We start from the raw sequence: 47,052 nt of genomic DNA, 5'->3' as shown, positions 1-47,052 counted from the left end.
AAAAATGTATCGAGAAGCCGCTGCAATTAAATAGCTGTCAGGTCGAGCGCACCTGCCTGTCGGCAGACAGGGTCGAGAGCGCTCTACGAAGTTTGCAAGTTCACAGCGACAACATCATACCTCACACCCAATCCCTCACACCTCAAAAAACACCCCTAAAGTCCCCTCAAGGGGACAATACCTTTTATACAATATCTTATGTCACTTCGAGGGTTTCTTAGAGGAACACAGTGAAGCCAAAAATGTATCGAGAAGCCGCTGCAATTAAATAGCTGTCAGGTCGAGCGCACCTGCCTGTCGGCAGACAGGGTCGAGACCTATTCAGATATGCCATCGTATAAAAAGTTCTCGATACATTTGATCTTTGGATCTGCCATCCAAAAATCAAACACTCGAACTGACATCTGTAGCTCTACGAAGTTTGCAGTCTACTTTTTATCCGGTCGTGTAGGGCGCACTTCAATTTTACTGGGTAAGGTCCTTGGATGCATTTGCAAAAGATCCACTACCAATTTCCCAATATCTTCTGGCTGTATCTTCCAAGCATCGGCCTCAGAAGGAGTATGCGCATTAAAATGACTGGATACCGATCCTGGCATAATCGTAGATACTTTGATATCGTATTTTCGTAAATCCAACATCGCCGCTTGGGTAAACCCGACCACACCAAACTTTGTGGCATTATAACCTGAACCCGAGGCAAAGAAATTGGTTCCCGCCAAACTGGCCAAGGTAATATAATATCCTTTAGAAATTTTTAAGGCCTCCACCGAGGCTTTTAGGCTAAAGAACGCCCCTGTTAAATTGGTATTCACCATCTGATGCCAGTCGGCTTCCGAAAGGGTGTCCACCGGTGCAAAGTGTCCCACACCGGCATTGGCCAGCACCAGGTCCAACTGTCCCCATTGCTCCAAAATTGCGGCTATTGCCTTCCGTTCATCCTCCAATTGGGATACATCCGACGCAATGGCCAATACACGATCATCTCCTCCCAACTTTGCCGCTGCTTCGGCTACGCTAGTCGTATTTCGTCCACTGATGGCTACTTTCATGCCTTTAGCCAATAAGCTTTTGGCCACGCCATATCCAATACCCTTTGATCCGCCTGTAATATAGGCTACTTTACCCTGTAAATCCATTGCTGTTGTTTTTTGAGTAAAGGTACACTGGTACTAGGAAGTTTGCAACATAAACCTCGTACCCAATCCCTCATACCTCAAAAAACACCCCTAAAGTCCCCTCAAGGGGACAATACCTTAAAACGAAAGTCATAGTCAGTTCGAGTGATTTCTTTTTCTAAAAGAGAAAAAGAAATTGTATCGAGAACCCAGGCCTCGCTCAACTTCGCATCATAAATTCCTTATTTCTCTATAAAACTATCGAGGAGTCCTTATAAAAAGCCTCTTTCTGCTAAAAAGTTCTCGATACATTTGATCTTTGGATCTGCCATCCAAAAATCAAACACTCGAACTGACATTTGTACTTGTTCTGCAAAGTTTGCAAGTTCGTAACTCAAACCTACCTCTCTGCGAAGTTTGCAACTTCGTAACCCAAAACTCATGCCCAATCCTTCTCACCTCAAAAAACACCCCTAAAGTCCCCTCAAGGGGACAATACCTTAAAACGAAAGTCATAGTCAGTTCGAGTGATTTCTTTTTCTAAAAGAGAAAAAGAAATTGTATCGAGAACCCAGGCCTCGCTCAACTTTGCATCATAAATTCCTTAATTCTCTATAAAACTATCAAGGAGTCCTTATAACAAGCCTCTTTCTTCTAAAAAGTTCTCGATACATTTGATCTTTGGATCTGCCATCCAAAAATCAAACACTCGAACTGACATCTGTACTTGTTCTGCCAAGTTTGCAACTTCATAACCCAAAACTCATGCCCAATCCCCCACACCTCAAAAAACACCCCTAAAGTCCCCTCAAGGGGACAATACCTTAAAACGAAAGTCATAGTCAGTTCGAGTGATTTCTTTTTCTAAAAGAGAAAAAGAAATTGTATCGAGAACCCAGGCCTCGCTCAACTTCGAATCATAAATTCCTTATTTCTCTATAAAACTATCGAGGAGTCCTTATAAAAAGCCTCTTTCTGCTAAAAAGTTCTCGATACATTTGATCTTTGGATCTGCCATCCAAAAATCAAACACTCGAACTGACATCTGTACTTGCTCTGCGAAGTTTGCAACTTCGTAACCCCAAAACTCATGCCCAATCCCTCATCCTCAAAAAACACCCCTAAAGTCCCCTCAAAGGGACACTATCTTAAAGCATATCTAAGGTCAAACAAATCTATGTCAGGTCGAGCCTGCCTGACGGCAAGCAGGCGCCGTCGAGACTCACTCTAAGAAGTTTGCAACTTCAAAGCACAAACCTCATCCCTCAAAAAGCATTGGCCTAATTTCTATAGTTAAGTTATTTACAAACAGGCAATTAAGAGTATTTTTTATATGTAATGAGCAATAAGATTACAATAGCTTAAGGATAAAATAATCTTTTATATAAAATATACTGCGTTTGTATCGAATTTTTACTTAATTTTGTGAACAACCAAACCATAAAGCTCATGATGCGATATCGATTTTCCATCTTCTGAGTCCCCTTCCGGGCCATATCAGAAGGACTCCCGTTACAGTACGACATTTCCCCAGAACCCATCCAACCTACTCCTTAAGGGAAGTTCCCTCCTTCCTCCCTATGGTCAGTTTTTGCTTTTTGGCAACCAAAACCTAAAACATCAGTAACACTATGCAACATCCGTTCCGACCCTTTTCCTTTGCCCTTTTTCTTGTTTTGAGCATTTATACCGCTACCGCTCAGGAATTCAATCCCGACTATGTGGACTACCATGCCGAATATACCCCGGTGACTCCCAATGCTGCCAATCTGGGCACCTATGGGGCTACTCCGGTAGACCATGCCACCGGTGTACCACAGATCAACATTCCTCTCTTTACCATACAGGAGGATGGGGTCTCCATCCCCATCTCCATCTCCTACCATGCCTCCGGCATCAAGGTGGACGAGCTCGCCAGTGTGGTGGGCCTTAAATGGACCCTCAATGCCGGAGGGGGCATCTTTAGGCAGGTCAACGATAAGATCGATGAGGGGCCCAGAGGCTGGCTCAACCCGAACACGCAAGGTATTGTAGATCCACAATGGACTGCTACACGAGACCTTAGTGACCCCCTGGTACAACAGCTGATCGAGCAATCCAATAATGATGAGGATTACTATCCCGATGATTTTAATTATAGCATGCCAGGAGGTTCGGGCTCCTTTATTTTTGACAGGCAAGGGAACGTCCGCCAGGAATTTCGAAGCACCATGCGCGTCAATCGCTTTGGGACCGGCACGGCCATGGGCTTTTCCATAGACGACAGTCAGGGAAATACCTTTTACTTTGATGATGAACTCGAGTTCAATACCAAGACCGTTGTTTCAGGTTCTTCCATTAGTGCTGGTGATGTTTCAATCAATCGCGACACCAATACCGCTGGTTGGATGTTGGAAAGGGTCACCACAAAAAACGATCGGGAAATCAACTTTACCTATGAGCCTTACGCTCTTAATTACACCTTGACCAAGCAGTCCCATAGTCTAAGCTTGGCTCCTGGCTGCGAACCTTCCACTGCCGACAATGGGAACGTTTGCGGTTGCGAAGGCAATGGATCAGCCTCCTTTCTGGACACCAACTTCACGGAAACAAGTATCATCTATACCCCGATCAATAAATTGGTCAGTACCATTGAGGCGCCCAATACCCGAGTCACGTTCAACTACGTGGAAGACCCCACATTATCCACTTGGAAAAAGAAGTTGACCTCTATTGCTATTTATGACAAGATCGGCAACAAGACCCGTTCTTTTGTCTTTACCTATGGAAAATTCCCCGGAGACCCTCGCTTGCGCCTCGATCAGGTACAGGAATTTGGTTATGATGGCAGTTCCAAACCCCCGTACCGCTTCTTCTATGAAAATGGGGCCCTGCCCCAAAAAGGAGATATGGGGAAAGATTATTATGGTCACTACAATGGGAAGAACAATACTTCCTTGATTCCCTTCAGTCTCAACGCGTTCAATCTTTTAAGTGATGGGAACCGAATGCTCCTTGCCGATCGCACGGAAAGTTTGGAACATCTTAAGATAGGCGTACTCAATAAAATTCAATACCCTACGGGCGGATTCAGTACCTTTAACTACGAAAGCAATTCCAGACCGGCCACTGGTGGGGCCAACCCTACTTTTAGACCACGCCATGTGGAGGTTTCCAGAACATTGTTCGACAGTAGCCGCACAGAGGGCGATTATACCATATTCAGCAAGGCCTTTTCTATAGACGCCACCGGATTGGGGTCTCAAGGTGCAAGTGTGTTTTATACTACGCTTTCGGATGTGTGCGCTTTTAACAACAATAGCCCTTCCATTGATTGTTCCAGCTTTAATATCTATGCAGGAACCGCTCCCTTGAACGGTACCCAAATCTTTGGTTCCGATCCGGTCATAGGGGCAGAAGGGAGTGAGTTCCTTGCGTCTGGGGATTACCTTCTAGAACTTCGTGTGGAAACCGCCAAGCTGAATACCGCAAATTCCAATGACCGCATTCAAATAGATCTCGCTTGGATGGAAGAAATCCCTGTTGCCGAACGTACCGCTTATATGGGCGGATTACGGGTAGCATCCGTACGGGACTACGACCATGATGGAGTTACCCAGATACGGCGTATGGACTATGGTTATGATAATCTGCAGGGCTATAGCCTTACCGTGGCCAATCACGCCAAGAACTATGGCCAACGTACGGTTTTTTCATCGGACAATATTTCCCTGAATCCCGTGCTGATCAAATCCGGATACTTCTATGGTACCGTCACCATTGATCAAGTGGGAGAGGATGATAGCGTCATCCGTACCATTGAAAAGTATGAAGAGACCCTAAGGAACAAATCCTATGCCTCTCAAATGGTACGCCAGGAAATGTATAACGGGAATTTTATGGTGCGCAGTATGGATATGGTCTATGACAATACCCAGGACAGTACATTGGAATATTATACCCTGGGCGATAAGACCCTTTGTTATACTATTCTTAGGGAAGGTTCACCTCATATTGAGGGAAGTACGCAACAATCGGTCTTTCTGGGGTATAGTGAGCCCTTGGCCAACACCTATTTTTTCCGTCGCAATGTCCCTTCGGTCAATACAGAGATCCTCTACTTCGAAAGCGATAGCGGGACCTTCTCCGCCAATGTAAAACAGAACCGTTATACCTATAACGATTACCTGCAGATGAGTTCCCAGGAATTGGACGGCCGTTTCCTGGTCACCAGTCAGGCCAATGCGGACAACGGCATCTTCCAAGCCTATCCCGAAGGGGAACACCTCAAAGTGGAATATACCTATCCCACAGATCATACAGGTTTATCTGCCCTGAACGATCAGTACCTTACCGGCATCCCAGTTACCAAAAAAGTGTTCGATAAAAATCGGCAGATCCTTGGGCAGGCCATGGAATTCGATGTTAAGGGAAATGTCACCGAGGTCTATCGCTATGCCAAAGGGCAAGGAAGCAATACGGCCACCGCGTCCCATATCCCGGCCGATTACGAACTCCACAGCAGCTTTTTGGTGGATCGTGGAAAGCCCGTTCAGGTGCAACGGGACCAAGGGGCCTTTGCCTCCATGCTCTGGGACCAGAGCAAAAACTATGTGCTGGCCCAATTGCAAAATGTCTCCAAGGCCCAGCTCGATGCCTTTATCCTGAGCAAGAACATTTTGGGCATTACTACTGACGGTGCCAACCTCAATACCCTAAGTGAAAGCAGCCTCAACAGTTTTTATGCCGACTTAAAAGCCAATTTCCCCAAGGCCCAGATCACTTCCTATAGTTACAATACCATGGTAGGGGTCCAAGAGACAACCGACCCTAGTGGCTATTCCATGGTCTACGAATACGACGGCCTTAGCCGCCTGGAACGCCTACGGGATGACCAAAACCGGGTAGAGGCCGAATACTACTACCATTACAAAGGGGAACTGGTGACCCATAGCGATCTTTTTGTCAGTGATATCAGCGGCGCCGATATTGTGCTCAGTGGGGAAGGAAATACCTTTAGCGTTCAAGCGGATAATGGATCGGGGAACTACAGTTACGCATGGACCTTTACCGCGCCCAACGGCAGTACGGTCACCAAAACGGGGGCCTCGGTTTCCCATAGTTTCAGCACGGCTTTTATTGGCGAAGTGGATGTCCGTTGCGTGGTGACGGATAACCAAAGGGATGTCCAAGGGACAGCGGCACGGACCGTAAGCGTCTACCGCCGCATCCCTCAAGGGAGTGTACAATCCTCAAAGAATTGGATAGAGATCGGCACAGCCACGGAAAACTTTAGCATTGCTCCCCAATATGGTTCTGGCTCCTTTGACTACACTTGGGAGTTCATCACCTTTAATAACGCCATGCCCGATCCTGTAATCCGAGGGATGACCTCCATAGAAAAAAGTTTTGGGAACCACTTTCTTGGGGGCCCTATTACGGTGCGCTGTACCCTAAGGGACCGTATCACCGCCCAGGAAGTCATCTATTCCAAAAATGTGACCCCCTATCAAAAGTTGACCTTGGGTACGATAAGCCCTCATGGGGAACATATTGAAGTTTCCCCGGGTCTTGTTTTCGGCATTACCGCTTCGGGGGGTTCCGGTAATTTTGATTTTAATTGGACCTTTGTCCACGCCGGTGCCACCACAAATGTAACAGGGGCCTCCGTAAGCCCTAACATCAATGGCACGGGAACCGTCAATATTACCATCAGCGTACAGGACAATGTTACGGGCCGATCACAGACCAACATACGGGACATCCAATTGGTACAGCCCTTTTTTGCGGGTACGGTAAATCTATTGTCCACCCTGCAATCGGGTAATGTCCTTTCGGTAGATTTCGCCCAATTTCCTTCTGGCGGTTCGGGGAATTTTAGCTACCAATGGAACATGACCCGGCCCGATGGTTTTATCTTGGCCCAGATCGATGTTCCTGCCGGGGCTTCCGAAACTAGGGTCAATATTCCCCTGACCTCGGCCATGGAAGGGCAGATACAGCTGTTCTGTATTGTCACCGATATTGGCAATGGGGCGAGTAAAAGTTCTACCGTGGCCCAGAGTACAATAGTGCCTCCCGGCGGAAGTGGTGGAGGGGACAGTCCATTTTCACAGACCCAGGGAACGGCTTCCGATGGATCTACGACCATAAATCTGCAGCCCAGCATTCAGGGAAATACTTCCAATACCGCATGTTCCTGGTATGTAGACCGGGGCGATGGCAATGGTTTTGTGGAAACCTCTACCGACCCCAATCTGACCCTCCTGCTCCCCTGCGGGGAGAGTGCTACGGTAAAATGTGTGATGACCGATAGTTCAACAGGACTCACCACCGAACATATTGAAATCATTACCCAAACCTGCAACTAAAACAAGACACTATGAAAACCAGATATATCACCTTCCTCCTCATCAACCTCTTGTATTCTTTCCTTGCTTATGCAGGAACGGGGAACCCAAACACCAGCATCAAAGTTCCGGCCATGGGCCATGGCACGTATGAACTGATCAATTCTGCCACGGACACCAAAGTGGCCGATATTCAAGACGGCAGTATCTTCAACCTTCACGAACTGGGTACCCAGCTCAATATTCGGGCCATTCCCGATCCCAATGGTCCGGCAGTGGGTAGTGTTCGTTTTACTTCCCCGGGCTTCAGCAAAACGGAAAGTGCGGCTCCTTACGCCTATCAAGGAGATCTTAATGGGGACTACTACAATTGGCAGCCCAACTTGGGCGCATTGGAAATCACCGTACGCTACTATAGTGGGTCGGGGGCTTCCGGAACGCTCATTGCCACGGATGTCTTTACCATCACCTTCATTGATGAGGCCGATACTACCCCTCCCGCGGCACCGCTATTGTCCAACGGAACGGTGACAGATACTTCAGTGGATTTAAATTGGAACGCCCCTGCCGATGCGGTGGACTACCACCTTTATCAAAACGGTAGTTTATTGGCCGCCCTACCTGCCATTACTACAGCATATACGGTTACTGGCTTAACCCCAACAAGCTCTTATACCTTTACCGTAACTGCCTTGGATGCCCAAGGCAATGAGAGTACGCCCAGTAATGCACTAGCGGTACAGACCACGGCAACCCCGGATACCACGCCCCCTGCAACGCCTTCCCTTTCCTTGGTCAATACCGGACAGAACGAGGTTTCCCTTTCCTGGAATCCGGTAAGTGATAATGTGGGCGTACACCACTATATCCTATTTACCAATGGGGCCAATGGAGCCAGCCTAGGAAACGTGACCTCCCACACTTTGGGAAATCTCAACTCTGGAACGACCTATTCTTTTGTGCTCATAGCAGAGGATCTTGCCGGGAATCAAAGTACCGTGAGTAACCAAATCGATGTGACCACCGCTCCCGCAAACACCAATAGTTCCACCTACGATCTGATCGATTCCAAGAACAATTCCGTCATTGGGCAGATCATGAGTGGAAACACCTATAATCTGGATATCATTGGGGATTCCCTCAACATCAAGGCGCATCCCGTGGCCGGGGCGCAAAGCGTACGTTTTTCCTCCGTTCAGGACAACAACCATAGTAGAACCGAGAGTGCCGAGCCCTATGCCTACTTTGGGGATTTCGCCGACCAATATTACCATTGGCACCCCCCGGCATTGAACACGCCCATTACCATCACCATAGCGCATTTTAGCGGTACCGGAGCCACAGGTTCCCTATTAGCGGAAGATGAAATTACGATGGTCTTTATCGATGAAGCAGATACCACACCCCCTTCGGTGCCCGTACTTAGCCCGGGAAACTTTACAGAAACCTCCGTCATTCTCTTATGGGAACCCACCGATGATAATCGCGGGACTACGGCCTATAAGCTCTTTCAAGATGGCGCCCTTATCGCCACCTCCTTGACGCCCGGCTATCTGGTGAACGGACTTCAGAGCGATACCGAATATAGTTTTACGCTAAAGGCCTTGGATGCCGCCGGGAACGAAAGTGCGGCCAGCGTGCCCCTTGTAGCGCGCACCTTGGCCGTTCCGGATACTACGGCTCCTTTACCCCCAACCTTGCTAACCATACCATCGGTGACGGAAAACAGTGTTTCCCTGAATTGGAGCGGCGCTTCGGACAATGTGGGGGTGACGTCTTACCGTTTGTTCATCAATGGAGGAAATGCCCTTTCTTTAGGCAATGTGACGTCTTATACCGCCTCGGGGCTCTCCAGTGGTACGGAATATCGTTTTAGGGTGGCGGCCGTGGATGCCGCAGGGAATCAAAGTGCGTTGAGTGCAGAAGTCGTGGCCAATACCAATGCCGTCCATACCACCTTTGCCACCTACCACTTGATCAACACTACAGACGATACCGTGGTACGACAATTGGAAGATGGAATCACCATAGATACCGGAAATCCTACCATAGGCAGTGCCCTGAATATCGATGCCATTCCTCCTACAGGGCAGGCCGTGGGAAGCGTGCGCTTCAGTGTAAGCGATGGTACCGTGGTCACGGAGAATTTTGCCCCCTATGCCCTTGCCGGGAATACCGGGGTCGACTTCCATCCTTGGAGCCTTCCCTTGGGGACGCTCACCTTTACGGTGGAGTACTTCCCGGGAAGCAATGCTACGGGTACTCGTATCGATCAGGATATTTTTACGGTCACTTTTATTTCGAACGATAATATAAAACCCTCCGCCATACGTCCTTTGATCAGTGGAGAGACGGCCAACAGCTTGGATATTTCTTGGCCCGTGGCTACAGATAATGTGGGGGTAGTACACTACAGGCTCTTCCGCAATGGGAATCTGATCGCGGAGCCCAGCGCACAAGAGACCAGCTATACCGACACCGGCCTAGCACCCAATACCCAATACAATTACGTGATCCGGGCCTTTGATGCGGCCGGCAATCAAAGTGACCCCCTCACCAACAGTGGTTTTACCACCGGGGGAAGTGATACCCAGCCCCCTACGGTGCCTACAGGACTCAGCGGAGTTCCGGGGCCTGGTTCCTATACGCTGAACTGGACCCCATCTACGGACAATGTACAGGTACAGAGCTATACCATCCATGTACAGGGCGGACAAGACTATGCTGTAGGGAACGATGACACCTTTACCATTACTGGCCTGCCCGACCTTACGGCCCATACCTTCAAGATCAGTGCCCATGATGCCGCGGGCAATCAGAGCGCACAGAGTACCGCCCATACGGGAAGTACCGGGGATGGTACCCCGCCCCAGGCAGGAACCTTGGGCGTAGTACTGATCGGGGATACCTTTGTAGAGCTTTCCCTCAATGGCTTTACGGACAATTCCGGGAGCATTGCGGAATATCGGGTTTTTGTGGATGGTATAGCGCAAAATATAGAAGTGCCGGGGAACCAGAACAGCTTTACGGTCAATGGCCTTAGCTTGGGGGAAACCTATGCCATCCATGTGCTGGCGGTGGATCCCTCCGAAAATACCGCACAGAGCAATGCAAGGCATGTGACCACTTCGGACAATCCCGATACCGTCCCCCCATCCCCTCCCGTAGTGGCAGAGATCACCCGGGACTTTGAGAGCATCACCGTGGGCTGGAGCGGTGCCAATGACGAAAGGGGCATTGCACAGTACGAGCTATACCTGAACACACAATTGCATACCACCTTATCCGGAGATCAAACACAATATACCTTTACCGGCTTAGATGGAGGTACGGGCTATAATATTCATATCGCGGCTCTGGATGCCGCGGGGAACAGTAGTGATACTAGTCCGTTGGACAATACTGCTGCCAGTATAGGGCTGGTTACCACAACACCTCCGGGTTATCAAAATGTGGACCTTACGGACGAGAATTATGTCTATACCCGTACCTTCCAGGTGGGGAAAACGGACCATAGCACCATTGTCCGTAGAAAGGACGTCATCGAGAACATTAGCTATCTGGATGGTGTGGGCCGCGGACGGCAGGAGATCGCCATAAAACAGGGCGCCAATGACAAGGACATCATCACCCCTATGGAGTACGACAGCTTCGGGCGGCAGCTCAAGGAATACCTCCCGTATACCGGAGAAACGGCACGTGGGGCCCTTCAGGGGGCCACTGTGGCCGAGGATGGCGGGGAGGCCTATTATACCTCCCGTTATGCCGCAGACCTCGACCTACAGGCCCCCAATGCCCATAGCGAGGTCCTGATCGAAAATTCGCCTCTCAATAGGCCCTTAAAACAAGCCGCACCCGGGGAATCCTGGAAAATGGGCTCCGGCCATGAGATCGAGTTTGCCTATCGGGCCAGTGCAGCCTCGGAGGTCTTCCAATTTGAAGTGGACCTCTCCTTGGGCACGGACAATCCCCAATTGTCCACACAGCCCCCCTCCACTTATCCCGCAGGGGAATTGGTACGGACCATTACCTATGACGAGAACCATGTCTCCCCCGAAGAGCAGGGAGTGGCCACCGGCAAGGACCATAGTACGGAGGAGTTTACGGACAAGCGCGGACGGGTGGTATTGAAAAGGACCTATAACGAACAGGAGCCCCACGATACCTATTATGTCTATGACGATTTCAACAACCTCACTTTTGTACTACCCCCCAAAGTGGACACTTCCGATGGGGTATCCGCTGTGGAGCTCTCCGAACTCTGTTACCAGTACCGTTACGACCATCGCAACCGTCTGGTGGAGAAGAAGATCCCCGGGAAAGAGTGGGAATATATCGTGTACAATATTCTAGACCAGCCCATCCTTACCCAGGACCCCAACCTTGAGGCCCAAGGTCGATGGCTCTTTACCAAATACGATGCCTTCGGACGGGTGGCCTATACCGGTTTCTATGACAATGCGGGCAGTAGGGAGGCGGTGCAGACCGTGGCCGATGCGATCAGTACCACTTTTGAAGAAAAAGCTGATGCCAGTTTTGAGACCCTTGGGGGCACCAAGGTGAACTATACCAATACCGCCTTCCCCAGTACCGGGATCACAGAACTGCTCACCATCAGCTATTACGACAACTATAGTTTTGAGGGGAGTCCAGGTTTGCCCGCTTCAAACGGCCTGGCCACGCCCCTGCTCAGCGCGCCCTCCACAAATGGACTGCCCACCGCTTCCCTAGTGAAGGTATTGGGTACCGACCAGTGGGCGGTCACCGTAACCGGCTATGACGAGAAGCGAAGACCAGTCTATGTCAGGAACCATAACCCCTATCTGGACGCCCTGGATATCGTGGACTCCAAACTGGACTTTCTGGGAAGGGCCGAACAAGTGAAGAGCGTCCACATCAAGGACGGGAACGATCCCATTGAGACCTTGGACACCTTTACCTATGACAATAGCGGCAGGGTGCTCTCCCAGGTACAGGACCTGGGCGGGAAGCGGGAGTCCATCGTACAGAATGAGTACGACCCCATGGGCCTCCTAGTCCACAAGGAAGTGGGCGGAAGCCCGACCAACTCCCTTCAAAGTGTAGATTTGACCTATAACCTCAGGGGATGGCTCACCGGGATCAATGCGCCCGATCTCTATACCACCAGTACGGGGGCCAACAGGCTCTTTGCCTTTGCGATACATTACGACAAGAGCGCCAATGGCAGTACGCCCCTTTTCAACGGGAATATCGGGAGCACCGAATGGAGGACAAAGAACAGCTCCAAAAAGAGAAGGTATTACCGCTACAGCTATGATGCCCTCAACAGGATCAAGACGGCCATTACCGCCTCCTGGCGCTATAACCTGGGAAGCAGTTCTGTGCCCGTATCCTATGACAAGAACGGCAATATCCTGAGGCTCTACAGAAGGGGGCATACCTCGGACGACCCCATAGATAGCCAGAACCTGGGCTATGGGATCATGGACAACCTCACCTATGCTTATGATACCGGGAACAAGCTGCTCCGTGTCACTGATGCCGCCAATACGGATTATGGCTTTGTAGACGGTACCAACAGCGGGGACGATTATGAATACGACCTTAATGGGAACCTCACCCTGGACCGCAACAAGGGCATCACCGCCATCACCTACAACCACTTGAACCTGCCCACCCAGGTTTCTGTGGACGGGAACGGAAATGTGGGAAATATCTCCTATATTTACATGGCCGACGGGACCAAGATCGAAAAGATCGTCAACGATCAGGACCCGGCGGGAAGTTCTTTGACCGCCACCGAATACTGTGGCAATTATGTATATGAACGAATGGGCAGCTCCGCCGCCAACCTAAAGTTCTTTAACCATCCCGAGGGCTATATAGAGCCTGACGGACAAGGGGGTTATGATTATATCTACCAGTACAAGGATCATCTGGGGAACATCCGGTTGTCCTATAGTGACACGAACGGAAACCTAGGCATCTCCACCGACGAGATACGAGAGGAGAACAACTACTATCCTTTTGGGTTAAAGCATAGAGGGTACAATAATATGCCAACTTCAACAAATATCGCCCTTAAGTACAGATACAACGGAAAAGAGGAACAGGATGAACTGGACTTGGATTGGATTGATTATGGTTGGAGAAATTATGAAGCTTCCATTGGACGATGGTTCAATATTGATCCTCATTCTGAAAATTACTTTACGTATAGTCCGTTCAACTATGTTATGAATATGCCCCTAATGGCAACTGATCCCGATGGCAGAGACGTATTTATACTATTCAATAGAGAAAAAGGAACATTAGAAATACGTGATAATGATCACTATAATAAAGACCTCGAAACCGTATTTGTTAGCGCTAAAGATTATAAATTAGGCGGTATACGTGATAAAAATGGGAAACTATTAAAAAATCAAATTCTTGTAATTAAAGGAGTTTTCTCTGGTGGAGAAGCTGATTCTGAAGGAAATACAGAAAGGGATCCTGATAAACCTCAACAGAATCCTATTCCAGAAGGAGATTATGACTTAACAGAATATGAAGGTAGTCCGGAATGGTTCAAGGTTGATCCCATAGACTCATCCCGCTATGATGACCAACATCAAGGAGAGGAAAATTCCGATGGAGAAACTCGATATGGTTACAGGTTACACAAAGGTAGATTAAGTCATGGTTGTATTACAGCTTGTTATAATACTGATAATGCTGAAGAAAGAAACAACGAATGGGATCTACTAAAGAGAATTTTAAACAATACTTCTACAACAGATGTTCCAAAAAGAGAGGGATACCAAAAATATATACCTTGGGGAACGCGTAAAAGATATGGTTCAATATCCGTAATTGGAAAGGATAATGTAAAAATTAAAGAAAAAAATGAATAAAATGGAATTTTGGATTAGTATAATAGTATTTATAACGCTATCTAGTTGTAATATTGATAATTGTTCGGATAAGTTGCCGTTAGATCTTGACTATCATTTATTTCAATCCATTAAGGTAGAAGATCAAAGCTATTGCGATCTTGTTAATGCTGCTTTTCTACAGAATCAAAAAGCAATACGAAATCTTTCTATTTTAGAAATATCAGATTTTGCAAGTTATCAGCATGGAGTAGTTTTAATTACGCTTCTGGATGAAATTTCTGAAGAAAAGTACTTTCCCATTTATAAATCTCTTAATGTTGAACAAAAAAAGTATCTTATAAGTAATTTGGAGGCAGGTATGGAGCTCCTAAGCAATAAAATAAAATATGAAGATATTCAGTCAAAATATCCATTAATACTTGAAGAGTACAATAGAGTTGCCGATTGGAGGTAGTTTAGTAAACTGGTGCTTATGTTAAATGAGTGAAAATTGATGCTGATTATCAGTATTATAAATAAAGAACGAGTCTCAATTAAGAGACTCGTTCTTGTTCTTTGAAATGTAGGCGTTGAAACAGTTTTTTCTTTGTTCCTTTCTTTTTGAAAAAAGAAAGGAATCTTATTTTTTTGACGGCAAAGCCTTGAACCGTCATAGAAGCAGGTGCTGTGCGAAGTCTGCGACTTCGTACCCGTAATGAGTGAGTACATGTACGAATTTCACAACTTCCCGTCAATAAAACGGAAACTTTCTTCGAATCAATCTTATATTGGTCTTTCTATTTTCATCCGTAGATTATTTTCATTATATTTATAAATACATACCGACGGATATAAAATCAGGGACCAGAGCAAGCCTCATTTTCTGACCTTCACCATAGTGGATTGAATCGATGTCTTTACTAGGGAACGTTATAAGACCATTATTATCGAGAATCTGCACTACTGCATAAAAAACAAAGGGATGATCGTCTACGGGTACGTAATCATGAGCAATCATATACATATCATCATACAAAGTGCACAAGCCCGTCTTTCCGATCTTATACGGGATTTTAAAAAATATTCGGCCAGGGACATCATACGATCCATACAGACCGAAACGGAAAGCAGAAGGGAATGGATGTTGGAGCGGTTTGCCAAAGCAACTTCGCGACACGGAAGAAACAGCAACTATCAATTTTGGAAATACGGAAATCATCCCGAAGAAATCTATACCGAAAAATTCCTATGGAGTAAATTGGATTACATTCATCTAAATCCGGTACGATCGGGAATTGTTGAAAAAGCATCCCAATACCGGTATTCCAGTGCCTGTAACTATGTTAGAGGTCATGGCTTACTGGAAGTCACCTTAGTGGATAACCCGGTCATTGAGGTAACACAGGAGAATCGTTTTTGGAAAAGTATTTCTTGGTGATTTGCTATTTTTCTACGAAGTTGCAAACTTCGTAGAGCAAGGCTCCTATATTCATTAAAAACATAAAATTAAAGAAAAAGAAAACGAGTATATGATTGCAAAATTCATGAACACTTCACTAACAGTTCTGATTTGTTTTTGTAGCATGACATTATATGCCCAAAAATGTGATACTAAATATAAAATAACCAAAATTGATTCTACTGAAGGTAATTATCTGATTTATGCGCAAAAAGCTAAAACAAAATTATTGATTATCTCATCTAAAGAAACAGTTATGTCGAACTACGAAAACAAATCAAATGGCAACATTAAAATAGGTAAGCGATATAAAATGAAATTACACGAATTCAAGTTAGAATTTGCAAGTTTGCCACCTGAAATCACCCCAACATTGACAATCGATAATAAACAAGTATGGAAAAAAGGAGATGATTTTAATGTTTTCTTCTCAAGGAATCTAATTGGTTTATACTATGTTAGATTTCCTAAAGATTTATAGCAAAGAAAGGGAATAGATAAAAGGATATGAAAATAGTAACGGATATTAAAGAAGCTAACAATTTACTTCAATCCTATGTAGGGGCCCGACTTCAAATCGCTTTTTATACTGAAAGTCTCAAAAGAATAGCTGTAAGAATATGGTTTCCTGATAATATAGATCAAGTAATTTACTTTATCGGCATGAGCTGTGAAAGTATAAATGGTTGTTTTAGCCTCTCAAACGTCGATTTGTCCATTACTTTGAAGATGAATGAAAAAACAAAAGAAGATATAATTACGCTACGAGATGAAATATCAGGTTTTGAACTTTCCACTTCGGGAGGGTTTTCATTAGCTCAAGGACTTCTATCTGAATTTGGAAATTCGTTTGAGAGTTTTTTTCAAGATTAAAAAGGAAGAGTTCCTTATTGACTATCTATTAAAAAGAAACAAACGATAGTGATTTGATATTTACTACGAAGTTGCAAACTTCGTAAAGCAAGGCTTCAACAATAAAAACAGTGAAGTTGCAAACTTTGCACAGAAAGCAAAAAGACCAATGAATAATGGATACTGAGCCACCATGTTCTACTTGTAGTGAACTTATGACATTATATGGAATGGAATAATATGAATATAGAAAAAACCAATATTAGAGAAAAACAAGCTATAGGGGCAATTTGCCTTAAACTCTTCTCTTCAAGATATCAAATCACCTATCCTGGAGTTAATGAATTAATTCAGCATCAGTTAAATTTACTTATAAGTGACAATTTGTCTGAATGGAATACAAAAGGTATAAATATCGAAATCCCTGGAAGAGGTGATGATTTACCGGAAAAACTTTTACAGGATATCCCAAAAGCAATACATAAGGACTTTAATCTCTTAATAATGGCAGTTACAGAAATAGGCATAGCTAATATGTTTACAGCTTTTACAGAAGAACCTCATATCCAAATGTTGGATAGCTTATCAATCATAAAAAAACACAATATAAAAATAAACGTTCCTGAAATATTACTCAACGGTAATTCAAGTAAAGATTGGGGCTTACCATGGACCAAGGAGAAATTTGAAAAACTAAAAGAAGAAATAGAAATTTTATAAGTATATGGGGTAGGGTAATGGGCTAGCGCTTGCATCTGTGCGAAGTCTGCGACTTCGTACCCGTAATGAGTGAGCTCAGTGAACCAGAACAAAAATATTAGCGTAATATGAATGAATTGGATAAACATACATTGATTATCAAAAAATTCGGGGAACTATATGGGAATTTAAGAAGTTTAAAAACCAATAATGTAGTCTTGCATACTAGGGTTTTTACGAATCCGAAAGATTACTCACCATTTCGACAAATCATACTGGAAGATTCCGAATTACCTATTATAGAATGTCGATTGCCCAATGAAAACTATCTGTTAGCAACAACAAAATCAATGTATAGTTGGTATCAAGGAAATGAGTATGAGATGCTTTTTTCCGATTTCAAAGACAGTGACAGAGCGTACTTCTCCAACAACATCCAACTAGCAGAAGGAAAAACAAGAGTTTTTAGATATGAACTAAAAAATGGGAAAGAATTTATTTATGAAGTAGATTCCTTTTATCCTGCGGATATTGTTCACAACAGACTAGTATTAAGTATTAATTATGGAAGATACGATGATTAGAATAGTATAGAACTAACATTGGAGGAGATGACTATATGTAAAACTAGGAATTACGAACCCAGTGCCCTCTGCAAAGTTTGCGAATTCGTACCGATATGGATAAGCCTTCACCATAAAAATCAATAACTTGTACATCTATACCGATATCGAACAAGACCTTTTTGAACACATGAAAAAGATTCTAAAAAAATACTTGTTTAAAGTTAGTTTTACCAAAGAGTACTCTCAAAATTATGAGAAATATTTTGAAAAAAACAGTAAAGTCCCTATTTGGAACGAAATCAATCCGAATGAGCCTGTTACTGCTGTTTTTTTGTCTTATTCTTTTCAAGACAATAAACTACTAGGAGTTTTCGACATATGGTTAAATGAAGATGTTGATTTTTTTGATTATCCGAGTAAATTTTTTTTACTAAATCACCCTGACAATATAGTTGCCCATCTCATATTATTGGATTCAGTTGAGAGGTGAAATAGACAATGATAACCACAAAAAACTACGAAGTTTACAATTTCGTAGTGTCAAAAATTTCAATAATAGTGTTTTTTAAATTACTATCTAAAATCATATCATTTTGCTTAACAATTGTCATAATTACGGATATTATGATCATTCTTAGTTATTTTTTAAAAGATTATGGTATACCGGCAGATATGCAGTCCCTAAATAAGGCTGCGATAATTTTTTTATGGGTTACGATAGGATTGCTTATTATTGACTATCTATTAAAAAGAAACAAACGATAGTGATTTGATATTTACTACGAAGTTGCAAACTTCGTAGAGCACAAGTTCAAAGTGGGGCAATTAATATAAAAATGAATTTTATTGAAGAAGCTCCCCCCCCCGCTACCGCTAGTTTGCAACTAGTGGTGTACCGTCGAGCAAAGTGAACATGATCAAAAAGAAAAAAGCCAAGACATGAACGGCCTTTGAATGAAAAAGGCAGTTCTTTTCTCAAATATGAAGGCTTGTTTAAAGAAATCCTTAACTCGATTAATATCAACTAAAAAAACAATTTATTTTTCAATTAGTTTTTTTCCTTTGACTATCCAAAGAATTGGTCCAATACAGGCAATCATTACCGTCAATATCCATGTGCTCTTGGATGCATTAAATTTTTTTGTCAAAATAAGGTAAATTGCCTTAATAGTGATGGTCATTGACCAAAAAGAAGCTACCACAAATAGTAATATAAAAATTGGTTTCATAAAAGATAATAAGTTTTTTAGTGTTAAAATCTAAGTATGAATTAGGTCACTTTAGGATTAAACAATGGTGTTAGCCTAATGTACCCCTCGTTGTGCGAAGTCTGCGACTTCGTTCCGGTAATGAGTGAGCGTCTTTATCCCAAAAGTTCTCGATACATTTGATCTTTGGATCTGCCATCCAAAAATCAAACACTCGAACTGACATTGTGCAAAGACTGCGACTTCGTAACACAAACCTCACACCCAATCCCTCATACCTCAAAAAACACCCCTAAAGTCCCCTCAAAGGGACGACCTCCATCGACATCACTAAAGCCCCTTTAAATCTATGTCAGGACGAGTTTCTGTCAGGTCGAGCGCAGTCGAGACCTATCCAAGTGCCATCATATAAAGACTTCTGGACCCTGTCTGCCGACAGGCAGGTGCGCTCGAAGGGACAAAAAAAGAACCGCATCACCCTCCCAAGACACTGCCCAGTTTAAACATCGGCAAGTACATGGCCACAAGAATGACACCCACCAAAATACCAACGAACAAAATGATCATAGGTTCCATAAGGGTGGATAAGAGTTTTGATTTCTGCTGCACTTCTAGGCTATATTGCTCGTTGAGTCGGTTAAAAATAAATTCGGTACGGTTGGTCTCTTCCGCTACTTTTACCAAGGAGATCATTCGATGGTCGAACATTTTATTTCCTCTCAGGCTATCGCTCAGCCCGCTTCCTCTGGTAATTTTAGCACTCACCTGCTCCAAAGCATCTTCCAAAGGGTAAAAATTGATCATTTTACGCACCAAATCAATACTATTCAGTACGGGAACCTTGGATGATGTCAATAAAGTAACGGCTTGGGTAAACTGTGCCAGATGCACAGCTTTGATAAAATTCCCTACATAAGGAACACGCAGCAAAAGATAATCACGCCTTCGCTTAAACCCTTCTCGCCGAAAAAGAAATTTACGGAGAATGATCGTCAATAGGAGAATCCCCAAGACCAGCATCCCATAATCTCGTATAAAATCGGAAGCAGCCACAATAAACTTGGTAATCCCAGGTAAGTCTACATTGTTTTGCTTAAAAATATCCTGAAACATGGGCACCACCATTCGCAGCATAAAAATGACTACCAACACCGCCGTAGCCAGAATAATGCAAGGGTAGGTAAGGGCATTGATCAGACTCCGTCTTTGTTCGTTCTTTCGGGCAAAAAAGCGTCCCAATTCATCCGTAATCGCTTGGAGGGTCCCGCTTTCTTCCCCAATTTTAAGGGAATAGTATTCGTACTCGGTGAATTCCTTTTTTTCGGAGACCACTTCCGAAAAGCTCTTTCCTACGACGAGGCCGTCTACCATTTCATTAAAAAAGGACTGTTGCTTTTCCTTTTTTTGACTCTCTTGAATCAACGAAAGAGCTTCCTTTAATGTTATTCCCGCTTTTAACAATACCCCTAATTCCGTATAAAAATCTTCTTTCTTCTTATTGGAAAAGCGCGATCCAAAAAAAGTAATTTCTTTTTGGAGCAGCCCATGCAGTCCCGAGGTCTCGGAAGCTGTTTTCTGTGGTGCCACAACGCTTTTCTCTAGTTTAAATCCCATTAATTCAGATATTTTTCGGCCGCATTTTCTCGATATACAAACAGGCTTTTCTGGACTCCTTTCGATCCAAGGCTCAGCCGTATGGCATCGATATTCCCCGAAGGGAATTCTTTCCCATCAAAATAAAACTGTTGAGCCCTGATTTCCAGATCAAACGTATCTTTTTCTCTAATAATACGCTGATGTTCCAAACGGTACTGTACTCCCCCCATGGCATTGCGGCAATCTAAGGTTTGCCGTTGGGCATCAAAAGAAATTTGGGAATACGTATTAAAATCGACCCACAGGGCCTGACGTAACAGATTGGTGGCGGTTCGTTGCTCATAATTATGGGCAATACCCCCCATTTGTCGCTGTACCAGATTTAATATACTAAACGCCAAGCCTACCACGATTAAGGTGATGACCAAAACCACCATCATTTCGCTTATGGTAAATGCTTTTATTTTCTGTTTCCTACTCATTACTGATCAGATAGGCCACTTGGCTCCTATCACTATTTTTTTCTTGGGCGTCCAAAACAATATAATCAACCCCTTGAATGCGTTCGTTCCGCATATCGATTTCCCAGTTCTTCCAATCTTCAATATAAGGCGGGCGAATCAACTCCTTTTTATATTCATACTCCAATTCCTGAAGCCGTTCCGTAATTCCTTCCGTATTTCTCTGCGTACTGGAAACAAATATGGTCTCCAATAGCAAACTGGCCATCATAAAGATGATAACGATCAATACCGTAGCCACCATGGTCTCCATCAAGGTAGATCCTTTTAATTTCTTTAATAGAGCCATTTGGAAACGGTTTTATTGGGGGTATTACTTTCATATAAGAGCCCGGCATATTGCGATGGCAACAAAGATCGATCTATAGTGCCTTGATAGAGATGATTCTGGTAAATACTTCCATTTTCCAAAGCCATAAAGGCGGCGGTATTTACACGTCCTATGACGCTGCCTTTCAACTCTAAATTCTGCTCACAATACAACTCGCCCACCAAGCTTGCTTTTTCCTCCATTTTTAATTGGGGATAAAAGCGCTGTTCTTCAAAGTTTCCTAAAACCACCAGAGCCCCACGAACATGGGCATTGGGCTTCATATGCAACAACGGACGCTGCAAGCCCTGAACTGTAGGACGCTCTGCGGTAACCACTAGAGCAGAAGGATATTCCAATTCGCATTGCGTTCCTATACTAATATGTTGTCTGGCAATAGCCTGAAATTTTCCCCTGACCCTATCCTTGATCTCAATTTCCGGAGCCGAAAGCAATACATCTTCCAAGACGGCGGAAGGATCTACAATGATTTTCCGGGAGGCACTGACCACAATATTCCCACTAAGGCGAACACGGGACAAATTGATCGTACTTCCAAAAATAAAAAGTGTGGATTCCTTAAACGATTGTTGGAGGATTGCACCACTGGATAGTACATTGGCATCTGTAGTTGTGCTTCCAGGGGTGGGCCTCCCCACATCCTGTAAGTACCTTTGTAGCTCCTTGTTCAGCGGGGGCAATTTTTTTCCACTTTGTCGCTGTCGACCATATACCAAATTGGAGTGATAATAGGAATTACCGGAAATATTTCCGGTTCGTATGCCTTGTTTCGGCAAAAAGGCATCTCCGGTTATCTTGGCGCCCCCTACAATGATCATGGGGCGTTCATTGTCCTCTAGATAAAGTGCGGGGAAATCTTCGGTAATCCCATTCCCTACCAAGGCCACTTTATCAAAATGATGCGCCTCTGTACGGGCGTTTATGGCTATTTTTTCATAGACACCCCAATATTCCCGGACCCCTTTTAGTACAATAGCTTCGTTTCCATGGGATGGCAAGGGAATCGTATCGCCAAGGGGCAGGGGGCTTTTTAAGGCTACGGACAGTCCCATATCTGCACCCTTTACCAGCTGTACCAAACGTTGGGTCTGCTTTCCAAAAAGGGAATGGGAATGACTTAGGAGCACAAAGGTGAGCAATAGTACGGCAATGACGGCCCCAATAAAGAGTACAAATTGTAAGGCACCGGCACGTACTTTTCTAAATTGCATATTATTGCTGTAACGGAATGGTATGTGTTTTGTTCTTAAAGCGGACTTTAACGGATTTCTCCGTCCCTCTGATCAAGGTCATCTCTCCCACTTTTTCCCTAGGGGAAAGCATATATTGTTGCCCCGCCATGCTTATAAAATATATCTTTCCCTGAGTTTCGGTATCGGTAATATAGCCGGTATATTTAATTTCGGGCATGGGTTCCTGGGGTTGAACCGCCTTTTGTTTTTTCTTCTTTCTTACTTTCTTTACGGGAAGGGTGCCCAGAAAGGGATCTCTATAGTCTGCTACTATGGCAAAACGCTCTCGCTCTTTTATTTTTTGAGGTCGAAATGTAGTAACACTGCCAACTTCATTCTCCACGGATTCGGGCGACAAAGAACTGTATACCCGAAATCCGATCATCCCCCAAATAACAAGGACAACCCCTAATAACACATATGTTTTGGTCTGTTTTTTCATGATCTCTTAATTGACCGTAAATTGAAAGACATTGGAATCTGCACTTTCATTCCCAGCGGCATCAAAGGCTTGTACGACCCAATAATAGCTATCGGCCTGTAGGGTTGTCGTAAAGCTTTTATTGGCTCCCAAACCTTTCAATTGCAAATTTTGAAGCGCCTCGTCTGTATAAATATAGATGCTATCCCGCTCTGCCGTTCCGGGAACATCCACTCGGGTCCAGCTAAAATTGACCGTAGTTTCCGTGAGCACCACATTATTGGTCGGTGCCACCAAACTTGGTGCATTGGGTGGGGTAACATCTACATTATCATCCCCGGCCACCGAAAAAGCATTTAGGGTATAGGGCGTACCAAAACCACTATTGAACGCATTGACCCGCCATTCATAATTTCCATTTAATAAGGTCTGTCGGATCTGTGTTCGTACATTGCCCAGGGTATCTACGGCAATGGTGCTATCCAAAAGAATTTGAGTGGCATTTTCAAAAGAGGGCGTAGCAATTTGTACGGTATATCCCGTAGCTTCACTGACGGCTTGCCAATTAAAATCGACCATATTTCGGGAAACTACACTTCCATTGGTAGGTGCCAGGACATTTACCGATTGTCCGGAAATATCTTCAACTTCCAAAATATCATCACAGGAAACCATCCACAACAAAGCACTTAAAACGAGAAAGGTATATTTAAAAAATTTCATAGGCGCTATAGCATTATTCTTCGCGCTGTCCCCTATGGATGGGAGCATGCGGTTATTCTTAAAATTTTAAATAGGATTTTCGGGAATCCATCTTGGCAGGTTTTTTAAAAGTGCCTTTAGGGCAGCCTTCCCCATTGACGATCGCTTTTATCTTACGTTGATTGAACTGGTCTTCTCCCCAGCAAAAAGAGGCGTACTCATAATCGAACACCTGTAAATTTTGGAAATGGACTTCCTGTATGTTGTTCGCTGTACGGAGCTCTAAAAAAAGTTTGCCGAGATTGGTCTGCCCCAAGCGCACCTCATCGGCACTCAGCAATTGAACTTCCATACTCTTTGAGGTAGTAAGGGAAAGCGCCGTCACAATTTTATAGTCCGGATCGTTCTCCAAATAGGCTCGGGCACCTATATTGTTTTCTGTATTCAAAAGTTGGGTCAAGGCAATTCTATCTTGCAATTCCAAACGCAGGTATTTTGGTTTTACGGGAATAGAATCAGCATATGCAAGGGTATTGGTACTTCCTGCCTGCTTGCTATGATAGGCATAGGCCTTATAGCTCATCTTATTAAAAGGCATCTCCCTGACCTCGACCTGCAAAGGGTGTTCCAATTGTACCTGACCAATTTGCGCGGCTTTGGTATACAGCACGTTCTTTTTTAGCTGGACCATACTTCCCAAATGTGGCAAATCAATGGCAGCAAACTGCTGTTTTGCCTTGTAGGGTGCACAGCCTTGCATATTGGCCACAATTATCAGTAAAAAAGAGATATAAAATAGGTATTTCATAAAGTAAGTTTGTTATACTAAAATACAGAAAATGCCCCGTAAAAAACGGGGTTTATAGAAAATATTTTCCTTTAACCACTTTTTTTAACGAAAAAAATATCTTCTTCCTTTTTTCTTAGACCATAACCGCTTTTAAAACGCAGAAAAGGTCTCTACCTATTAATGTGAAGTATCCCAAAATTGTTACCCTACCGGGTATAATTATTGGGTCTTGTTTCATTTTTGGTATTCCATCAATATCTCTTCCGAAATTAGTACTTTAGCGTAGTTCATCATTCAGATTCATTAAAACATCCAAAAAAGCATTATGAAAACGTATAAAGTATTGGTCGTAGGTTGTGGCAATATGGGAACTTCCCATGCCAAGGCCTACCATCAACTATCTTCATTTGAAATCGTAGGTCTGGTAAGTCGTAATCCGGCTAGCAGAAACAAACTCTCCGAAACACTAGGGGGGCTGCCTACTTTTTCAGATTTCGAGACAGCCTTACAACAGACACAAGCCGATGTGGTTTCTATAAACACTTATCCAGGCACCCATGCGGACTATGTGCGTAAAAGTCTAGCGGCCAATGCGCACGTTTTTGTAGAAAAACCAATAGCCATGACGGTAGAAGAGGCTCGGGAATTGGCCGATATGGCCAAGGCCAAGAACCGCAAACTTGTTGTGGGTTATATTTTGCGGGTACACCCGGCATGGAGTCAATTTGTGACTTTGGCGCAATCCTTGGGAAAACCCTTGGTCATGCGAATGAACCTTAACCAACAGAGCTCGGGCGACCAGTGGACCACCCATAAACATCTTATGGATTCCATGTCTCCCATTGTGGATTGCGGAGTACACTATGTGGACATTATGTGTTTGATGACGGGTTCCAAACCTGTAAAAGTCAGCGCCATTGGCGCCAATCTGACCTCAGAAATTGCACCCGATATGTACAATTACGGGCAATTGCAAGTGACTTTTGAAGATGGTTCCGTAGGTTGGTATGAAGCTGGCTGGGGACCCATGATGAGTGAGACGGCCTTTTTTGTGAAGGATGTGATCGGCCCTAAAGGCAGTGTGAGCATTGTGGAAAAGACGGGGGAATCGGACGATATTGAAGGGCATACCAAAACGGGTAGTCTACAGATTCATCATGGCGCTTTGGATGCCGAGGGCAATTTTAAGAAAAAAGACGAATTTATCCATACCACACACGAACCGGATCATGACCAACTCTGTCAACTGGAGCAGGAATTTTTACTGCGTGCCATAGAAGAAGATATAGATCTCACTTCACATATTGAAGACGCCATCAACAGCTTGCATATTGTACTTGCTGCCGATGAATCGTTTAAAACTGGAAAAACCATTGATTTATAAGTATGAGTACATCTGCATCACAACGATTACAGGAATTGGGAGTACAGCTTCCTCCAGCCCCACCGCCTGCCGGTGTTTATAGACCCATTTTGGTAGTGGATAATTTTTTATACGTTTCCGGACAAGGCCCCATTACCCTGGATGGAGGTAAAATGATAGGTCGTGCCGGGGATGATCTGGATAGAGACCAGGCCAAAGCGGCAGCGCGACAGGTAGGCCTGACCATGCTTTCTACCATTACTACGCATTTTGGGGAATTGGATCGCATTAAACGGGTCGTCAAAGTCTTGGGGATGGTCAATTCCACCCCCGATTTTGGAGAACAACCTTACGTTATCAACGGTTTTAGTGAATTAATGGCCGATATTTTCGGTACTGAAAACGGCATTGGGGTGCGTAGTGCCGTGGGAATGCTATTGCCCGATAATATTGCGGTAGAAATCGAAGCCATGTTTGAACTCTACTAAACTATGGATAAGGCAACTTGGTATCAGTTAGATCGGCCCGAAGAAATCATCTCGCCTTCGCTGCTGATTTATCCGGATAGAATTGAAAAAAACATACAGACCATGATTCGTATGGTGGGCGATGTACAGCTGTTGCGACCCCATATAAAAACGCATAAGATGCGAGAAATCATCCAAATGCAGCTAGATCATGGGATTTACAAATTTAAATGTGCCACTATTGCAGAAGCGGAGCTTTTGGCAAAAACGGGGGCCAAAGATATTCTTTTGGCCTATCAACCTGCTGGAATCCATATCTCTCGTTTCCTTGCTTTGCAAGAGGCCTATCCGGCTTCCCAATTTTCTACTTTGGTAGACAATGCATTTAGTTTGAAAGAGATGCAGGCCATGGCTGCCGAAAAGAAAACCAGTATTTCACTCTGGATCGATATCAATAACGGCATGGATAGAACGGGAATCACTCCGGGACCTGAGGCCAAGATGCTCTATCTAGCGATTGTAGCTTCGGAATACAGCTCAGCCAAAGGTTTTCATGTGTATGATGGGCATCTGCGCAATCCCAAGTTTAAAGAGCGGAAAGCGGCATGTGACCACGCATTTAAAACGGTCTTGGATTTTAAATCGGATCTGGAAGCTTCTGGATTATCCGTGCCCGCTATTGTTGCCGGAGGTTCCCCTACTTTTGGCATTCATTGCGAACGCGAAGGCGTAGAGAAAAGTCCGGGTACTACCTTATTATGGGATCAAGGGTATGGACAACTTTTTCCCGAACTGGATTTTCTTCATGCTGCCGTTTTATTGACCCGCATTATCAGCAAGCCTACAACCACCTACCTTTGTTTTGACTTAGGGCATAAGTCGATCGCTCCTGAAATGAATTTTCCCAGGGTAAAATTCCTAGATCTTCCTGAAAGCGAACAATTGAAGCAAAGTGAGGAACACCTCATTGTATCCTCATCAACTGCAGCGCATCATCAGGTGGGTGATATTCACTATGCGCTCCCTATGCATATCTGTCCTACCGTAGCAAAATATGATCAGGTACTCACGGTGAACGAAAGAAAGGTAACAGGGGCTTGGCCTGTTGCCGCACGTAATTATAAAATTGATATTTAAATTGAACCCATTATTATGTTTATCCTTGATGCGCATCTAGACTTGGCCATGAATGCCATGGAATGGAACCGAGATTTGACCTGGACGGTTCCCGAAATCCGAAAAAGTGAAGCCGGGATGACGGACAAACCCGACCGTGGCAAGAACACCGTTTCCTTGGATGCTTTGCGCAAAGGGAATATTGGTCTATGTGTTGCAACGCAAATCGCCCGTTATGTGAAAAGGGAGAATCCGCTACCTGGATGGAATTCCCCACAACAAGCCTGGGCACAGACCCAAGCACAATTGGCCTGGTACAAAAGCATGGAAGATTTGGGAACCATGGTGCAGATCACCAACCTTAAAGAATTGCAGGAGCACCTGGCATTATGGGAAAAGGACTCTGCCAAAACACCTATTGGTTATATTTTGAGTTTGGAAGGTGCCGATTCTATCGTTAGTATGGAGCATTTGGAACGTGCCCATGCCTATGGGCTTCGCGCTTTGGGGCCTGCACATTACGGCCCGGGCACCTATGCTTTTGGCACCGATTCTGAAGGAGGTATAGGGATAAAGGGAAAAGAGCTTCTAAAAAAAATGGAAGCCTTGAACATCATTCTGGATGCCACACATTTATGCGATATTAGTTTTTGGGAAGCGCTAAACGTATACCATGGACCAGTTTGGGCAAGCCATAACAATTGCAGGGCTTTGGTAGATCACAACCGTCAATTTTCAGATGAGCAGCTCCAGGAATTGATAGATAGAAAAGGGGTTATTGGTATTCCTTTGGATGCCTGGATGATGGTCCCAGGATGGATCAGAGGGAAATCTACACCTCAAAAAGATGGGGTAAGCCTGCAACAGATGATCGACAATATGGACCATATTTGTCAATTGGCCGGAAATGCCGACCACGTTGGCATTGGAACCGACTTGGATGGGGGATTTGGCACAGAACAAGGACCCATGGATGTGGACACCATTGCGGATCTCCAAAAAATTCCGGCCCTATTACAAGAACGCGGTTATTCCAAAACCGATATCGACAAGATCATGCATGGCAATTTTCTTCGGTTTTTGGAAAATGCTTGGGGGTGACACTTCTTGTACAGATTATGGCTGTAGTCAGTTCGAGTAGTTTCTTTTTCAGAAGGAAAAAGAAAATGTATCGAGAACTTTTTTAATTAGCTTCTCGATACATTTTTTAATTGCGCTTCGTTTATCAAAAAACACTCGAAGTGACAGAAATTCATCTTGCTGTGGGAAGTTTGCAACTTCGTACCCCCTACACCAACTTCATTGCCTTAGGATCCCATTGTACGGGTTTGTTTTGGTAGTAACTTTCATTGGCCAATAAGGCGGCTCCCCCAGCACGCAAGCCGAAAGTAGGATCTTGAATAACGGTCTTTTTACCCCTTACTCCTTGAAAGAAATTGTAAAAATGATCGTAATGTCCTCCTTTATAATCTCCCGGGGCTTCAAAAGTGGTTTCTCCAAGCGATAAGCTAGAGGCTCTATCTTCCACGTTTTTGGCTGCATATTCCGCTTTGATCTTCTTCTGATTTTCTTCGGTAAAGGCAATCAGGGAATAGCCACTGGGCGCATTTCCAATTTTGGAACGCACCAATTTTACAGAATTGGAACCCACATGCAGTTCTCCCTCCGTACCGATCAAACGGAATCCACCACCACCGCCATAACCCGCGATAAAATTCACTCGAAAAGACGCATTAAAAGCAGCATGAGTTTTGGTTTCTGGATAATCATAAAAACTTAAGCTTACATCCGGCACATCCCTACCATCCTTCCAATAGCGGAGTCCGCCTGTGGTCAGCGCTCTTGTAGGACCATTAGAACTCAGAATATAATTTAAGGTAGAAAAGGCATGGACAAAAAGATCACCTGCTACCCCGGTACCATAGTCTTTATAATTACGCCATCTAAAAAAACGAACTGGATCATAAGGGACTTTGGGCGCCTTTCCCAAAAAAGTATCAAAGTCCACCGTTTTGGGATCTGCATCTGGGGGGATGGCATACTGCCAAGCGCCTTCCGAAGAATAGCGGTCATTGTACATATCCAGCATTACCAATTCTCCGATAGCCCCTTCTTCATACAGCTGTTTGGCTTTTTCATTTCCTAAGGAAGACATCCCCTGACTCCCGATTTGGCAGACCATTCCGGTTTTCTTTTGGGCGGCAATAATTTCATGGCCTTCTTCAAAACGTTGGATCATAGGTTTTTCACAATAGACCGCTTTCCCGGCTTTCATAGCATCAATGGTAATTCTTTTATGCCAATGGTCTGGCGTGGCCACAATGACCGCATCAATATCTTTTCGCTCCAGAACTTTACGATAATCTCGGGTCACAAAAATATCCTTGCCCCATAATTCTTTAGCACGATCCAGTCGTCCTGTATACAGGTCGCAGGCTGCAACCAATTTCACTCCGGGCACTTTTAGGGCGGAGGTCGTATCATAGATCCCTTGAATTCCCGTACCGATCAAGGCAAGATTGATATGGTCATTTGGTGTAAAGGACAAGGGTTCATAGGTTCGTTCCAAAAACAGGCGTTGCTGATAGGAAGGTGAAGCCGAAAACACATAGGGCGCAGCTCCCATTAGCGTAGACCCTAAGGCCAGTTTCTTTACAAATGAACGTCTATTGCTGTTCTTATTTTTTTTCATGATGAAGTTGATTTTAAGATACTAGGATGACATCTTAGAAAAGTACTCTTTTTTTATCTTTTTATCAAGTATAGCTCCCTTCCTTTATCCGATGTTCATCTGATCAAATTTGCTACCTTGCCAAAAGAAACATAGAGAACAAATGCAAGATTCGGAAAGACATGCCTTGGAACATCATATTTCCCGACTGCCCCTAGGGTTTTCCAAAGTGCAGTACCAAGGGAAGACCTATGGAGTGTCCAAACGTCTTTTTAACCAAGGAAAAAGCGTAAAAGTCTATGCCGAAGAATTGGGAGGTACTGATTTTATTAGTTTTAATTATTATACCACACTTTCCCAAAATGCTTTAAAACCCTGTGAAATGCCAGAAGCTAAAGTCAAGGAGTTTTTAGCGGGATATCATGTTATATAAATATCCTTTTTACACCCCTAAAAGTAGCCTCAAGGGAACAATGACCGGATGAAATTCTGAAGCTTTCATCAAAAACTTACTCCTATGCACTACGAAGTTGCAAACTTCGCAGAGCGAGGGTCATATGATATTGTTCCAATTAAAGTGTCCTAAAAATTTCGTCAGATTCTATAATATCCATGCTGTCCTCTCGAGCGGAGTCGAGAGAAAATTAAGGTCTTCATTTTGAATACGATAGAAACACTACCTCTTATACACCCGTACCCAATCTACTTGCATAGTGGCTGTATCCACATAAGTGGATGGATCCGTATTGGGAAAGAAGACACCACCGACTGCATTGTTGAGCACCACCATCTGTTTTCTTCCAAACAAGTTGGTAATAAAATTTCTAGCATTGGCATTGTAAAGGTGCAATCTTCGATCGTCAAAGCGAATTTCCAAGGTATTTACGGTCCATATTAACTCATAGATATGAAAATCGGCCGTGATATCTTCTTCAATCTCATGCTCTACCACAGTATCTTCCAAACGGGTGATGGGAATACCGGGTTCTGTCCCATAAAAAATATTGGAGGAAAACTCATTGGGTAAATTTCCCCTAGCCTCAATAATATCGATTTCCCCCATCACGGGCCAAGGATCTCCATAGGACCAAAAGGCCGGCCACATCCCAAAACCTTCGGGCATACGGATTCGGCTTATAAAGCGATATTCGGTTTCTCCGTCCAGAGAGGAAGGTCCAAAAGTGGTTTTGGATTCAATGCGTCCGGAGACAAAGTCAAAATCCTTAGGTGTGGCGTCAAAAGGCGTAGTTGCCCCGAACACCTCTTCCCGTTGGGTAGTGATGGTCAAGATGCCATCGGCCAAGGACAATTGCTCGCCACGGTACAGTTGTATTTCATTATTAAAGGCACCGCCTTCCCATACATTCCATTGGGACAAATCCCCATCGAACTCATCTTCAAACACCAAGTTCCAGGGTCTATTGGGGTCTGGTGGGGCTGGAGGATCCATTGCCACTACATCGGGTGGGTTGGTATCCGAATCGGAACCACTGGAACAAGCAAAAACGAGAGAAAGTAGGAAAAAAGAAAGTACTATTGTTTTTTTCATAGCAGGTAATTATAGCATTATGGGGTTTAAGATAGGTAAAAATAAATTATACCGGAAGCTGAAGTGATCAATCTACGATCAACAAACTTCTTACTTCTTCCAAAACAATCCTTCTATTCTTATAGGCCACTAGGCTACGAAGTTGCATAGTACGAGCAGAAAGATGCTCGCGCTAGCAGGGGGTACAAGCTTGAGGCTTGCGCGAGCGTCACGCTCGTGCCTTTGGTCCACAAACTTCACGACTGTATGCTTTTCAAAAAAATCATGATGCCAAAAAACCAATATCATCTATCTCCAATACCGAATGTTCCTCGGCAAAGTTTTTGGCACTGCTGTATTTATAATCAATCGGATTGGTTACAAAGCCAGATATCACAGGATTATTATGTATATAGTCAATCTTTTGTTGGATCACCTTGGGACTCCATAATTCAATCGGTTTGTTATGCTGTTGCCAAAACTGATACTTCATAACGTTACTTTTATTTTTGCCAGCACGCTCAAACATCCATAAAAGCCATTCTTTTCTGCTTTCTTGGGGATTCTCTGCAATAGTTTTCAGTAGTTTTCTCGATGTGTATCCTTTAAAATCTCGGATAAGCCCTGAAGGATCTTTATTGGTTGAACGAAATATAAAATGAAGGTGACTCGGCATAAAGCAATAGGCAAAAATTTCCATTCCTTTGTTTTGTCTACAGTGTATCACACTCTCTTCTAGAATATTGAAATAGACTTGCCTAATAAATATATCCAACCAGTACACCGTGGCAAAACTTATAAAATAAACACCTTCGGGATCGTGAAATTTATATTTTCTACTCATTTTATAAATATAGAAAATAATTTACATTTATTTTCTGATATATGGTTTTCCCATATTGAAGATATTATCCGCTTACTCATACCGGCACGAGCAGAAAGATGCTCGCGCTAACTGGGGATTATAGGGCCAGAAAAGCATATTCCCAATAACAGAAAAACCACAGCTCTCGCCGTGGCTTTTCCTTTTTTATTGTCAATGCTCACTCATGGACGGTGCCAGTTCGGAAACTGGCACTAGCTAACGCTTACTCTTGCGCCACCGGGTAATATTATCCGCTTACTCATACCGGCACGAGCATAAAGATGCTCGCGCTAGCTGGGGTTATAGGGCCAAAAAAGCATATTCCCAATAACAGAAAAACCACAGCTCTCGCCGTGGCTTTTCCTTTTTTATTGTCAATGCTCAATCATGGACGGTGCCCGTTCGGAAACTGGCACTAGCTAACGCTTACTCTTGCGCCAGCGGGTGAGATATTATCCGCTTACTCTTACCGGCACGAGCAGAAAGATGCTCGCGCTAGCAGGGGCTCGCGCTAACTGGAGCTCACGCTATTCACGTTTATCTACACTCAAGCAATAATAAATATTCAATATTTCAGCTTTTCGCAATATTTCCTCATCAACGCAGTGGGAAAAAAAACTATGCCTTATACTTTGATTTTTATTATAAATGTAAATATATACTTTGTTAAAGTAATCGCTTTCCGCTGAGCAAAATTTATCGTTTACGACTTGTACTAGAGGTGGGGTCTCTAATAGTCTTTTTGCATTTAATTTTTGAAATTTCCCGATTCTTTTTCCTTTTGACTTAAGTGGACTTAATTTATAATGCACCCTTTTGGCTCTATATTTTCTTCTTTCTCTCCATATAACTAACATTCTTCCACTGTCATCAAAGAGGTATATGGAACTATTTATATTCTTTTGAGCTAATCTTATTGAATCTTTGTATATATAATTAAACCCTAATATACTATCATTATTGATATTACTCTGACTATAATTTTTACAAAAAGTAAAAAAAGTAATAGCTAAAATAAATACATTTTTCATAGAGAATATAATTTACTGTAAATGAACTGGTACATTAAATAATACTGAATAAGGTATGCGCCCTTTTATTCTCCCATGAGATCCGCCATCCCTGTATATTCTTCGACTACCATTATTTTGAACTCTTAAAAAAAGATTGTCCACCTGTACTGGTAATACCTTATGTAAAATAGCATTACTACCCCCTATAGGTCGTAGTAATCCATGACCAAGTAACTCATGCGCCATAGTTCTACTGGGGTTTCTTTGACGATTTGTAGCAGGTTTGCCAGTAGAATTGTCTAAAATATCTGGTGGTGCAGGTACCGATTTTCCAATAATTACAAATGTAAAGGTCCCAGTGGCTGTTTCCCCGTTTCCTCCACCTACCGAAGCAAGTAAAGAGGCGTTAACATTTTTTCCTTCAATTGTTACCTTTTCATTTAGTTTTCTAACCTGAACCTCATGCACTTTAGATTTCGAGTTTATTGCCTCCTTGTAACCTTTTGCCAGTACTTTTGCAGGATTGCTTAAATTTTGCGTCGCCTCATTGAACTTACCCTCGTCTATTTCCCTAAAATTCCTTCCTTTTGTTCTGAATAATCTTCTTAATTTTCTAAATTCCTTTCCTTTAAATGTTCTTCGTATTAACTTTCGAGCTCTCCTTGCATCCTTCCTAGTGGTCCCTTGAACTGAATCGCCAGCAATTTCTTTAAAAAATATAGGATTATTAGCACCAAAATGATAAGGTGTCATAGATTGATACTTTTCCGCAAACCTATCAATCTTAATGAACCTAGCAATCGCGGGATCATAATCCCTCCACTTATAATCAATGGTATTTTTTCCAAGCTCCTCTGCCTCTTCTTCCCCTTGGAACCCATATTCATGATTTCTTCCTGTCTGATTATTGTTATATCCTCTATGCTTTAAGCCGAAAGGATAATAGTTGTTCTCCTCGCGTATCTCATTGATAGTAATGTTTTCATCATTATTGTCATCGCTATAGGATAAGCGGATATTACCTAAATAATCTTTGTATTGATAAATATAGCCATAACTTCCAATACCATCTTCCTCTACATAACCTTCCGTATGGGAGAAGAATTCCAATGTCGCATTGGCATTTGCTCCCATTTTTTTATAAATATAATTGCCACAATACTCCGTACTGACTACTGAAGTGCCTTCGGTTACTCTTTTCTCTAATTTCACCCCGGTCGCATCATAGACATATGCAATATTTCCAGTATTTTCATTGCCCTCTACTGAAACTGACGTAGGTAAATTTAGGTAATTATAGCTGATCCCGGTAATGCCTTTGTTGCGATCCAAAGTCATATTGCCATTGGCGTCATAAGCATAATCATCTCCCACAGTATTTCCATCAACAAAACCATAGTCTTTATTGCTTGCATCGGTAACGCTTAACAGTTTATTTCCAGTATCATAGGTGTAGGTTAGGTTATCCATGATACTATGATGACCCGATTGCCCTTCTACAGGGTTCTCCACCACATGCCCTCTTCTAAATAAACTCAAAATATTACCATTCTTGTCATAGGTAATGGGATTACTCAATCCTCCTTGGCTAGGTTTATATTCTCCTACATTAAAACGTCCCGAACGATCAATGGCGTTTTTTAACCGGTTCATCCCGTCATAGGTATAACGGTAGTAACGTCTCCCATTAAAAGTATTCTTACTTCTCCATTCCACACTGGCAATATTCCCGTTAAATAACGGGTCACTACCATTGGCCGATCTGTTGTAATGAATGCCCATGGCAAAGAGTTGATCGATGGCCGAATTGGATGCCGTAAGATCTGCCGTATTGATCCCTCTTAGCCATCCTCTAACATTATATGCATAGTTCATATCCTGCAAACGATTTCCATTCAAGGTATTTCCCACACTTTTATTGATGAGGAGGCCCAAATTGTCATAGGTGTTTTCCGCAATGACTTCAATCTCCTCATTCCCGATCTGATGCAATTGCTCCTTTAGTCTTGTAGCATGATCATAAGTAAAATATTCCTTTACTACGATTGGGGCATTTGTATCCTTGGTATGTGTGTTCCTACTTTCCAAGATTTTTCCAGCAAAATCCAACTTGCTCTCTACAATATCCGTAGCCACCAGATAATCGTTTTTGGTTGTTGCAATAATGTTCCTCCCTTTACTATCATAACCCACAAGATTGGTAATCCATTGGTTTGTCTCCAAAACTCTAATTTTACTCCCTGTAGCCAAACCTTGGGTCAATGGTGTAATTTGCTGTGTGAGCACGGTTCCACTTGGAGTATGTAATCCATTTTTGCTAAACGTATAGGTATCATAGTAGTTCACGGCAAGAATTTCATTGACCACCAGAGGCAAGGCGGTATTGGTATACTCAATATCCATTCCCGCTACTGTATTGGTCTGCCCATTAGGCAATTTTTGTTCGGAAATGGCAAATTCTGTACTTTCTATAATAAAATCCTGGGTATCCTGACGGTTAAAGGAAGAATTGGTAAAGGCGGTATACACCGGTCTTCCCAAAGCATCGTATTTGGTAGATAAGTACCTTCCTTGAGCTCTAAGATTGGGGTCTTGAGTCATTACTACCCGATCGGCCTTATCGTACACAATATACTCCCATCCCTTGCCCGGCAGCTTCTTTTCCACCAAACGATTCCTATAATCGTAACGGTATTGATAACTCAACTCACTTAATTCCGTAGCGCTAACACCGTCTGAGGTATCTACTTTTGGGGAAAATACAAAACTCAGTTGTCCAAAATTGTCGTACACATAATAGGTGTCATGAGGGACATTTTCAGCATAGGTACGTTTTAAAACGACCTGACCTTCTTTATTGGTAAATTCTTCGGTGGAATGGTCTTTATCAAAGGCTTGTCCTACCTGCCAATTTTCATCCCTGGTAATTGTCTTATACAATTGTGAAGGTGCATAATGCCCCTGTGTCACTAATTGCGGTAATTCGGTATCCCCATTTTGGAAAGTGACCTTAAAGTAACGTACTTCATTGGTCCCATTGGTTCCATATTCCATGCGCACTTCATGGTTATTCCCCAATTTCCAATCTTCTCCCGGAGCGGCTTGTTTAAAGGGTCTATTTAAAGGTGAAGCTTCCAAATCGGTCAACGAAAATGGGTTGATGTCTGGCGTAGCAATACCTTCAAAATCCTCCGCATAGGCCGTTTTATAATATTGCTTGGTCGCCAAATCCTGATCTCCAGTACGCAAACTCCCTATAACACCATTCGTTTTATAGGGCAGGTATTGTTGTGTAGATCTTCCAAATTGATCATAGCTTATATGAGTTAACACATCTTCTACCGAAGGAGCGCTCTTAATAGCTACCTGTTGCAAAGGTCTGCCCAAACCATCGAGATACATCGCGCTTTCCACCACATCTTCATTGTATTCCAAGGTATTGGCATTAATAGTGCTCATTTCTTTTTGGGGAATTCTAGTGAATATATAATTTTCATCGCCCAAGGTGACCTCTTGATAAAGTGTAGGTTGTTGGTTTCCGATCTGTCCTGTAGTTTCGGCAGTCAATCTCAAATTATCGATAGCAATATCTCCTTGCCAAGAAGCTGCCGAAGTTCCTGAGAATCGCAATTGTACAATATTCCCAACATAACTCGATAAATCCACTGTATGCTGTATCCAATCGGCACCTTGACTTCCACTTTGCGTCCAAATGTTGGCCCAACTCGCTCCATTATCCGTACTAGCTTCTATGTTTATGGTACCTACGGCATTCCCTAGCATTTGATAGTAATAACTAAGACTTGCGGTATCCTTATTTCTCAAATCAAAACAAGGGGAAGTCAAAATAGCATTCTTTGTAGGGTAATTGGGGCTGGACACTTCCATATAGATATAATGTGAACCTTCCTGTGCTCCTGTTGGTCCTGTTCCTGTGGAAGGTGTGGTAGCCGTTCTTAAAGTCCAATCAAAATCATCTGAAGTATCCTGTTGCCATACCCCAAAGGTATTTTCAAATCCTTCAGTATATGGAAAAGAACTGATTAGATTTGGACAATCTGTACTTTGTATAAAGTTCAGAGTCAGATTGTCTGTAGCCGTAAGGGTTCCTGTTCCTCCTGCTCCACTATAATAACGGATTTCAATAGCTACCGGACCAAGCTCTGGAGACCATACCGTGTAAGACGTCTCGCTGCTATTCCCAGCGATAGCGTAAGGAGCAGAGGTTTCGGGTTGCGTAATACCATTATATTCAAAAACCACACTCCCTGTAGTTAAATTATCCCTTAGCTCCGCCACTAAACTAATGGTAGTTCCAGTCAACGAAAAATCGATTGTTTCCCCGCCACTGATCACTTGTATTTCACTTCCGCCATTGGCATTCAATAAACGATAAATACCATAATTGGTATTCTGTGGAGCCAAAGTTTGAACATTTACCGTATTACTTGCGGAAGATAGGTTATTATCCCCATCTTGTGCAAGGACGTAAAAGGAATAGTTGGTATCAGCAGCTAGGCCATTGATCAGGGTATTGGTCCCTGTAACGGTTTGTACTAAGGTATTATTTTGAAATACTTGATAGCCCGTCACCCCATTATCATCTGTTGAAGCATTCCAATTCAATTGTACGCTTGAAGTACTGATATTGGATGCAACAAGATTTGAAGGTGCTGTAGGAGGGGTATCGGCAACAAAGGTAAGTTCTATTGTATCTGTCCCTTGTCGACTTCCTCCGCCAGAAGCGGCACTATAATAACGTACCTCAATAGAAACCGTGCCTAGGCCAGGAGTCCAAGGGTTATACGTTACACCGTTGGTATCTCCTGCAATGGCGTAGGGAGCAAAACTTTCTGTTTGGGTATTCCCATTCCAAATAAAACGTACACTTCCCGGCTGAGGCGATGCCTGCGCCACAAGACTAATTGCAGCTGCTGGAAGGGTTATGGTCTCTCCGCCACTAACGGTCTGTAGAACGGATCCATCAGCCGCATTCAAGAGTTGGTAAGTACCATAATTACCGGAATTTGAGTTTAAAGTAATCACATTTATGGTATTGCTAGAAGGCGATGTATTTGCATCTGCATCTATGGCCCTAACATAAAATGGATAGGGCGTATTTGGAGTCAACCCTGTCACTGTAGTACTTGTCGTGGTCACCGTCTGGATCCGCTGTCCATTTTGATACACCTCATAACCTGTTACACCATTATCATCTGTGGAGGCGGTCCAGGACAATACTACCGTTGTTGAAGTAGTATTCGATGCACTAAGATTACTTGGTGCCGATGGTGGGGCGCTTCCACAATTATTGGTAGGGGAACTAATGGTTGGACATTGATCATCACTATTGCCCACAAATCCTGCAGGAGCTGTACAGCTAGGTGCACTTGGGTCGTTTGGATCTCCTAAACCATCCCCATCGGTATCGGCATACCAAATTTGCCCATTATCTATGGTATAGTCAATACGCACTGCCGTTCCCCAACATCCATTGGTAGTCCTAGGTCTTAAATAGTGCGTAGTTCCTGTGGTCAATTGAATGCTGGTTGCCGCATTTACGCTAGCGGAAGAAGTCCCTATTGGTGAAGTTTGCCAAAACCATCCTATTCCGGAAGGTGGGGTTCCTCTTGTCAAAGTTACACTCCCGCAACTATTTTGAATGGAAGGCAATGGTGGGGTTGATGGCAAAGGTGTAACCGTAACTTTAATCGAATTGGAAACAACCGTCTGATTGCCACAGGAAGTTACCGCTCTACGATACCAGCGTGAGGTGGTCAATCCACCAGGGGGGTTGTATGTACTCACCGTTGCTCCGCTAATATTGGTCCACCCCGTACTGCCATTGTTTGAAAATTGCCATTGATAAGTATACGAACCATTTCCTTCAGAAGGAAGCGCAGTACTGCTCAATCCGGCAGGATTACCTCCCTCACAAACGGTTTGCACACCAGCAATGCTGCCAGGAAGCAATTGATCTATAGTAGTTACTGCTATACTTGCTGAGGCTGCACTCCACTGGCCAGAAGAATTTCTGGCCCTGATATAATAGGTTCCAGTGCTACTTACTTTAAAAGCAGTTCCACTACCCAAATCGGTACGGGTGCCATTGGCATTGGTCCCTTGCCAATACCAGATTACCCCACTCGGTGGATTTCCATTACGCCCCAGTGTTGTTTCCCCACAATTGCTAGAGGTAATAAATGGCGTAGCCGGCGTAGCTGGTCTTCCATCTTGTACCGTAACTGCCAAGGTAAAAGAAAAGCTTTGAAACGAAGAATTTACAGAGTTTGCCCTAACTTCTGCCGCGCCTGCATTATCAAATCTCACTATAGCGGTATTTAAGGTACTCGAAATAAGCGTTGCATTGGTCAAGGACCAATTGGTATCGATTATGGAAGGGGAAGACAAAGTATACGTTTCCGTATCCCCAACCTGCACCGTGGTAGGACCAGAAACTATATAACTCTGTCCATAAGAAGTTGCACAATAAAATATGCCCAGCAAAAGGGTCAAAACCAGCTTTTGCATTGCATTGATTGTATGTATATTTTTCATGATTTTGATCGTTTGTGGATTAGTTTTGGCCTTTGTATTTGTATTCGTTTTCGGAAAGAATAAAGCCTTCAGCATCTTTAACACGTGCTAGGCGACGAGAACCATCGTATTCATAGGTAGTGAGATATCCTCTTGGATCTTTCATACTAGAAATTCCAACGCCTTGTTTATAACTATAGGTGGTAACCAGAGCCTCTGGAAAAGCAGTGCGCACTTTATCCAAAATAGTTTGCATACGCTCATCGGCAATCAAACTGCTTAAAATTTCTTGATATTCTGCATTGGTCAATGCTGCACGTACTTGATCAAAAGTTGCATTTACAATCTTGGCCACAGGATACATTTTGTTATGATATCCCCATACATAGGATACTGGGGTCTCATCGTTCATCTGATACTGCAGCAAGTTGCCAAACTCATCATAGCGATCATATTTTACTCTTCTATTTAAAACATCAGTACCTTTCTGTGTAGAGACTGATCCAGGTTGATATATTCCTTCCTGGAGGATGTAATCCGTAACCTTTCTTCCTACTTGAATCGTAGTAGTTCCTTCGGTGTTAAATCCTTTGATTTCTACCGGCATTGCCCTGCGATTTTGTATGGTAAGTTGTCCCATATTAGGCCTGCTACTTTCCGAAGGATACGTAGTCTCTGTACTTAAAATTTCATCTTCACTATTAATAGTAGCGGTTCGCGTAGGCCAAAAATGGCGCTGCAGTCCTGTGTTATTTTTGCTCGCATACTCGTAATTCATTACAGTTTGAACCGTTTCCCTATTTGCCGTATTTTCGTTAAAATACTCTTCGGTCACCGTACTATCCAGCAGCGCTACTTTTCCTAAAAGCTGATAACGGAAGTGGTGTGGGATATTCGCTGGACCATAATGCATTTTCCAGGAATTCACATTGGAAACGGCCAATGTTTCATAGGAATAGCTGGTTTTCTTGACTTCCCTTCCGATATCGTTCAATAAAATTTCTTCTCGCATTTTCCCATTGAGATGTTCAAAGGAATTGGGTGTTACCCCTAAATAATACACATCGCCGTAGGACACAAAGCGATTTCTCCCTCCGAGATTCAGACTTGCGTTATAGACTCCAAATTCGGGAACAATACCTACAAAGCGGAGGTAATGACTATTAGGTTCATTATAATAGGAGCATATTTTTTTTCCAATATCGTTCCCCAAAGAATCCACAGACCGTTCCATTACTTGAGAATAGCTTACGTGCGCCCCTGGTCCCATTAAATGATTGGAGGAACTCATTTGGATATTGGTACCATCATATCCTTCGGGGGTATAGTCAAAATATCCTTGTTTGGAATGAAAAATGAGTTCGTTCATCAGAACTCCCGAGGAAGTGGTGACTCCCTTGTCCTGATGGGTATATTCAAATTCTTTTTTAGTCAGGAATTCATCATTAAAGCCCCTATTGGTAATGCTCTTAATGCGAGCACCTCCTACCTCATATTCCCGAATCAGTGGAAACTGAACTGGAGGGGGTGTATTGAAGACCGAAACATTTACGTTTAAAATCCGTAATGCCAAGCTATTGCCCAAGCCCGTATTCACTGACAATGTATAGGTGCCATTGGGCAAATTAAAATTATAGGTATTCAAGGACGTTTCCCGAAGGTCAATAAAATTGAAGGTCTGATTTGGATTATTAACGTTGGTAATGGTAATAGCATAATTTCCTTGAATAAAGTTACAGGCATTGGCAATGGGAACATTCTGCTGGCATTCTATTTCCAATGTAATTTGAAGGTTATTGCTGGTAAACAAAATATCAGAACCTTCTACCGTAAAGGTATCCCCAGATGCAATTGTGGCGCCACCTTGCCCTTGGATCAAGGCACGTTCCAAATATTGGAAGTTGTATTTTAATTCGGGGGAATTCCCAGGAAAATCCACGTCATTCTTTGGTTCATCTATAAGTCGATCTGGGGTTTCCACCGTTGCCCTATTCCCTTCGTATTCAAAAAGAGAATACCCTTTGGTGGGATAGGTCATTTTGGTAAGCATCCCAATTTTCCCAAAATTAAAATTACTGCTTCTGCTGGCCCCTTCAAACAGTATATAACGTTCTGAGAAGCCATTTCCATTGCTTCTGCTCGCTCGTACAAATCTGCCAAAAGTGGGAATTCTCAAGGTGTAAATTCCATCGGTATTCGCCTCTCCATTGTAAAAGCCCCAGAAATCTTGGGAAGGGGAATCCTTTTTGGGCAGGGCATTGGGCTGTTCATATTCAAAAGTATAGTTCTGATCGTCTATCGCTACATTATCCAGTTTTAATCGTAGATAGCCCTCTTTTTCCGGGTCGTTAAGCCTATTTTCATTGAAGTAGCTATAATTCAGCTGTGCCGTTTTAATCGTTTGATTCGCTTTATTTTTTACCGTAATCGTAGATAATTTCCGTTGAATATTACCTGGATTAAAAATGGCATTGGCATTCCCTGGGCCTCCGGCAATCACATTATGGGCATCCCAGTTGTACAGATCCTCCCTATTGGTCAATCCAAAATTGACTTCTCCAAAATCTCCATGGATACGACTGAGATATTTGGTCTGGATTACCGTTATATTGCAATCTACCCCAAGAGTGGCCTGGGTGTATCCATACACTTCAAAATCAGGCGCACCATTAACATTTACAGTTTGCGAATTGGTAAAACTAGGATAGGTAAGATGAGCTCCATCTTGATATTCAAAGTACAAAGTTCTATTATAAGGAGACTCAATACGATCTAAGAACCAAGATAAGGTTGAGTTCCGTACTTTAGTTCTATCTATACCCAATCCCACAATTCTCCGTACTTCGGATTCACGGACAAAACCATCGGTATTATTGTATGGACTTTGAAGGGTTCTATAGGGATCCGAAACTTCTCGACTTTCAAAAAAGTAATGAAAGCCTTGCGCGTCTATCACTTCAAAACGCATATCGTTATGATAATACCGCACAATTAGATCCGCGTTATCATAATTCACTCCCTCTACATATTGAGTACTTGGAGAATCTGCGATTTTGGTAAGTGTAAAACTATAACTCCCTCCAAAGAGGTTAACCGTGAACAGATCGGGTTCTACATCTATTTCGCTTGTAGCTTGATGAGCACCTAGCAACTCCAACGAATCTGCCGGACTTAGTTGGGGAAAAGCTGCATTGGGATTGACCGGGTTATAGGTCCTAGCATGTATATATCCTGTACCATTCCGCAACAGCACATCATCAAATCCTTTTATTTGTCTACTTATTACGGCATTGGCCGATAAATTCCAACCCAAGCCTACCCAAGTGGCCTCCTGTGAAACACGTATTCCTGAGGAATTGTAGGATAATCCTATGGGAATACTTATCCCATCAAAGTCTATTGTATGAATAGGAACACCAACATTGGTGGTTCCTGTATATTTTCCTACGGCCAAATCACCAAACTTTCCCAATTCTGCAACATCAGGTCCTTTCGGAATACGTTCTACATAGTGTTCTGGATTGTCAAAAGTAAAATCTTGTACTTGCGCTGTGCCCCATACGCCATACAACAGGCCAATGAGGGTAAAGACAATGTATTTCTTTCCAGTTTTTGTTATCATCTTCTAGTGGATTTGATTGTTAATGTTTCTCAAGTATATTTGGAGTATAGCATCCTCTTTCCGAGGTCTATTATTTGTATATGGCAATAGTATTCGCCCTATAGGAAATATCAATAGTATGTTCAGGTGTTTCATCTGTAGTGGTTTGGTTTCTACACAAGTTATTCTCGTGTTTCTTCTCATTTATGTCACCACTTAAAGGAATGTTACGGGAAAAAGTAAGTTTATTTTCAACTTTTATAGAAAAAAGACAAATAGGCATTTTAGCTGTATATTTGACCACGGGAATACCACCTTACCTTTGGTCATTTATTTCAGGAGTTTATAGCGCTCTTGTCTTGTTTGTGGTTATCCCGAAAATATCTTAAGACAATATCAAAAAGATCAGCCCAATGATGCAATACCCTTCTTTTCTCAAATGCAATCTATTTCTATTTTTAGTGCTCTTTTCAGTAAACTCGACGGCACAAAAGAAGACCGAATTGGAACGCAATACCGCTATTGTAGACTCCATATTTTTAGAAAAAGATTATGAAAACACCCTAATTTAATTAGAGGAATTTCGCGATCAACTTGAAAAGAACGAGAATTGGAAAGCACTTGCCCGTTATTTGAATAAAACGGCCGCCACCTATTATAGCATGCGAAAATATAATGAAGCAAAACCCTATCTGGAAAAATCATTGAAGGTCGTAAAAAAACTGAACGAGCCTTCTATGGAAGAAGCTTTGGCCTTGCACCATTTTGCTATCTACTATCAGTTCAAGTCCAATCTGCGGGGTGCTCTGGAAAGTTATTCCAAAGCATTGGATATCCATAAAAAAATACTGCCAAATGACCACGCTTCGTTAGCTGACAGTTATCTAAAAGTTGCCTATATGTTGGGGTGGACAGGAAAATATGATAAAGCACTGGAACACCTTGCCCTGCACGGGGAGGTCAACCATAAGGACCCCAAACAGTCCAAACTTTATTTTACAAAGGTCAAAGATAGCATTGAGGACAACTATCTATATGCCCATGAGCTTTTTACTCTTAAATTGCCCGCCGAGCTGGCCGTATTGAGCGCATGCGAAACAGGATCTGGTGAGATTGCCACCGGAGAGGGCATTATGAGTATCGGTAACGCTTTCCAATATGCAGGGACCAAGAGCCTGTTATTGAGCAGCTGGAAGGTCTCCGACCAAGTGGCACCAGAGCTCATGAAATTGTTCTATCAAAACCTTGAGAACGGGCTTACAAAACCCAAGGCCTTGCAAAAAGCAAAATTAGACTATTTGGAAAATACTTCCAGTATCAGGGCCAATCCATTCTACTGGGGAAGTTTCTATATTATCGGGGATATTTCTCCCATTGACATTGGAGGTAACAATACTTTTGCCTTTCTGGGAATTACACTCTTAATCCTTGGTATCATAGGCTTTTTCCTGCTTAAACATTTTAGAAAAAAGAGATAATTGTATACTCAAATCATAGTATCTTTGATAAAACCTTACCTAAAACAGGTAACATTATCCGCCTTTTGGACATTATTATATGAGCGATTACCATGACGATGAAAGTATAAGTGGTCTTTTATCTGGTGATGATACGATTATCAGCACTTTTTATAAAAAAAACTTCCCTGCAGTAAAACAATACATTGTTAAAAACTCAGGAACAGAGGCCGATGCCAAAGACATTTTTCAAGATGCCCTGGTATTAACTTATCAAAAATTGAAATCACTTGACCTTCGCTTGGAATGTTCTTTGGCAACCTATGTTTTTGCAGTAAGCAGAAATCTATGGATGAATACATTACGAAAAAGAAAGCGTGAAATTCTCTATGATGATTTTCCAAAAATCTCAAAAGAGACGGATGAGGATATTCTAGATTTCTTGCATAGAAAGGAACAATACAATCTGTATCAAAAATACTTTCTTAGCTTAGGAAAGGAATGTCAAAAGCTCTTGAGTTATTTTTTCTCTGGGAAAAGTATGCAGGAAATCTCAAAAAGAATGAATTATTCTGTTGGGTATACCAGAAAAAAAAAGTTTGATTGTAAAAAGCAATTGCTGAATTCAATAGAAAAAAGTGCTACTTATATTGAATTAAAAGTAAAACCTTCTAAAGGCAACAAATCATGATGGAGCGGAATCAGGAATTGTTTGAAAAAATCGAGGCGTATCTAGAAGGGAAACTTTCTCCTAAAGACAAGCGTATTTTTGAAAAAAGAATAGAAGGAGATGCTTTCCTCCAAAAGGAAGTGGAAACACATCGAAAAATGAAGGCGGCCCTAGAAGATACTGGTGCAATACATTTTAGAGCCAAGATTAGAAGCATTGAAGAAAAATTAAAGGAAGAAGAAAGACCTAAAAGAATTTCTAGTTCCTGGTGGAGAATAGCAGCTTCATTCCTTCTAGTTATAGGGGTATCTACAATCTTATGGTTGCAATTGCGACCCAATCCCGATTTATTTCAAGGCTATTATTCTCCTTACCCTGTAGAAGATACCATGAGAGGAACACAAACCAATATTCTAAAAGAATCATTGCAAGATTACTCCAATGGGAACTACAACCAGGCCATTCCTAAAATAAAGAAATTACTTAAAGAATATCCCGAAAAAGAAATTTATCAACTGTACCTCGGGAATTGTTTTTTAAATATGGGAGAAGAAATGCAAGCTTTATCCATTTTTGGAAATTTCCCAAAGGACAGCCCTTTTCATGAAGATGCACAATGGTATTTGGCGCTCACCCATTTAAAACTAAATAACATCCCTAAAACTCAAGCCGTACTAGAAAATCTCATTGAATATCAGGGGGTTTATGAAAAAGAAGCTAGGAGTTTGTTGCAGAAAATCAGTGCATTGAAAAAGCAATAGTTTAGCATTCCTTCCCAACCCATTGAAATATACGGTTTTTCTTTGCTTTCCATTTGAATTCCGTGTAAATTTTCTATATATTCGATATGTAATGGTGTATTTTTCCCTATTCGCGAAATAGAATACGCTCTTATTCCTTGCGCTTTGCATTTTATGTTCTAAATGCGTGACAAATCTGTAAAAAATCAAAGGATTTTACTGAAAAAATAGGCTGACTTAAACAAATTTTAATTTTAGTTAAAAATGAGTACGATGTATTTCAAGAAAAAAATACCAGGAATCAACCTACAGGAAATGTTGATTGTTTTGGCCATTATAGGTATTCTATTGTTGTTGGCAC

The 47,052-nt window shown here is 42.9% G+C and carries 34 protein-coding genes (1 of these 34 cut by a window edge); 19 read left to right on the top strand and 15 right to left on the bottom strand.

Translation table 11 applies throughout. The features are described from left to right. Positions 1–428 precede the first annotated feature (428 nt). Complete coding sequence (locus ACEXOE_RS08160) at positions 429–1,139, bottom strand: SDR family oxidoreductase (RefSeq protein WP_394748249.1); 711 nt, start codon at positions 1,137–1,139, stop codon at positions 429–431. A gap of 1,610 nt (positions 1,140–2,749) precedes the next feature. On the opposite strand from ACEXOE_RS08160, the gene ACEXOE_RS08155 reads away from it, so the two are divergent. The 9 genes from ACEXOE_RS08155 (at position 2,750) to ACEXOE_RS08115 (ending at position 18,352) form a co-directional block, all read left to right on the top strand. Beyond that, on the top strand, positions 2,750–7,468 hold the full coding sequence (locus ACEXOE_RS08155) for a hypothetical protein (protein ID WP_394748248.1): 4,719 nt from the start codon (positions 2,750–2,752) through the stop codon (positions 7,466–7,468). Positions 7,469–7,479: 11 nt separating this feature from the next. Further along, positions 7,480–14,325, top strand: a complete 6,846-nt coding sequence (locus tag ACEXOE_RS08150) for a fibronectin type III domain-containing protein (RefSeq protein ID WP_394748247.1) — start codon at positions 7,480–7,482, stop codon at positions 14,323–14,325. Beyond that, positions 14,318–14,761: a hypothetical protein gene (locus ACEXOE_RS08145; RefSeq protein ID WP_394748246.1), complete on the top strand. Its 444-nt coding sequence runs from the start codon at positions 14,318–14,320 to the stop codon at positions 14,759–14,761. Before ACEXOE_RS08150 ends, ACEXOE_RS08145 begins: the two co-directional genes overlap by 8 nt. Positions 14,762–15,193: 432 nt before the next feature. Next, positions 15,194–15,724, top strand: a complete 531-nt coding sequence (locus tag ACEXOE_RS08140; protein ID WP_394748505.1) for an REP-associated tyrosine transposase — start codon at positions 15,194–15,196, stop codon at positions 15,722–15,724. Positions 15,725–15,830: 106 nt separating this feature from the next. Then, a complete protein-coding gene (locus ACEXOE_RS08135; RefSeq protein ID WP_394748245.1) occupies positions 15,831–16,226 on the top strand; it encodes a hypothetical protein in 396 nt (131 codons plus the stop codon). Between the two features lie 26 nt (positions 16,227–16,252). Then, on the top strand, positions 16,253–16,618 hold the full coding sequence (locus ACEXOE_RS08130) for a hypothetical protein (RefSeq protein ID WP_394748244.1): 366 nt from the start codon (positions 16,253–16,255) through the stop codon (positions 16,616–16,618). A gap of 219 nt (positions 16,619–16,837) precedes the next feature. Continuing rightward, a complete protein-coding gene (locus ACEXOE_RS08125) occupies positions 16,838–17,317 on the top strand; it encodes a hypothetical protein (RefSeq protein WP_394748243.1) in 480 nt (159 codons plus the stop codon). Between the two features lie 107 nt (positions 17,318–17,424). Then, positions 17,425–17,880: a hypothetical protein gene (locus ACEXOE_RS08120; RefSeq protein WP_394748242.1), complete on the top strand. Its 456-nt coding sequence runs from the start codon at positions 17,425–17,427 to the stop codon at positions 17,878–17,880. A gap of 169 nt (positions 17,881–18,049) precedes the next feature. Further along, a complete protein-coding gene (locus ACEXOE_RS08115) occupies positions 18,050–18,352 on the top strand; it encodes a hypothetical protein (protein WP_394748241.1) in 303 nt (100 codons plus the stop codon). A gap of 547 nt (positions 18,353–18,899) precedes the next feature. On the opposite strand, the gene ACEXOE_RS08110 is transcribed toward ACEXOE_RS08115, so the two are convergent. The 8 genes from ACEXOE_RS08110 to ACEXOE_RS08075 all read right to left on the bottom strand — a co-directional run bounded on the left by ACEXOE_RS08110 (position 18,900) and on the right by ACEXOE_RS08075 (position 24,681). Next, positions 18,900–19,091, bottom strand: a complete 192-nt coding sequence (locus ACEXOE_RS08110; RefSeq protein ID WP_394748240.1) for a hypothetical protein — start codon at positions 19,089–19,091, stop codon at positions 18,900–18,902. Between the two features lie 453 nt (positions 19,092–19,544). Next, positions 19,545–20,684, bottom strand: coding sequence for a type II secretion system F family protein (locus ACEXOE_RS08105; RefSeq protein ID WP_394748239.1), 1,140 nt, complete (start codon positions 20,682–20,684; stop codon positions 19,545–19,547). Then, positions 20,684–21,148 carry a prepilin-type N-terminal cleavage/methylation domain-containing protein gene (locus tag ACEXOE_RS08100; RefSeq protein WP_394748238.1) on the bottom strand — a complete coding sequence of 155 codons (465 nt, stop codon included), beginning with the start codon at positions 21,146–21,148 and terminating at the stop codon, positions 20,684–20,686. Before ACEXOE_RS08100 ends, ACEXOE_RS08105 begins: the two co-directional genes overlap by 1 nt. Further along, on the bottom strand, positions 21,141–21,476 hold the full coding sequence (locus tag ACEXOE_RS08095) for a hypothetical protein (RefSeq protein WP_394748237.1): 336 nt from the start codon (positions 21,474–21,476) through the stop codon (positions 21,141–21,143). The genes ACEXOE_RS08100 and ACEXOE_RS08095 overlap by 8 nt, the downstream gene beginning before the upstream one ends. Next, positions 21,464–22,729 (bottom strand): hypothetical protein, encoded by a 1,266-nt coding sequence (locus ACEXOE_RS08090; RefSeq protein ID WP_394748236.1) that lies wholly within the window; start codon positions 22,727–22,729, stop codon positions 21,464–21,466. The genes ACEXOE_RS08095 and ACEXOE_RS08090 overlap by 13 nt, the downstream gene beginning before the upstream one ends. A 1-nt stretch (position 22,730) precedes the next feature. After that, on the bottom strand, positions 22,731–23,192 hold the full coding sequence (locus ACEXOE_RS08085) for a hypothetical protein (protein ID WP_394748235.1): 462 nt from the start codon (positions 23,190–23,192) through the stop codon (positions 22,731–22,733). A gap of 6 nt (positions 23,193–23,198) precedes the next feature. After that, complete coding sequence (locus ACEXOE_RS08080; RefSeq protein WP_394748234.1) at positions 23,199–23,894, bottom strand: fibronectin type III domain-containing protein; 696 nt, start codon at positions 23,892–23,894, stop codon at positions 23,199–23,201. 58 nt (positions 23,895–23,952) lie between these two features. Further along, entirely contained in the window at positions 23,953–24,681 is a 729-nt protein-coding gene (locus ACEXOE_RS08075; RefSeq protein WP_394748233.1) for a hypothetical protein, read from the bottom strand. 307 nt (positions 24,682–24,988) lie between these two features. Here ACEXOE_RS08075 and ACEXOE_RS08070 point away from each other — a divergent pair, with 307 nt between their 5' ends. The 4 genes from ACEXOE_RS08070 to ACEXOE_RS08055 are packed head-to-tail and all read left to right on the top strand — an operon-like array spanning position 24,989 to position 28,710. Beyond that, on the top strand, positions 24,989–26,047 hold the full coding sequence (locus tag ACEXOE_RS08070) for a Gfo/Idh/MocA family protein (protein WP_394748232.1): 1,059 nt from the start codon (positions 24,989–24,991) through the stop codon (positions 26,045–26,047). 2 nt (positions 26,048–26,049) lie between these two features. Then, entirely contained in the window at positions 26,050–26,514 is a 465-nt protein-coding gene (locus ACEXOE_RS08065; RefSeq protein ID WP_394748231.1) for a RidA family protein, read from the top strand. Positions 26,515–26,517: 3 nt separating this feature from the next. Further along, positions 26,518–27,630, top strand: coding sequence for a D-TA family PLP-dependent enzyme (locus ACEXOE_RS08060; protein ID WP_394748230.1), 1,113 nt, complete (start codon positions 26,518–26,520; stop codon positions 27,628–27,630). A gap of 15 nt (positions 27,631–27,645) precedes the next feature. Continuing rightward, positions 27,646–28,710 (top strand): dipeptidase, encoded by a 1,065-nt coding sequence (locus ACEXOE_RS08055; RefSeq protein ID WP_394748229.1) that lies wholly within the window; start codon positions 27,646–27,648, stop codon positions 28,708–28,710. Positions 28,711–28,897: 187 nt separating this feature from the next. Here ACEXOE_RS08055 and ACEXOE_RS08050 read toward each other — a convergent pair whose 3' ends face one another. Further along, positions 28,898–30,301, bottom strand: a complete 1,404-nt coding sequence (locus tag ACEXOE_RS08050) for a Gfo/Idh/MocA family protein (protein WP_394748228.1) — start codon at positions 30,299–30,301, stop codon at positions 28,898–28,900. A gap of 142 nt (positions 30,302–30,443) precedes the next feature. Here ACEXOE_RS08050 and ACEXOE_RS08045 point away from each other — a divergent pair, with 142 nt between their 5' ends. After that, complete coding sequence (locus ACEXOE_RS08045) at positions 30,444–30,713, top strand: peptide methionine sulfoxide reductase (RefSeq protein WP_394748227.1); 270 nt, start codon at positions 30,444–30,446, stop codon at positions 30,711–30,713. A gap of 243 nt (positions 30,714–30,956) precedes the next feature. Here ACEXOE_RS08045 and ACEXOE_RS08040 read toward each other — a convergent pair whose 3' ends face one another. From ACEXOE_RS08040 to ACEXOE_RS08020, 5 genes are all read right to left on the bottom strand, one after another. Continuing rightward, positions 30,957–31,829, bottom strand: a complete 873-nt coding sequence (locus ACEXOE_RS08040; protein WP_394748226.1) for a glycoside hydrolase family 16 protein — start codon at positions 31,827–31,829, stop codon at positions 30,957–30,959. A 262-nt stretch (positions 31,830–32,091) separates the two neighbouring features. Further along, positions 32,092–32,652: an REP-associated tyrosine transposase gene (locus ACEXOE_RS08035; protein ID WP_394748225.1), complete on the bottom strand. Its 561-nt coding sequence runs from the start codon at positions 32,650–32,652 to the stop codon at positions 32,092–32,094. A 548-nt stretch (positions 32,653–33,200) separates the two neighbouring features. Then, the gene (locus ACEXOE_RS08030) at positions 33,201–33,704 is read right to left on the bottom strand and encodes a hypothetical protein (protein WP_394748224.1); all 504 of its coding nucleotides are present in this window, start codon (positions 33,702–33,704) and stop codon (positions 33,201–33,203) included. Positions 33,705–33,716: 12 nt separating this feature from the next. Then, positions 33,717–40,244 carry a DUF6443 domain-containing protein gene (locus tag ACEXOE_RS08025; RefSeq protein ID WP_394748223.1) on the bottom strand — a complete coding sequence of 2,176 codons (6,528 nt, stop codon included), beginning with the start codon at positions 40,242–40,244 and terminating at the stop codon, positions 33,717–33,719. 19 nt (positions 40,245–40,263) lie between these two features. Then, positions 40,264–43,845: a hypothetical protein gene (locus ACEXOE_RS08020; protein ID WP_394748222.1), complete on the bottom strand. Its 3,582-nt coding sequence runs from the start codon at positions 43,843–43,845 to the stop codon at positions 40,264–40,266. A 392-nt stretch (positions 43,846–44,237) separates the two neighbouring features. Between ACEXOE_RS08020 and ACEXOE_RS08015 the strand changes: the two genes are divergently transcribed. The 5 genes from ACEXOE_RS08015 to ACEXOE_RS07995 all read left to right on the top strand — a co-directional run. Beyond that, positions 44,238–44,396 (top strand): hypothetical protein, encoded by a 159-nt coding sequence (locus tag ACEXOE_RS08015; RefSeq protein WP_394748221.1) that lies wholly within the window; start codon positions 44,238–44,240, stop codon positions 44,394–44,396. Between the two features lie 60 nt (positions 44,397–44,456). Then, the gene (locus tag ACEXOE_RS08010) at positions 44,457–45,302 is read left to right on the top strand and encodes a CHAT domain-containing protein (RefSeq protein ID WP_394748220.1); all 846 of its coding nucleotides are present in this window, start codon (positions 44,457–44,459) and stop codon (positions 45,300–45,302) included. Positions 45,303–45,381: 79 nt separating this feature from the next. Continuing rightward, the gene (locus tag ACEXOE_RS08005; RefSeq protein WP_394748219.1) at positions 45,382–45,972 is read left to right on the top strand and encodes an RNA polymerase sigma factor; all 591 of its coding nucleotides are present in this window, start codon (positions 45,382–45,384) and stop codon (positions 45,970–45,972) included. Beyond that, positions 45,969–46,712, top strand: coding sequence for a hypothetical protein (locus ACEXOE_RS08000; RefSeq protein ID WP_394748218.1), 744 nt, complete (start codon positions 45,969–45,971; stop codon positions 46,710–46,712). Before ACEXOE_RS08005 ends, ACEXOE_RS08000 begins: the two co-directional genes overlap by 4 nt. 252 nt (positions 46,713–46,964) lie before the next feature. Next, positions 46,965–47,052 carry the beginning of a prepilin-type N-terminal cleavage/methylation domain-containing protein gene (locus ACEXOE_RS07995; RefSeq protein ID WP_394748217.1) on the top strand. 317 nt of this gene lie beyond the right edge of the window, so only the first 88 of its 405 coding nucleotides appear in the window; its start codon is at positions 46,965–46,967; the stop codon falls past the right edge of the window.

It is taken from the genome of Spongiimicrobium salis, assembly GCF_043678055.1.
In the GTDB taxonomy this organism is placed as follows: Bacteria; Bacteroidota; Bacteroidia; order Flavobacteriales; family Flavobacteriaceae; genus Spongiimicrobium; species Spongiimicrobium salis.
The sequence above is the reverse complement of the archived record's forward strand: the minus strand, read 5'-3'. Positions and strand labels throughout refer to the sequence as shown.

What these genes read in the sequence shown, in the direction of transcription:
- ACEXOE_RS08130 (WP_394748244.1), top strand. Translation starts at nt 16,253, where the DNA reads ATGAAAATAGTAACGGATATTAAAGAAGCTAACAATTTACTTCAATCC.
- ACEXOE_RS08090 (WP_394748236.1), bottom strand. Translation starts at nt 22,729, where the DNA reads ATGCAATTTAGAAAAGTACGTGCCGGTGCCTTACAATTTGTACTCTTT.
- ACEXOE_RS08100 (WP_394748238.1), bottom strand. Translation starts at nt 21,148, where the DNA reads ATGAGTAGGAAACAGAAAATAAAAGCATTTACCATAAGCGAAATGATG.
- ACEXOE_RS08105 (WP_394748239.1), bottom strand. Translation starts at nt 20,684, where the DNA reads ATGGGATTTAAACTAGAGAAAAGCGTTGTGGCACCACAGAAAACAGCT.
- ACEXOE_RS08080 (WP_394748234.1), bottom strand. Translation starts at nt 23,894, where the DNA reads ATGAAATTTTTTAAATATACCTTTCTCGTTTTAAGTGCTTTGTTGTGG.
- ACEXOE_RS08020 (WP_394748222.1), bottom strand. Translation starts at nt 43,845, where the DNA reads ATGATAACAAAAACTGGAAAGAAATACATTGTCTTTACCCTCATTGGC.
- ACEXOE_RS08005 (WP_394748219.1), top strand. Translation starts at nt 45,382, where the DNA reads ATGAGCGATTACCATGACGATGAAAGTATAAGTGGTCTTTTATCTGGT.
- ACEXOE_RS08135 (WP_394748245.1), top strand. Translation starts at nt 15,831, where the DNA reads ATGAACACTTCACTAACAGTTCTGATTTGTTTTTGTAGCATGACATTA.
- ACEXOE_RS08045 (WP_394748227.1), top strand. Translation starts at nt 30,444, where the DNA reads ATGCAAGATTCGGAAAGACATGCCTTGGAACATCATATTTCCCGACTG.
- ACEXOE_RS08030 (WP_394748224.1), bottom strand. Translation starts at nt 33,704, where the DNA reads ATGAAAAATGTATTTATTTTAGCTATTACTTTTTTTACTTTTTGTAAA.
- ACEXOE_RS08060 (WP_394748230.1), top strand. Translation starts at nt 26,518, where the DNA reads ATGGATAAGGCAACTTGGTATCAGTTAGATCGGCCCGAAGAAATCATC.
- ACEXOE_RS08160 (WP_394748249.1), bottom strand. Translation starts at nt 1,139, where the DNA reads ATGGATTTACAGGGTAAAGTAGCCTATATTACAGGCGGATCAAAGGGT.
- ACEXOE_RS08145 (WP_394748246.1), top strand. Translation starts at nt 14,318, where the DNA reads ATGAATAAAATGGAATTTTGGATTAGTATAATAGTATTTATAACGCTA.
- ACEXOE_RS08110 (WP_394748240.1), bottom strand. Translation starts at nt 19,091, where the DNA reads ATGAAACCAATTTTTATATTACTATTTGTGGTAGCTTCTTTTTGGTCA.
- ACEXOE_RS08125 (WP_394748243.1), top strand. Translation starts at nt 16,838, where the DNA reads ATGAATATAGAAAAAACCAATATTAGAGAAAAACAAGCTATAGGGGCA.
- ACEXOE_RS08075 (WP_394748233.1), bottom strand. Translation starts at nt 24,681, where the DNA reads ATGAAATACCTATTTTATATCTCTTTTTTACTGATAATTGTGGCCAAT.
- ACEXOE_RS08025 (WP_394748223.1), bottom strand. Translation starts at nt 40,244, where the DNA reads ATGAAAAATATACATACAATCAATGCAATGCAAAAGCTGGTTTTGACC.
- ACEXOE_RS08085 (WP_394748235.1), bottom strand. Translation starts at nt 23,192, where the DNA reads ATGAAAAAACAGACCAAAACATATGTGTTATTAGGGGTTGTCCTTGTT.
- ACEXOE_RS08120 (WP_394748242.1), top strand. Translation starts at nt 17,425, where the DNA reads ATGAATGAATTGGATAAACATACATTGATTATCAAAAAATTCGGGGAA.
- ACEXOE_RS08015 (WP_394748221.1), top strand. Translation starts at nt 44,238, where the DNA reads ATGATGCAATACCCTTCTTTTCTCAAATGCAATCTATTTCTATTTTTA.
- ACEXOE_RS08000 (WP_394748218.1), top strand. Translation starts at nt 45,969, where the DNA reads ATGATGGAGCGGAATCAGGAATTGTTTGAAAAAATCGAGGCGTATCTA.
- ACEXOE_RS08050 (WP_394748228.1), bottom strand. Translation starts at nt 30,301, where the DNA reads ATGAAAAAAAATAAGAACAGCAATAGACGTTCATTTGTAAAGAAACTG.
- ACEXOE_RS08150 (WP_394748247.1), top strand. Translation starts at nt 7,480, where the DNA reads ATGAAAACCAGATATATCACCTTCCTCCTCATCAACCTCTTGTATTCT.
- ACEXOE_RS08035 (WP_394748225.1), bottom strand. Translation starts at nt 32,652, where the DNA reads ATGAGTAGAAAATATAAATTTCACGATCCCGAAGGTGTTTATTTTATA.
- ACEXOE_RS08095 (WP_394748237.1), bottom strand. Translation starts at nt 21,476, where the DNA reads ATGGCTCTATTAAAGAAATTAAAAGGATCTACCTTGATGGAGACCATG.
- ACEXOE_RS08040 (WP_394748226.1), bottom strand. Translation starts at nt 31,829, where the DNA reads ATGAAAAAAACAATAGTACTTTCTTTTTTCCTACTTTCTCTCGTTTTT.
- ACEXOE_RS08155 (WP_394748248.1), top strand. Translation starts at nt 2,750, where the DNA reads ATGCAACATCCGTTCCGACCCTTTTCCTTTGCCCTTTTTCTTGTTTTG.
- ACEXOE_RS08065 (WP_394748231.1), top strand. Translation starts at nt 26,050, where the DNA reads ATGAGTACATCTGCATCACAACGATTACAGGAATTGGGAGTACAGCTT.
- ACEXOE_RS08055 (WP_394748229.1), top strand. Translation starts at nt 27,646, where the DNA reads ATGTTTATCCTTGATGCGCATCTAGACTTGGCCATGAATGCCATGGAA.
- ACEXOE_RS08115 (WP_394748241.1), top strand. Translation starts at nt 18,050, where the DNA reads ATGAAAAAGATTCTAAAAAAATACTTGTTTAAAGTTAGTTTTACCAAA.
- ACEXOE_RS08070 (WP_394748232.1), top strand. Translation starts at nt 24,989, where the DNA reads ATGAAAACGTATAAAGTATTGGTCGTAGGTTGTGGCAATATGGGAACT.